This window comes from Pseudomonas fluorescens (assembly GCF_040448305.1).
GTDB classification, from domain to species: domain Bacteria; phylum Pseudomonadota; class Gammaproteobacteria; order Pseudomonadales; family Pseudomonadaceae; genus Aquipseudomonas; species Aquipseudomonas fluorescens_BH.
This window is the reverse complement of sequence record NZ_CP148752.1, coordinates 1,612,336-1,670,006: the sequence shown is the minus strand read 5'-3', so window position 1 is coordinate 1,670,006 and position 57,671 is coordinate 1,612,336. Positions and strand designations below refer to the sequence as shown.

The window sequence follows — 57,671 nt, the reverse complement described above, 5'->3', positions numbered from 1 at the left end:
TTCTGCGCCAAACTGTCGCAGCGCCTGCTCGATCTCTTCGAACAGCGCATCTGGCTGGCGATTGGCGGCAAACACCTGCTGCAATCGCTGCACGCCAAACAACTGATCGTTGGCGTCGCAGGTGTCGATCACCCCATCGGACAGGAGAAACACCCGATCCCCGAGCGCCATGGGAAACACCTCGGTACGCTCATCGAAGGATTCCGGGCTCAGCACCCCCAAAGGCAGGTGCCGCGCCGGCAGAGGCGTTCGCTCGCCACTGGCAACGCGATGCAGGTAACCGTCCGGCATTCCGCCGTTCCAGACTTCCACCGAACGACGCTGAAAACTCAGGCACAGCAACGTGGCACAGCAGAACATGTCCACCGGCAGGATGCGCTTGAGCTTGGCATTCATCTCGCGCAGGGTTTCCGCCACGCCGTAGCCTTTGGCGGTCATCCCGTAGAAGACTTCGGCAAGAGGCATGGCGCCCACCGCCGCCGGCAGACCGTGGCCGGTGAAGTCGCCCAGCAGCACGTGCATGTCTCCGGCCGGGGTGAACGCGGCCAGCAACAGGTCGCCGTTGAACAGCGCATAGGGCGATTGCAGATAACGGATATTCGCAGCGGCATTCAGGCAGCCGGAGTGCGCCACCTTGTCGAAAACGGCCTTGGCCACGCGCTGTTCGTTGAGCAGGTAGTCGTGGTGCCGGGCGATCTGGTCACGCTGTTGCAGTACGGTGTCCTGCAAGCGCCGCAAGCGATCCATCGCCTTGATCTTGGCAGCGAGAATCACCTGGTTGTACGGCTTTGCCAGAAAGTCGTCACCGCCGACTTCCAGGCAGCGGGCCAGGGCTTCGTTTTCGGACAACGACGTGAGGAAGATGATCGGCACCAGGGTTTCCCCGGCCAAGGCCTTGATTTGCCGGGCCGCCTCGAAGCCGTCCATGACCGGCATCATCGCATCCATCAACACCAGGTGCGGTTGTTGCTGGCGAAACGTGTCGACCGCTTCGGCGCCGTTGGCCGCCGTCAGCACGTCGTGCCCCAGGCGGCGCAGGATGCTCGACAGCAGCAGGCGATCGGCGGCGCTGTCCTCGGCAATCAGGATCGTCAGCGGCTCCAGTGGCTGCATGGCATTCAACTGATGTCGAACAATTTGTCGAAGTTGGAGATGGCGAGGATTTTGCGCACGTCGATACTGCTGTTGACGACGCGCACATCGGAGTTGTCGCCACCGGCGTGATCGCGCAGCAAAAGCAGCATGCCCAGGGCCGAGCTGTCGAGGTATGTGGCGTCTTTCAGGTCGACCACAACTGCCGATAGCTGTTTATCTTCGTAGGACTGACGAAATTCCTGATGCTTGGCGAAATCGAATCGTCCTTTGACCGATATCGTCAACTTTTGCCCATCAGGGGACACTTCGGTAACGACTGACATTCAATGGCTTCCTTGTCTTTGGAGAACGTTTAGAAGGTTTAGCACCAGCTGTGGATGGGGGCAAGCCAGCCTGTTTTTGAAAGCTCGCTCAATAGGGGTTCTCGCGCGGCAAACGCTGGGACAATTCATCCAGCAGTTTCTGTTCGCGCCGGTCCTCAAGCGCCCGCGCTTCATCGGCATAGCGCTGAACCAGCTTGCGCAAACCTTCGACCCGGGCAAACGCCTGCTGCCAGGTGTCCCGGGCCTTGTTCAGGTTGTTCTGATGCCAGGCCAGGCTTTGTCGCTGCTGGTCGATGGCCGTGCCCAGTTGCGCGAGAAAGCCCTGATAGCCCAGCAACCATTGACCCGAGACGCCGCCGCTGCCGCGCACGATCCATTGCTCCTGATAGTCGAGACGGAAGGCTTCGAGGTCGGCGAGTTTGCTTTGTGCCAGGCGAACCTGCCCTTGAAAGTGCCCCAGGCGCTGGACCGCGGTTTTCTCGGCCTTTTCGGCCATTTCCACCACCGGCGCCAGCCTTCCTGCCCGACTCAGGGCCATGACCGCTTAACCGCCTGCCGCGGGCGCGAAGATCGAAGCGAGATATGCCTCGCTTTCACCCAGGCTGATGCTGTCGTTGAGGCCCTGCCGCAGGTATTTGACCAGTTGCGGTTGCAGGGAAATCGCCAGGTCGGTCTCGCGATCGCCGCCGGCGACATAGGCGCCGACGCTGATCAGGTCGCGACTCTGCTGATAGCGCGACCACAATTGCTTGAAATATTGCGCACGGGCCATGTGTTCCGGCGACACCACCGCCGGCATCACCCGGCTGATGGACGCCTCGATGTCGATGGCCGGGTAATGCCCTTCCTCGGCCAGACGCCGGGACAGCACGATGTGTCCGTCGAGCACGCCCCGCGCCGAGTCGGCAATCGGGTCCTGCTGGTCGTCGCCTTCGGACAGCACGGTGTAGAACGCGGTGATCGAACCACCGCCCTTCTCCGCGTTGCCGGCCCGTTCCACCAGTTTCGGCAGCTTGGCGAACACCGACGGCGGATAGCCCTTGGTCGCCGGCGGCTCGCCGATGGCCAGGGCGATTTCCCGCTGGGCCTGGGCGAAACGGGTCAGCGAATCCATGAGCAACAGGACGTTCTTGCCCTTGTCGCGAAAATATTCGGCGATGCGCGTGCAATACATGGCCGCGCGCAGTCGCATCAGCGGCGCATCGTCCGCCGGGGACGCCACCACCACTGAACGCTTGAGCCCTTCTTCACCGAGGATGTGCTCGATGAACTCTTTAACTTCGCGACCCCGCTCACCGATCAGCCCGACGACGATGATGTCGGCCTCGGTGAAGCGCGTCATCATGCCCAACAGCACGGATTTACCGACGCCAGTACCGGCGAACAGCCCGAGCCGTTGACCGCGACCGACCGTCAACATGCCGTTGATGCAGCGAATACCCACGTCCAGCGGTTCACTGATCGGTTCGCGCTTGAGCGGGTTGATGGTCGGGCCATCCATTGGCACCCAGTCTTCGGCCTTCATCCCGCCCTTGCCGTCCAGCGCGCGACCGGCGCCATCCAGCACCCGCCCGAGCATGCTCATGCCCATCGGCAAACGCCCGGTATCGGACAAGGGAACAACGCGGGCGCCGGGGGCGATACCGGCGACGCTGCCGACTGGCATCAGAAAGACTTTGCTGCCGGAGAAGCCCATGACTTCGGCTTCGACCTGCACCGGGTGATAGCTGTCGTCGTTGATCACCATGCAACGGCTGCCCATGGCGGCGCGCAGGCCTTCGGCTTCGAGGGTCAGGCCGACCATGCGCAGCAAGCGGCCCTCGAGGATCGGTGAGCCGGCCAGCTCCGTGGCCTCGGCGTAACTGCCCAGGCGCTTGGCGAAGCTGGTGCGTTCAAGGCGCATCAGGTGCATCCGCTTCTGGCGCGGTCGCAGGCTTGCTGTCGATCGGCAGCTCCAGGCTCACGTCCGGCGCGGCCGGGTGCAAGGTTTGCTCGTGCAACTGGTCGAACAGCTTGTCCATCACCTGCGCGATGCGGGTTTCCACCGTGGCGTCGATGCGGCTGTGTTCCGTCTCGACCCGGCAACCGCCAGGCAACAACGATTCGTCCTCGACGATGCGCCAGGTTTCTTCATGGCGTTCGCGCAGGGCTTTGACCTGTGCGAAATCCTGCGGATTGATGTACAACCGCACATTGCCCACGCCCAGTGGCAACAGCTTGAGCGCCTCGCGCATGACGTGTTCGATCTGCGTCGAGTCGATGGCCAGTTCGCGCTGGATCACCTGTCTGGTGATGTGTTGCACGAGGTCGACCAGGGACTTTTCGATCTGGGTGTCCTGCTCGGCGATGGGCTCGAACAGATGGGTCATCAGTTGCTCCAGGCCGGCAAGCTTCGGCGCCAATGCCTGTTCGGCTTCCTGGCGGACCTTGAGCGTGGTGCTGTGGAAACCCTCTTTCTCACCCACCGCGAAACCTTCGTTGTAGGCTTCCTGGCGAATGCTTTCGAGCTCTTCGAGGGTCAGTGGCTGGACTTCCTCCAGCGGCACTTCCTCCATTTCCGGCGGCTCGGGTTCAGGCGTTGGTTCCGGCTCGGGTTCCGGCGGGTCGAAGCTGGGCAGCGCCCAGGTATCGAAGCCACTGACATCCCTGGCCCGGATCAGGTCAGTGGGTGCAACATCATTCTTGGCCATGGTGTTAGATCATTTCCTCGCCGCCCTTGCCGCCGAGCACGATCTCTCCGGCTTCGGCCATACGACGGGCGATGGTGAGGATTTCCTTCTGCGCGGTTTCCACGTCGCTGACGCGCACCGGGCCCTTGGCTTCCAGGTCGTCGCGCAACAGTTCGGCCGCACGCTTGGACATGTTCTTGAAGATCTTCTCCTTGACGCCTTCGTCCGATCCCTTGAGGGCCAGCACCAGCACATCGGAGGACACTTCGCGCAACAGCGCCTGGATCCCGCGGTCGTCGACATCGGCCAGGTTGTTGAACACGAACATAAGGTCTTCGATCTGACCGGACAGGTCTTCGTCGACTTCGCGGATCGAGTCCATGAGCTGGCCTTCGATCGAGCTGTCGAGGAAGTTCATGATGTCCGCCGCGCGCTTGATGCCACCCAGGGTGGTGCGCGAGGCATTCGAGTTGCCGGAGAACTGCTTCTCGAGAATCTGGTTGAGTTCTTTCAGGGCCGCTGGCTGAACGGTGTTCAGCGAAGACACGCGCAGGATGATGTCCAGCCGCACCTTGTGGTCGAAGTTGCCGAGCACTTCACCGGCCTGGTCCGGATCGAGATACGCCACCACGATCGCCTGGATCTGCGGGTGCTCATAACGGATCACGTCGGCGACGGCGCGCGGCTCCATCCACTTCAGGCTGTCGAGGCCGCTGGTGTTGCCACCGAGCAGGATGCGGTCGATCAGGCCATTGGCCTTGTCTTCGCCCAGGGCCTGGGTGAGCATCTTGCGCACATAGTCGTCGGAGCCGACGCCCAGGCTGGTCTGGTCGCCGACGATATCGACGAACTCGCTCATCACCTGCTCGACCTGCTCGCGGTGCACATTACCCATCTGGGCCATGGCCACGCCCACGCGCTGAACCTCTTTGGGGCCCATGTGGCGCAGCACCTGGGCAGCATCGGTGGAGCCCAGGGACAGCAACAGGATTGCGGCTTTGTCGACCTTGGACAGTTTGGCGGCAACGGCTCGGTTATCACTCATCTGCGTTAATCCACTCTTTCACGACCTGGGCCACACGACCCGGGTCTTCTGCCACCAGACTCTTGATTGCGTTCAACTGAGCGTCATAACCTTCGCTCGGGCTCGGCAGCAGAATGCTGGTCGGGCCACCGAGGCTGACACGGTCGTTGGCCAACTCGCCATCCAGACCGCCCATGCCACCCAACTCGGCGTCACTGCCGATACCAGCCAACTGCTTGCCCTTGCCGCCCCCGGTGATGTTGTTGAGCACCGGACGCAGCACACCGAACACCAGCACCAGAATGAACAGCACGCCCAGCACTTGCTTGACGATGTCCCAGAACCACGGCTGGGAGTAGAACGGAATATCGGCAATCACTTCACCGCGCTCGGCGGAGAACGGCATGTTGATCACGCTGACGCTGTCGCCACGGCTGGCATCGAAGCCGACCGCGTCCTGAACCAGGCGAGTGAAGCGCGCCAATTCATCGGCGCTCCATGGCGCACGGCTGGTTTCGCCGTTGGCCGGGTTGATCTTGACCTGATCATCGACCACCACCGACACCGACAGGCGATTCAAACGACCCTGCTGCTGCTTGGTGTGGCTGATGGAACGGTCGAGTTCGAAGTTCTTGGTCGATTGTTGACGCTTGTCCGCCGGGTACGGCGCGAGCATCGGCTGACCGGTGGCCGGGTCCATGATTTGCTGGCCATTGGCATCGATCAGCGGCTGGCCTGGCTGCACCATGCCGGCCGACGCAGCGGCGCCACCGGTGGTTTGCGGCGCGGACGCCGGCGCTGGAGGCTGGTTGCTCAAGGCACCCGGTACGCCTTGCGGACCATTGCTGGCGGTACGCTGTTCGTTGACCGACTGTTCGCTGCGCAATGCCGGCTGGTCCGGATTGAACTGCTCGGAAGTCGACTCGACCGCACTGAAGTCCACGTCGGCCGAGACTTCAGCCTTGTAACGGTCGTTGCCCAGCACCGGCTGCAGGATGTTGTGCACGCGCTGGGTGAGCATGCTTTCCATGCGACGGCTGTAGTCGAACTGCTTGCCGGCCATGGTCAGTTCGGAGTTTTCCGCCTGATCCGAGAGCAGATTGCCCTTCTGGTCGACCACGGTGATCTGCGACTTGCTGAGCTCGGGAACGCTGGTCGCCACCAGGTTGATGATGGCCACCACCTGACCCGGCTCCAAGGAACGACCGGAATAGAGTTCAACCAGAACCGAAGCGCTCGGCTTGCGCTCGTCGCGCACGAACACCGAACTTTTCGGGATCGCCAGATGCACGCGGGCACCCTTGACGTTGTTCAGGCTGGAAATGGTGCGGGCCAGTTCGCCTTCCAGGCCGCGACGATAGCGGGTCGCTTCCATGAACTGGCTGGTGCCCAGCCCCTGTTCCTTGTCGAGGATTTCAAAACCGATGTTGCCGTCGCTGGGAGTGACACCAGCGCCCGCGAGCTTGAGCCGCGCGCGGGACAGGTCGTCGGCCTTGACCAGCAAGGCACCGGAATTGGGTTCGACGGTGTAGGGGATGTCGGCGGAGGCCAGGGTATCCATGACCTGCTTGGCGTCCATGCCGGCAAGGCTGCCGTACAGAGGCCGGTAGTCTGGTTGCTGGGACCATAACACCACGGCAAAACCAATCGCCACGCTCGCCGCCAGGCCGACCAACAGGCCCACCTGACGCAACATGGTCATCTCGGAGAGGTTTTCCAGGAAGGACAACCCGAACAGCGGCGGCTTGCCGTCTATTGGAGTGGCCTTGGCCGGAACGTTATCGGCGACTGCTTCTGCCATGACTCAATCTCGTCCTTTAAACCGGCATCTGCATGATGTCTTGGTAGGCCTGAACCACTTTGTTGCGCACCTGGGTCAACGCCTGGAACGACACGCTGGCCTTCTGCGAAGAAACCATCACATCGGTCAGGTCGACGCCGCTTTTGCCGATTTCGAAGGCGCTGGCCAACTGCGTGGAAGCCTGCTGGGTGTCGTTCACTTTATTGATGGCCTGACCGAACATGTCGGAAAAGCTGCTGCCCGACAGTTCAGGGACGGCAGTCGATTTCGGCGCAGACATGGCGTCCATTTGCATGGCGCGCATATCCAGCATCAACCGATTGAATTCAATACCTTGGCTCATGGTTTCTCTCTTTGGCGACCCGCAATTTTTTGACACTCACTCGACGGGTAATGAGGTGTTAGCAACAAGGGTGCCAGCTCCATGGCCTTGTTTCACAAAAGCCCTTCCTTACTCCCCCCTCCTGTAGGAGCGAGCCTGCTCGCGATGAACCCGAGAACACCGCGGGGTGTCAGGTTCCCAGCGTTATCGTTGGCGACCATCGCGAGCAGGCTCGCTCCTACAGGGGGGAAGGCATCAGGTGGCGAACAAAAAGGCTTCCACATCCATGCCGGCATCGCGCATCTGCGCCAGCTTGTAGCGCAGGGTTCGCGGGCTGATACCCAGGCGCTCGGCCGCCTCTTTGCGACGACCGCGCTCGGCGCGCAAGGTATCGATGATCATCTGGAATTCACGGCGACGCAGGTCATCGCCCAGCGCACCGGCCGACTCGGACTCGACTTCCACGGGACGCGCCTGCGCCTGCGCCAATGCAGGCAGTGGTGCGCAAGCCACCGGCCCGGCCAGGCAGAAATCCTGCGGCTGGATCAAGCCACCCTGCTGCAGAATCAGCGCACGTTGAATCGCGTTGTCCAGTTCACGCACGTTACCCGGCCACGGATAACCGATCAGGCACGCCTGGGCCTCGGGCGACAATCTGGCAGTCGCATGCTTCATTTTATTGACGTGTTTGGCCAACAGACGCTCGGCCAGCGGCAGGATGTCGGCGGTACGCTCGCGCAACGGGCGCCAGGCCAGGGGGAACACCGACAGACGATAGTAAAGATCCTCGCGGAAGCGCCCCGCCGCCACCTCACCCGCGAGGTCGCGATTGGTGGTGGCGACCACACGAATGTCCAATGTGATCGGTTTGCGCGCCCCAACCCTTTCGACCTCGCGCTCTTGCAGCACACGCAGCAGTTTGGCCTGGAGCCCCAGGGGCATTTCGGAAATTTCATCGAGCAGAATGGTGCCGCCGTCGGCCTGCTCGAACTTGCCGGCTTGCCCGGCAATGGCACCGGTGAAGGAGCCCTTCTCGTGCCCGAACAAAGTCGCTTCGAGCATGTTGTCCGGGATCGCTGCGCAGTTGATCGCGATGAACGGCTGATTGGCGCGATGAGAATGCTGGTGGATGTAACGCGCCAGCACTTCCTTGCCCGTGCCCGACTCGCCCGATATCAACACCGTGGAATCGCTGCGCGCGACCCGCGCCGCCAACTCGAGTAGCTGCGCGCTCGCAGGCTCGAATGCTATCGGCCCTTCGCCTTCGGTCAGGCCGAGATTGCCCAGGGCGTGACGCCCCACCAGATCGAGCAACGCCTTGGGTTCGAATGGCTTGACCAGATAATCCGCCGCCCCTTGGCGCATCGCATCGACCGCACGCTCGACCGCACCGTGAGCGGTCATCAGCAACACCGGCAACTGCGGCTGCCGCGCTCGCAGCAGGCCCAGCAACTGGTGGCCGTCCATGCCCGGCATATTGACGTCGCTGATCACCAGGCTGAAGGCTTCGCCGCCGACGGCAAGCAACGCCTCCTCTGCCGAACCCACGGCCTTGTAATCGTGCCCCGCGAGCAAGAGCGTATCGGCCAGCGCCTCGCGCAACGCGCGGTCGTCCTCGACCAATAAAACCTTGATACCCATCTGCGTCACTCCGCTCCTTGAGCGCTGCTGAACAACGGCAGGATCACCTGTGCGCAGGTGCCGCGACCGAGCCGCGAACGCAACTGCAATTCGCCCCGATGAGCACGCGCCACGGCCTTGACCACGGTCAGGCCAAGACCTGTGCCGGTGGTCCTGGTGGTAAAAAAGGGTTCGCCCAATCGCGCCAGAACGGCGGCATCGATACCGCTGCCACTGTCACTGACGCACAGGCGCAGGCTGTTGCCGCGGGTGTAGAGGTGAATCTTGAGGCGCAACTGACCGGCACTGGCCTGGATGGCGTTCTCGATCAGATTGAGGATCGCGCCGACCAGGGTGTCGCGATTGCACAGCAACTCCCCCGAGTGACTGTCGCACTGCCAGCGGATCGGCAGATCCTGCACATGGGTCAGCGCCGCCGCTTGCAACGACTGCATCAGCTGACCGGGCGTCACGCGGTCGGTCAGCGGCAACTCGCCCCGGGCGAAGACCAGCATGTCGCGTACCTGGTGTTCCAGCTCGTGCAGGCGCTCCTTGAGGCGCCCGGCAAAGCGCTGCCGGGTAGCGACCGGCAGCTCTTGCTCGGTCAAATGACTGGCGTACAGCAACGCGGCGGACAACGGCGTGCGTATCTGATGAGCCAACGAAGCGACCATGCGCCCCAGCGACGACAGCCGCTCATGACGGGCCAGTTGATCCTGCAGATGACGGGTTTCGGTCAGGTCGTTGAGCAACACCAACTGGCCAGGCTCGGCGTCCAGTGAGCGCGTGGCGATCGACAGGCGTCGACCATCCTTGAGGGAGACTTCATGACCATCGTCTTCGCGCGGCGCAAAACAGCGGGCAATGACGCGGCGCCACAATTCACCTTCCAGCGGCAGCCCCAGCGACTCGCACGCCGCGGGATTGGCTTCGCGCACGATGCCCTGGGCGTCGATGACGATGACACCGCCGGGTAACAGATCGAGGAGGTTTTGCAGGCGGTTGGCCAGGCGTTCTTTTTCCGCCAATTCCTGCATGCGCTGAGCGCTGACCACCGCCAATTCACCCTTGAGCTCGGTGACCCGGGCTTCAAGCATGCTGTAGGAATCGGTCAACTGACTGGACATCTGATTGAACAGTGCGAATGCCTGCTCAAGGCCAAGCCGGCTCGCCTGCTCTACGGACGACGGTTGCACCGAAGCATCAGGGACAGGAGACATCTGGGCGGCTTGGGGCATTGTGCTCTCTCGCTTGGCTGACCGTCAGTGAAACGGAACGTTGCGAGGGACGTAGCAATACCCGTGCCTAAAAAAAACTTCTTATAAATGAATGAGTTGAAAAACAGGCGTCAATCATCCGCCTGCTCGTCTCCATCACGACGACTCATGCCGTACTTGCGCATCTTTTCCACCAGCGTGGTACGACGAATACGCAGGCGCTCAGCGGCGCGCGCCACGATGCCATTGGCATCATCCAGCGCTTGCTGGATCAGCCCCTGTTCCAGACCACCGAGGTAGTCCTTCAGGTCCAGGCCTTCCGGAGGCAACATGGCATTGGCCGTGAAGTCCTGGGTATGGCCGTTGATGGCCACGCGCTCTTCCAGATCGCTGCGCAGGCTGTCGACCATTTGCTCGTCTTCATCGTCGACGTAGCGGAATTTCTTCGGCAACTCGACCACGCCGATCACGCCGTATGGATGCATGATCGCCATGCGCTCCACCAGGTTGGCCAGTTCGCGGACGTTGCCCGGCCAGCCATGTCGGCACAGCGACATGATCGCCGCCGAATTGAAACGGATCGAACCGCGCTTCTCGTGCTCCATGCGCGAGATCAGCTCGTTCATCAGCAGCGGAATGTCTTCGACGCGCTCACGCAGCGGCGCCATCTCGATCGGGAACACATTCAGACGGTAGTACAGGTCTTCGCGGAAGGTGCCGATCTCGATCATGCTTTCGAGATTCTTGTGGGTCGCCGCAATGATGCGCACGTCGACGCTCTGGGTCTTGTTGCTGCCCACACGCTCGAAGGTGCGCTCCTGCAACACGCGCAGCAACTTGACCTGCATCGGCAGCGGCATGTCGCCGATTTCATCGAGGAACAGGGTGCCGCCGTTGGCCAGTTCGAATCGACCGGCGCGGCTGGTGATCGCCCCGGTGAAGGCGCCCTTCTCATGACCGAACAACTCGCTTTCCAGCAACTCGGCCGGGATCGCCCCGCAGTTGACCGGCACGAACGGCGCTTCACGGCGCTTGGAGTGATAATGCAGGTTGCGCGCAACCACTTCCTTGCCGGTGCCGGACTCACCGAGGATCAGCACGCTGGCATCGGTATCGGCGACTTGCTGCATCATCTGGCGGACGTGTTGAATCGCCCGGCTGGTGCCGACAAGACTGCGGAAAAGATTGGGTTCGCGATGACGACCGCGCTCGCGGGCCTGGTCGTACATCTCGCGATAGACCTGGGCACGGTGCAGCGAATCGAGCAACTTGCTGTAGCTGGGCGGCATTTCGAGGGTCGAAAGCACTCGACGACGCTGGTCTTCCGGCAGGTCAATGGAAGAGTTATCGCCCATTAACAAAACCGGAAGGAACTCATCCCAGGTCGAGAGTGTCTTTAACAAGCCCAGAAGTGAACCAGGAGCATTGACCGTCCCGATGAGGACACAGATTACTTCACGACTTGACGACAAAGAGCCGACAGCCTGCTGCCAGTCATGGCTACCACAGGGTAAATTTTCTTCGCCGAGAAAATTTAAAATCACCGCCAGGTCGCGGCGGCGGACGCTATCGTCATCGATCAGCAGAATTTTGGTTTCACGCCACATGCAATAGCAACTTCCCTAGTCAACTCGATGCCCAAAATGCTGGGGCAAGCTAGACGCTTGCAGGCACAAATATGCCTGAAGACGACTGAAATCTGGAACAGCCACTAGTTAAGTCAAAAAACCGTGCACAGTCAAATTTATGGCGCACATATCTGGATTAACTTGGGGTTAATTAACCGAACAGATGGTAAACCTTTGCTGCGTTCCGCGCTTGCTGGATCTGAGACATTTCATCGACTATCGCCTGCCTCTCCCCCATCGCTACCTCAAGTAGCTGCTTGTAGACATACAGCAACTCCTCAAGATTGCTACGCAGAACTTCTTCGTCCAGCGAAGCCTCGCTCAAGACGTCTTCCATGCAGGAACGGCAATCCAGGTCCAATTGACCGATGGCCTCCCAGTCGCGCTCGGCCAAGGCACCGACCAGCGCTTCACGAGTTTGTTCTATTCGCTGCAATACAAGACTCATGGCGATCTCCCTAGAACTGCGGACCTGGCGCAGCAATGCCGTCCCAGCCTTCTTTCACCGTGCGCAGCAAGCCCGCGACCTCATCGAGAATCCTCGGGTCGCTGCTGATGTTCGCCTCGGCCAGGCGCTTCATCATGTAGATGTAAAGACTGTCGAGTTCGCCCACGGTATCGGCGCATTTTTCAAGATCCAGGCCTTCACGCAAACCACCGATGATGCCGATCGCCTTGCTGATCGACACACACTTGCCGGGAATGTCCTTGCGCTCCAGGGCACCTTTGGCCTGAGCGATACGGTCCAGGCCACCCTCCATGAGCATTTGCACCAAACGATGCGGACTTGCTTCGGACGTCTGGGCGTGCGCGCCCACTTTCTGATACTGCCGAAGGGCTAACATTGGATTCATGTTCTACCTCATTACCACAATGACTCGTATAGCCAGAGTATCGTCTGCAAGACAAAAAACTTTAGATCAAAAGACAAAAACCCGGCACACGCGAAAATGCGTAGCCAGGTTTTTATCGCCAACTAATGACTAGCTGTTGGACTTCTGGGCGTTCAAGGAAGTGAAGAACGAGGTGATGTTGCTCGCCGTCGCCTTCATTTGCCCGACCAAAAGGTCCATTGCGTTGTATTTGGCGGTCAACGTCTTGGTCATGTTGGCGACACGAAAGTCCAACGCAGTCTGCTGAGTTGAAAGGTTCTTGCTCACGCTCTGCAGGTTGGTATTGCGCTGGTCCAGCAACCCGCCCGTCTGCACATAAGGCTTGATTGCGGCGCCCATGCGCGCCAGCAGGCCGTTGGTAGCATTGCTACCGTTGAACAACTGCTGCATCTGGCCGCTCATGCCGTTGATGGCCATCTTCTCGTTGAACGCCGTGGTGTTGAACGCCAGGTTGCCGGTTTTCTCGTTCGTCAGCACGCCGATCTGCGACAGCACGGCCAATGGACCGCCCGCCCCGGGAGCCGTCAGCACACCGCGGATATCGGAAATCAGAGTGCGCGACATCGAGTCGCCGGTAAACGCCGCCTGAACCGTCAGGTTGCCATCGGCATCCGCTGTCGCCTTGGACAGGGAGTTGATGGTGTTCATCAGGGTGTTGTAGGAGTCAACGAACGACTGGATCGATGTTTGTAATCCGGCGGTGTTGGTCGCGACGGTGACGGTCGCCGCAGCCGGCGGTGTACCCGGGCTCACGGACACCAGGTTCAGGGTCAGGCCGCTGACTGCACCGGTCACCGTATTGCTCTTGCTGGTCACTGCCAGGCCATCGATGGTCAGCGATGCATCCACTGCAACCCCGTTGACAGCCCCCGAACTGGTAGCCGAAGGGTTAGCGCCCATCGGTTGGGTACCGTCGATTTCAAGGCCGGCGATACCGCTGATTGTAAGGTCGGAACCCGCGCCAGTCTTGCTGGAGCTGATCACCAGTCGCGACGCACCACTGCTGTCGGTCACGATGTTGGCAGAAATACCGTTACTCGCCTGCGCAGAGTTGATGGCATCCCGGGTGCTCTGCAAGGTCGCATTGGCTGGAATCGTGACATCGTAATCAGTGCCATTCTGACTGATTTTCAAAGTACCACTCGGAATGGCACTGGCGGCACCGCCGGCAAAAGAAGCGCTGGCGACTTTCGAGCTGGTGGCCAGGTTATTCACAACGACGCTGTAGGTACCGGCAACGGCGGTGTTGTCGGAAGTTGCACCCAGGATCGACGGGGTACCCGAAGTGGCGGTATAGCCGGCAAACGCAGGGTTGGTCTTGCTACCGAGATTGGTCAGCGCCGTCTGAAAGGCCGTCAGTGCGCTTTTCAGGGAACCGACACCGGAAATCTTCAGCGTGTTGGTTTTGGTCTGAGTATCGATCTGCGTCTGTTTCGCCGATTTGTCGGCGTTGACCAGCGCAGTGACGATCGCACCGATATCCAGGCCAGAGCCTAAGCCCGTACCCGGCAAAATTGGACTTGCCATTTTTCGTCTCCCTTCAGGTTGCTGCCACTCTTTTGACCAATACCTGCGCCCAAGAACGTACAAACATTATTCATGCCAGCTATCAGACCTTGGCGTCGAACAATACGTGGCTCGCATTGCTCAGGCTTTCCGCTAGCTTGAGGGCTTCTGCGGAGGGGATCTGTCGCACGACTTCGCCCGTTTCGCTTGCAATCACTTTGACGACGACCTTTCCGGATTGCTCGTCTATCGAGAACTCCAGATTGCGCTTGATCGACTGTACGAACTTTTCGATCTGCTGCACCGCCTGCTTCAAATGGGCGTCATCCACATCCGGTTTTTTGTCCGCCACTGGCGTCACTTTGGCGGCTTCAGGCTTTTCCGGCACTTTATCCGAGACAGCGCTCGCTGGCTGGGGAGCCGGAGCCGGATAAGACACGCCAAGCTTTACGCTCATCTCCATGCCCATCACCTCTTAACGTAAAAAGCGAGAGAGCATGACAAGCACACTCCCCCGCTTAAACTCATGCCGAAATTACTGAAGCAGCTTCAGTACAGCGGAAGGCAGTTGGTTGGCTTGAGCCAGAACCGAGGTAGAAGCCTGTTGCAGGGTTTGCTGCTTGGTCAGGTTCGCGGTTTCTGCGGCGAAGTCGGTGTCTTGTACACGGCCTTGTGCAGCAGTGGTGTTTTCCACGATGTTCTGCAGGTTGGAGATGGTGCTGGTCAGACGGTTCTGCGAAGCACCCAGGTTTGCGCGGGTGGCGTTGATCGATGCCAGAGCAGCGTCGATCGCGGTGATCGCGTTGTCGATGTTGGCAGACAGGGTAGCGGAAGTCGCACCGGTCAGAACAACAGTACCGCTGCCTACGGACAGGGATACGGCGTCGAACTTGGAGCTCAGTACCAGGTCGATGCGGTTGGCCGAGCCAGTGTTGGCGCCAACTTGCAGTTGCATGGTACCGGCCGTACCGTCCAGCAGGTTTTTGCCGTTCAGGTTGGTAGAGGCAGAGATACGAGTGATTTCGTCAGACATCTGAGCGAATTCGGAGTTGGTAGCGGTCTGGTCAGCAGTGCTGTTGGTACCGTTACGTGCTTTAACAGCCAGTTCACGCATACGCTGCAGAATGTCGGTCGAAGCTTGCAGCGCGCCTTCAGCGGTCTGGGCAACGGAGATACCGTCGTTGGCGTTCTGCACTGCCTGGTTGCCACCACGAATCTGTGCGGCCATGCGGGTTGCGATCTGCAGGCCAGCGGCGTCGTCTTTGGCGCTGTTGATTTTCAGGCCGGAAGACAGGCGAGCCATCGAAGTCGACAGAGCGTCGGTAGCACGGTTCAGGTTCTTCTGAACGTTCAACGACGTGGTGTTGGTGTTTACTGTTAAAGCCATGACGAATTCCTCGTTGGTTGGGTACTGCGGCTTCCGGCCCTGGCAACCGCCGGGTATGGCCTAGAGAACCTTCGTAATAGTTATCGTCGGGTTGGCAGGTTGCTTGAGGGCTTTTTTTAAAAAAAATGCCATCACCCTGCCACCCCCGAGAAAACAAGGGCTTAGCGCCCCTCAACCACGAAAAAATGACGCCATAAAACTGTCCAGCCCGCAAACGCCCGTGCCAAAGCAGTTGCTGCCCCTCAGTCCGGCAGGTTTTCGAGCAGCTCGATCAACTCATATTCCATGAAGTCGGCGAGCCCCAGCCAATCCTGGCGCTCCTGACAGGCCAGCATTTGACTGAGCAAGGATGCCCACGCCTGCTGCACGTCCTGAGGTGCCTGCAAAAACAGGCGCTGCGCCTCATCGAACAGATCGACCATGTTCAACGCCGCTTCGACATCACGCCCCAGGCGGAACAATCCGGCGCATTGCCGGTATTGCTCGATACCTTTCGCTTGAGACTTCATTGCACGAAATCCTGATTGAACTGCGTACCGGCAATCATTGCCCCTGCCCGACTGCTGTTGAGGAAAAGGACCTGGGGATGCCTGGCAATGTAACGTTCCAGCTCGCACAGATAGCCGCGAAAATTCAACTGCGTCTTGACCTTCTGGCCGTGACCATCGTGCACCCAGTATTTGGCCTGACTCACCGGCGGCCCCAGGTCACCATCGTTCCAGCCGGTGTGGGTCCGGTTCATTGGAAAGGCAAAGTCGGCACCGAAAAGCGTGATGCGCTGCGCGCCCATCTTCACCGCCAGATCCACGGCCGGGTGAATCACACTGCCGCCCACGTTCAGCAGTGCACGGGGATGCTGTTCGCGCAACGTGGCGTAGATCGGGCTTGCGGAGTAACCACTGTAACGCTTGCCTTTCCAGGCATTGAGCATTTGTGGATCGCTCAATGGCAAGTACACCAGCGCAATATCCTCGGACGCTTCACCGGGCAGGTGCAGTACGCTGATGCGCTGGTCGATGCTCACGACCAGGTCAGGCTTGATTCCGTGCTCGCGAAGGGGCTTGTAGGCCGTATCGACACAGATGAACAGAGGTCGCGGGGATTGGTTGCGCACCGCTGCCAAGCGCTCGAAATTCCCTTCCAGGCTCGGCCCGGTGGCAATCACATAAACCTCACGCTCGGGACAAGTGCCAAACAGCCGAGCCACATCGTCGTCGGCAAGCAGTAGTCCGAGGGTGTCCTGCAGGCGCTGCAGAATGACCGGCGACTGCGGGTCGAAATCACGATTGTTGAAACTCAAGTGCACTTCACTGACCAGGCGATCACGAATCTTCGCACTGTAGTCATCGGCCAGCAGCATTTCGGCGGGCAAGGCAAAAAACGGTGTGAAGATGTCGGACAGATCGCCGGCATACAGCAGTTGCACACGCGGATCGCCCAGCCACTTACGCTGATCGATCAGCTGCAACACCAGTGCGAAAAGCGCGCCGTTGAGAATGTGCACATAGAGTTTTTCAAGCCCGGCACGTTCCAGCAAAACCGCAGGCAAATCGCCGAAACCGGTGCCGTAAACGTGCAGCTGTGGCTTGTCGAGCGGGAGGCTGGCGGCCTGCAATCGGGCCTCGTGCAGACGATCATGACGGCTGGTGAGCTGGATGCCACCCACACACAACGTCGAGTCCCGCCCCTCGACCAGGCCAACCTCGACGGCCAGGCGATCTTCCGTTTTCAATCGCGCATACAGCGACGGCCAGCGCCGCTGGATAACCTGAGCATTGTCTTCAAAGCATTCGCTCATGCTACCTCGCATTCCTTACAAGCAAAAAAGCGCTCAAGGTTAACCCTTGAACGCTTTTTTGTACCGGCCTTTTTATTAAAGGACTTTCACTCAAGGGCGATAGATGATCGCCGAACCCCATGACAGCCCCACACCGAAACCGCTGAGCGCAACGCGCTTCCATTCGGAATCGAGAATATGTTTTTCCAGCAGCAATGGAATGCTCGACGACACCGTGTTACCGGTCTCGACCATGTCCTTGATGAACTTCTGCGGGCACTCTTCGAAGCGCCGCGCGACTGCATCGACAATCGCCGCGCTGCCCTGGTGAATGCAGAACGCATCGATGTCGTCGGCGCTCAGTTGCGACTCGCCGAGCAACTCATGCAAATGTGCCGGCACCTTGAGCAGGGCGAAGTTGAACACCTGGCGACCGTTCATGAAGAACACACCGTCGGTGACTTTCAAATGTGGAGCGCCGGAACCATCGGTGCCGAACTTGGCCTTGCCCAGTGCCCAGGTCGGGTTATCACCCATCCAGGTAGCCGTGGCCGCATCGCCGAACAGCATGGTGGTGTTGCGGTCTTCGGGGTCGACGATCTTCGAATACGGGTCGGCCGTGATCAGCAGGCCGTTCTTCAGGCCAGCGGCTTCCATGAAGCCCTTGATCGCATAGATGCCGTAGACGTAACCGGAACAGCCCAGGGAAATATCGAACGCGGCGACGCTGGTCGGCAGGCCGAGTTTGTCCTGCACGATGGCCGCGGTATGCGGCAGGCCTTCTTCGTCACCGTTCTGGGTGACGACGATCAACGCATCGATGGATTCACGTTTCAGATCAGGGTTGCTGGCAAACAGCGCATTGGCCGCTTCAACGCACAGATCGGAAGTTTCCTGATCAACGCCCTTGCGCGGCAGGAAAGCCGAACCGATCTTGCCCAGGATGAATTCTTCATCCTTCTCGAATTTTGCACCTTGTGCGTAATTGTCCACGCCGGCTACAGGAACGTAGCTCGCAATGCTCTTTATGCCAATCATTACGGCTTCCCAATAATAAACAGCCCAATACCACCACTCGCAGCAATCGAGGGGCGCCGACAAACCTGGATTTCCGTCGCCCCAAGGCGACGGCCGGGAAGCATAAAGGGCCATCACTGAACCCGATAAAGGGTCAGGCGCCATCTTCCCGGTCAATACAATACAGTGAAGATGCCCGTTCTGACTCGCAGGTCACGCTATTTTGCCGAATCAGCCCGGCAACGGGTCATTCGACCAACGACCAGTCCAGTGCTGTTCCACGCTTGATAGCCTGACGGGCACGGCGTCCCAGGAGGCTTTGCGCATGCTTGGGCGCCAGCCCGAGCCCCGGACGGATGGCTCTCAGATTTGTCCCGTCGAAGGGCTCGCCGGCCTCCATGTCCCGGGTGACATACAACGACCGACGGTACGCCAGGGATTGGCGCTCAGCCTCGGTGACGCCGTAATGCACCTGCCCCATGGCTTGCCAGGCGCGTTCGGTTTCGATCACCAGGCTGGCCAGTTCGGAAGGCTCCAGAGAGAAACTGGCGTCGACGCCACCCGCCGCACGGTCGAGGGTGAAATGCTTTTCCACCACCGTTGCCCCCAGTGCCACCGCCGCCACGGACACACCGACGCCCATGGAGTGATCGGACAGCCCCACCTGGCAATCGAACAATTCGCGCAAATGCGCGATCGTGCGCAGGTTGCTGTTCGCGGGCGATGCCGGATAGGTGCTGGTGCATTTGAGCAGCACCAGATCCTTGCACCCGGCCTCGCGGGCGACGCGCACGGTTTCATCGAGCTCGGCGATGCTGGCCATGCCGGTGGAAATGATCAGCGGCTTGCCCGTCGCGGCCACCCGGCGTATCAGCGGCAGGTCGGTGTTTTCGAAACTGGCGATCTTGTAGGCCGGCACGTCGAGGCTTTCGAGGAAGTCCACGGCGCTCTCATCGAATGGCGTGGAGAACGCCAGCAGGCCCAGTTCCCTGGCGCGAGCGAAAATCGGCGCATGCCATTCCCAGGGCGTGTGGGCCTTTTCGTACAGCGCGTACAACGAAGTACCGGCCCACAGGCTGTTGGGATCCTTGATGAAAAACTCGCCCTCGGCCAGGTCCAGGGTCATGGTGTCGGCGGTGTAGGTCTGCAGCTTCAGCGCATGGGCACCGGCCTTGGCCGCGGCATCGACGATTTGCAGCGCCATGTCCAGGGACTGGTTATGGTTGCCGCTCATCTCGGCAATGATGAAAGGCGGCGCATCGGCACCGATCAGGCGCTCGCCAATCTTGAAGCTAGTCATCTGCGTGATCCTTCAATACGCGCGTGAACGCGCAGGCACTCTGGGTAAAACCGGCTTCGCGAAAGACGCTCAGCGACGGTTGGTTGGCGGGCAACACCTGGGCGGTGAGGGACTCAAGTTCTGGCCAGTGGGCCTTCACAACGTCCTCCCCACGGGCCAGCAACGCCCTGCCCCAGCCCAGGCCGAACCGGCCTTCGAACAGATAAATCGACACCTCGGCGGTAAAGCCACGCAGGTCATAACGCAGCACACCGACCGGACCGTCATCGGCCTCGGCAATCAACAACAGCCGCCGGGGATTGCTCAGGCTCGCCGTCAGCCAGTTCTGATGCGCGGGCCATTCGATCACGCCGGTCTCCAGCGACCAGCGACGCACGGCCTCGGTGTTGCGCCCGTCGAACAACAGCTGCGCATCACCCAGGGTCGCCGGGCGCATCCTCAGCACCGCGCCGGCCAGCGCAGCCGCTACCCGCTGCGCGCCACGACCATCGACCAACAGTCGAGATTGTTGCGCCAGGCTCTGGCGCAGACCCTGGTTACCCGCGACAAAGCCGATGGCCAGGCGCAACTGCTCGACACTGACCTGCTCGCGGGCGCCCATGAACACATGGGCACCCGCGGCCGCCATGACCTCGCCGTTGGCCTGCTGGTTGTTCGATACGGCAATGCAAATCGTCGGTAGCCCCATGGCTGCGCGCTCCCAACTGGTGCCGCCACCCGCCCCGACAAACAGGTCGGCTTCGGTCATCAATCGATAAAAGTCGCTGACAAAACTGTGCAGGCGCCAATGCGGGCGACTCGCCGCCATCACCTGCATCTGCGCCCAGGCCGGATTATCCGCACCGGCGACAAAATCGACCTCCAGCTCGACAAAGTCCGCCAGCGCCTGCATCGCATGATAGGTCTGCATGGCCGCGTCGAAACCGCCGAAATTCACCAGCACACGCCGGGCCTGGGGCTTGATTTCTATGGCCGGGCAACAGAACTCGTCGCGCAACATGGCAAACCGCGGGCCGAACAATGTCCGGCAGCCTGGCGCCAGCAGCGAGGTATAAGCCTCTGGCGTACCCGAGAGATTCTGGTTCAGCAGCAAATCGGCGCTGTAGGTCCGCGTGGCGAGGTCATCCACCACGGCGATCCGTGGCGCCCAGCGCCGCGCAGCCGTCTGCCAGTGATGATCGAGGCCGTAGTGGTCGACAATGATCCAGTCAAACGCCGGCTGGAGCTCCAGCAACGGCTCGAGCGCAGCGATATCCGCCTGCCATGGCAGCATGGATTCGATGGCTTGTTGCGGGTCTTCATCCTCGTAGCGCTCAGGCAGCGCGAAGGTTTCGAAACCTTCGGCCCGCAGTGCCTCCAGCCGATGTCCCGGTAACAGGCGACAAGCGAAAGCCACATGACTGCCCTGCCTGCGCAATACCCGGGCCAGGCACAGGCAGCGCGCGATGTGACCGCTGCCGATGGTCGGTGAGGCGTCCGAACGAATCAGCACTCTCATTGCAGCTCACCTCCGGCCTTCAGCGCGGCATACAGGTATTCCGCGCGTTTCCAGTCCTGCGGTGTGTCGATGTCCTGCACCAGATGCCGCGGCAGGATGACCGGCAGGCTGTACGGCGAATACAGCACCTCGCCCCGCAGCCAGGCATCGCTGCGGCCCCAGTAGAACTGCCCGGCATCCTGATAGGCGATCGACAAATCCTGGGAGCGGGTATCGCGATACTGCGGATACAGTGCCGTCAATGCACCGTGATCATCAAGGGTCAGGGCTCGCTGAACCGGGAAACCGAAGTCGCACACCGAGAAGGCGAAAGACTTGTCGGGATGCTGTTCCAGCAGGCTCAGCCCCTGGGCAAGAAATCGCGCTTGCAACAACGGCGCGGTCGCGTAGATGCAACAGGCACGATCAAACTTATCACCCTGTTCACCCAAGGCTTGCAGGGCATGGGCGATCACCGCGGCGGTCCCCGTGAAATCATCGGCCAGTGCCGCCGGGCGCATGAAGGGCACCTGGGCGCCACAGTCCCGCGCCAGCCCGGCGATTTCCTCGTCGTCGGTGCTGACCACCACCCGGGAAAACAACCCGGACTCCAGGGCGACCTGAATCGAGCGGGCAATCATCGGCACACCGGCGAACGGCTTGAGGTTCTTGCGGGGTATGCGTTTGCTGCCACCGCGGGCCGGGATGATGGCGACGTTGTTCAACGGCGTTTTTCCAGGACAAACCAGGTGATGTCATCCACCGGGAATTGCCGATCGCGGTGGTAACCGAAACCGTAGTCGACCAGTTGCAGGTCGTCATAGCGATCGAGCATTTCACCGGCAAAATCGCGCTTGAACAGCTTGCCGCTGTTGCCGCGATACGGGACTTCGACCGGTGCCGGGTTGTAGTACTCGGCGATCAGTATGTAGCGCTGGCTCAGCTCATACAGTTGCGCGTACGCGGCCGCCAGCAACTCCGGCGCCAGGTGAATCAGCACGCCTTTGCTCAGGGTCAGGTCGAAGGTGCGTTTCCGGGGGAAATCGAACAGCGAACCCTGCCAGATCTGTGCAATACCCAACGCCCGGGCCGCGGCACAAGCACTGGCATTGATCTCCACGCCGAACAACTCGCAGCGGGGCAACAGCTGACGCAGGGCCTGCAGATTGTTGCCGGCATTGGTGCCCAGTTCCACCAGGCTGTCGATGTGCCCGACCCGTGTCAGCGCCTTGGCGAACAACGCCAGGTTGGCCGCCACCAGCGGCTGCCCGATATTGCGCTCAACGTACTGGTTGCCGAATTCGCCCTGCCAGAATGTTTCCTGCTCGGTCAGTTCACGCATCACACATTTCCCACCCGCCGCAATGGCTGGATTATTTCGATCAGCTGCCGCATCTGCTCGACCACGTAGTCCTGTTGCTCATCACTGAGCAACGGATACAACGGCAGGCTGATGGCTTCGGCGTAGTAACGTTCGGCCTGCGGAAAATCACCTTCGGCGAACCCGAGATCACGATAGTAAGGCTGCAAATGTACGGGAATGTAGTGCAGGTTCACACCGACCCCGGCAGCTCGCAAGCCCTCGAACACCTCACGATGAGTGAGATTGATTTGATCGAGTTGCAGGCGCACCACATACAGATGCCATGACGACTCGGCCTCAGGTTGTGCACCGGGCAGGGTCAGCGGCAAATACGCCAGCAAGCGCTCATAACGCGCCGCCAGTTCACGCCGACGCTCGATAAACTCATCCAGTTTGCTCAACTGCGACAAACCAAGGGCCGCTTGCAGGTCGGTAATGCGGTAGTTGAAGCCCAGCTCCACCTGTTCGTAGTACCAGGGGCCGTCGCTGGGTCCGGTCATTTGCTGCGGATCCCGGGTCATGCCGTGGCTGCGCAAGCGTTGCAAACGCTCGGCGAGTTGCGGGCTGTTGGTCATGACCATGCCGCCCTCGGCACTGGTGATGATCTTCACCGGATGAAAGCTGAACACGGTCATCGCGGCAAACTCGCCACAACCCACCGGGCGCCCGGCGTAGGACGCACCAGCGGCATGGGCCGCGTCTTCGATCACCGTAATGCCGTATCGCCTGGCCAGTGCGGCAATCCTGCGCATGTCGCAGCTCTGCCCCGAGAACGCCACGGCCACCAGGACTTTCGGCAACCGGCCTTCACGCTCGGCCCGTTCCAGTTTGACGGCCAGCGCAGCGGCATCGAGGTTCCAGGTCAGCGGGTCGATATCGACAAAATCCACCTCGGCACCGCAGTAGCGACCGCAGTTGGCCGAGGCGAGAAAGGTGTTCGGTGTCGTCCACAGCCAGTCGCCCGGGCCGAGCCCCGCTGCCAGGCAAGCGATGTGCAGGGCCGCCGTGGCATTGCACACCGCCACGGCATAACCGGCCTCGCAGCGTTTGGCCATCGCTCGCTCGAAGCGCTCGATGGTCGGCCCCTGGGTCAGCCAGTCAGACTGCAATACACCGACCACGGCGTCGATGTCCGCCTGATCGAGGCTTTGCCGAGCGTAAGGAATCATGCTGGCAACCAGGCACGCACCAGCGCGTCCCGGATGATCCGACACCCGAATGAACCGGTCCCGCCTGCGATGAAAATCGATTTTCCGTTGAACATGCCTTGAATCCTTATACCTGTTCGCCGGGCCTAGCCGAGCATCTGCGCCCAGTTCACCGAAGCACTTTCGCCCAAGGCGAAGCCTTTGCCGCTCAAGGCCAGATTGGCGTTATAGGCCTGGTCCTGGGCAAAGGCTGCCGCCCACTTGTCACGCAGCGCATCGAGGGCCTGCGGCACCTGAGGCACTTCACCCGAATGAATGACCTGTACCAGCGGCGTCCACACGGTGAGGTAACCGGCCTGACCGGCCCTGAGGCACAGATCGACGTCACTCAAGCCGTCGGCGAAGGTCATGCTGTCCAGACCGTCCAGTTCGTCGAACAACGCTTTGCGCACCATCAGGCACACCTTCGACACCGCCGAGTAGTTCTGCTCCAGGGCCAACCGGTGCAGGTAACCTTCGGCGCCATGTTTTTCACCGACAAAGGCTGAGCCCACACCACCGTTCATGCCGAGAATCAGGCCGGCCTGGGTGACCTTGCCGTCGCGATCGATCAACTTGGGACCGACCACGCCGACTTCCGGACGCTGGGCGTGATTGAGCAGCGATTCAAGCCAGTTCGGGTTGACCACTTCACTGTCGGCGGCCAACAGCACCAGGTACTCGCCCTGCGCCTGCTGGCTGGCCGCGTTGTACAACGCCACATCGCTGAGGGTCTGGTCGGCACGCAGCACGCTGACTTTTGGATGCTGGTAAGTACCGATCCAGTCATTGACCTCGGCTGACTGATTCGGGTTGGCCGCAACCAGCACTTCGTACTGGATGTAGCGGGTACGCAGCAACACAGCTTGCAGGCACTGTTGCAGCGCCACCAGGTCATCCCCGGCCGGCAGGATGATCGACACCAGCGGACGCTCGGTGTGGCGGTAATCGATCTGATAAGTACCCGGCACCGTCGAAGTGATCTTGGCCTTGTAGCCACGATTGCCCAGGTGGCGCGACAACGCCAGGCGCTCATCGGCGTTTTCTTCCAGCGCCGGCGCCCGGGCAATCACCAGCGGCTCATCCAGGTGGGCCAGCCCGTTGAGGCCACCCTGCTCGATGATGCGCAGCAGCAGGTCGAATTCCAGGGCCTTGCTGAAGTCGGGCTGGTAGCCGCCGACTTCAAGGAACACTTCCCGACGGATCAACCAGTGACGCGCCATCAAGGCCGGCAGGCTTTGCAGCAAATCCAGATTGAAGCCAGGGCGGAACACGTCCACCAGTGCGCCTTCGGCGGTGCGCTGGATTTCGTCGGTGGCGACGGCGCGGCAGTCCGCGGCAGACAGCAACTCCAGGCTGGCACGCAACAGGCCACCGGCGGTGAATTCATCGCCGGCTTCGGCCAGCATCAACCAGTCGCAAGGCGACTGACGAGCGCTCTGGTTCAGCTTGTCGACGTAATTGCTTTGGGTAACACGGACAAAGTGCAGAGTGTTCTGCGCCGTGGTCGCCGCCGGTGCTTCACCGGTGGTGAAGACCACGATCTTGAACGCCTTGCTGTGGCCTTCGAGCAGGCTGTCGAGGCTGACCTGCAGCTTGTCGATATCGTTATCCAGGTCCAGCAGGAAGATCCCGAACTGTGGACCACCGTCGTTGGCCGCCAGGTGCCGGGCGATCGACTCTGCCTCATGGGCATCGGGCTGACGGGGCGCAAGCCACTTGAGCAAACGACCGGAGAGCATCTTGTCGAACGTCGCACGATTACCCTCGACCGACACCGCCTCCAGACGTGCAGCCCAATCGCGCAGGGTCTGCGCCTCTTCGTCTTCACCCAGCAATTCCAACTGAGCCGCCAGACGCTTGACCACCGTGCGATTGAACACGTTGCTGTCGTGGGCTTGCCACAAACGGTCGACCACACTTTCCGGCGTGTCATTGTTGCGCGCCAGCATCAGGCTCTGCTGACGGGTCCAGATACCCTCCAGGCCTGCCAACTGAACGCGTCCGGCCGGCATGGCGTGCAACAGGAATTCGAACCGGGTCAACTGATCGAAAAACTGCTGATTGTAGAACGGCATTTCGACGTATTGCTTGGGGCCGAAACGGCGCTCAGGGCCTTTCTCGACACTCGTCCATGCGGACTCGATAATCAGCTCGGTGGTCAGTGCGCGACCGGTGCGCAAGCTATCGGCCAGGGCTTCAAAGCTTTGCAGCGCGAACTGCCGGCCTTGCTCCGGGTCTTCGTTTTGAACGTGAGTCGGTAGCCCGAAGAGGAAATCGGCAAAGGCCTCGCGCTCGGCGACCGTCTTGGCATCGGTATGCGCCAGCGTGTGGAAGATCTCGGTGTTGTGGTCCGAATACCCGTAGTTCATCTCCCGCACCACATACGGGATCGGCAGAATCCGCGCCTTGCCCCGCGCCAGCATGTAGTACGTGTGACCGATTTCCTGCCATTGGAAGGACGTATCCTGAGGCATCACCTGATACCAGTCACGTACCAGGTCGGTGCGTTGTACGGCATAGAAAGGCGGCAGGTACTGGTGCATGTAATCGAGCACACGCTCCTCGGCGTGCTCGGACGAATAGTCTTCGCAGACCTTCTTGTCACGCCGAAAGTAGCTGACGCTGTTGGGTTGCGACAGGTACATCATGCTGTAACCGTGGCACAGGCCGTAGTCGGGATTGGCCTCCATGAAAGCCACGGCGGCGCGCAGGGCATCGTGCACATGGAAGTCATCGTCGGCGGCGAACACCATGAACGGCGTGGTCACTTGCTCCACGCCAAAGGCCAGCTTGGCGCGAACGCCCCAGTAGCCAAACTGCGGGACATGCTGGTAATCCACATTTTCATACTGCCCGGCCAGGCTTGGCTGGCCTTCGGTCGAAGAGTCCAGCACCAGAATCCTGCAAGGCAAGCCGCTATAGAAACGTGCCGCACGGCGCAAAAATGCCGGCCGCTCGTGAGACATCAGCACCACGGTCAACTGTTCGTTGAGTGCCAACCCGTGTTCAGAATTGTTCTTGCCTTGCATACATTTCCCCACAACGGCGAATCGCCGAAAAAACCCAACGATGTCTTGTCGATTACCGCACGCGACGCAGGTAGCCATCCGGCGCGACGGTGATCAGCAGCTTGCTGTGAATGGCCCGGTCGATTTCAAAATCGCGGTTTTCTTCCAGGTAGGCCCATACCGCAGTTTTCGGGTTGTCGCCCTTGCCCCACGGACGGTCCGGGAACGCATCTTCCGGCATGTCTTCAACCACGGTGTCCATCACCACGCAGTAGCTGCCTACCGAGGTCATCGGTGCATAGGCACGCAGCTCTTCGAGTACGTGCTCGTGGGTGTGGTTGGAGTCCAGGACCACCAGCACTGTCTTACCTTCGACGCGCTGGCGAACCTGCTCGACGATCGCCGGATCAATGCTCGAACCCTGGATCATCTGGATCCGCTTGCTCATCGGGTGCGCTTCGATCGCCTCACGGTTGTGCTGGCGGATATCGATGTCGACGCCCAGCACTTCGCCATGGCCGATCAGTTCCAGCATCGAGGCGTAAAACACCAGCGAGCCGCCGTGGGCGATACCGGTCTCGACGATGATGTCCGGCCGCAGCGCCCAGATGATCTCCTGCATGGCGACCATGTCCTGGGGGAACTGAATGATCGGGCGGCCCATCCAGCTGAAGTTGTAGGTGTACTTATGTTTGGCGGTGGTGCCAACCCAGTCCAGCGACGTGGCTTGCAAGGCTTTGTCCTGTTGCAGGCCTTCGATGTTGTCTTTTACTTCTTCACGAAACTGCTCATGAGGATTCATTACAGACTCTCCGGAAATTAGTCGCGGTGGTTACTTGAAAACCCGACCGTCTTGAAAGGAAGCAGGATTGGTCTTGATGGTCCTGGCGGGGCTGCCCACCACAACCGCATAGTCTGGAACGTCTCTGGTCACAACGGCGCCCGCACCGATGGTGACCCAACGACCGATGCGCAATCGCGGCAGGATCGTGGCGTTGGTGCCGATGAAGGTGCCGTCACCGATCTCGACACAACCGGCAATGCAGACGCCCGGCGCCATGAACACCGAATGGCCGACCTGCCCCTCATGCCCGACCACGCTGCCGGCGCTGATACTGGTGTTGTCACCCAGGCTGACTTGCGCCTGCATGATCACGCCCTCTTGCAGATAGGTGCCGACGCCCATGGTGATCATCGTCAGATCGATGCCTGGGTGGATGAAGTTGCCCAGGGTGCCGCCGGCCTCGACGATCTCGCAGGTGGTCCGGTAACGCAGCGCCGTGCTGCCGGTGATCAAATTGACAAAGCGTGTGTCGGGGCCTTTCAGCTCGGCCACCTTGTCGGTACCACCCACCACCGGCACGCCATGAAACAGCGTGCCTTGTTTCGCCGGATCGTTATCGAGAAAGGCGAACTGCGCGTCCGGCTGGCTGCGTTGCAGGGTGAGGATCATCCGTACCGCTTCAGGATTGGCCGCCCCCAGCAGGTAAACCTTCATAGCCGGGTCCTTTTGAGTACCAGCGCGCGCAGCACCTCGATGACCCGGCGCTGATCGTCATCGGTCATGTCGTGGTAGCTCGGCAGATTGATGGCGCGCTCCGGCAGCGAATGCGCCACGGGCGAGTCGGCCGTCAGTTGGCTGAACATCGGCAAGGACGACAGCGGCCAGAAGAACACCCGCGCGTCGATATCGGCGGCCTGGAAGGCTGCGCTCAACCTGTCCCGCGTGATCCCCAGCTCGCGGTCAAAGACCACGGTGGGCATCCAGTAACCGTTGCGCGCGTGTTCGGACTCAGGGTTCATGGACAAGCCCGGCAACGACGCCAGCGCCTCGGCGTAGTGGGCAAAGATTGCTCGCTTGCGTTCGATCAGCTCGTCGATCCGCTCGACCTGTGCGCAACCGACGGCCGCTTGCAGGTTGCTCATCTTGTATTTGAAACCGAGGAAATCCGGCCAGAACTGTTTGTTGCTTCCGGCCACCCGGCCATGGTTGGACAGGGTCAGTACGCGGTCATACAGGGCCTTGTCCGACGTCACGAAGATGCCGCCTTCGCCAGTGGTCATGGTCTTGGTGCCGTGAAAGGAAAACGCACCGAACGCCCCCAGGGAACCTGCCGCGTAACCACGCCACTGCGAGCCGATCGCCTCGGCCGCGTCTTCGATGACCGGCAGGCCAAACTCGCGACCGATGGCCAGCAACGCGTCCATGTCGCAGAGATTGCCGTAGAGGTGCACCGCCAGGATCGCCTTGGTCCGTGGGGTAATTGCCCGGCGAACCTGCTGCGGGTCGAGGCACCAGCTGTCGGCCAGCACGTCGACGAACACCGGCGTCGCGCCCAGATAGGTGATGGGCGCAGCCGAGGCGATCCAGTTGGTATCGGCGAGGATCACCTCATCGCCGGCACCGATGCCCAGCGCCGCCATGCCCATGTGCAGCGCACCGGTGCAACTGGACGTTGCAATCGCGTAAGTCGCACCCAGGTGCTCGGCAAAGGACTTTTCGAAGCGCGTCAGGTACTCGTAGCAGCGCTCTCCCCAGCCATGGCGGACGGCATCGAGTACGTAGTCAGCTTCCAGCTCACCGACACTGGGTTTGGTGTAATGAATTCGGCTCATCGAATGATCAACTCGGGAATGGCAATGACAAAACGACCGTCCCATGCACGGATGCCGGCAAAGGCCTGGGTGATCTCATCCAGCAGGTTCCACGGCAGCACCAGCACGTAGTCCGGTTTTTCGATGTCGATCTGTGCCGGCGACACGATCGGAATGCGGCTACCGGGCAGATACTTGCCTTGCTTGTGCGGGTTGGCATCGGCCACCCAGGCCAGCAGGTCCGGCTTGACCCCGGCGTAGTTGAGCAGGGTGTTGCCCTTGGCGGCGGCGCCGTAGCCGACCACGCGCTTGCCATCGGCCCTGGCCTGCAACAGGAAACGCAGCAGGTCATGCTTGATGCGCTCGGCGGCGGGCGCCAGGGTCGCGTAGTACCCAGGGGTTTTCACCCCGGCGGCGAGTTCGGCCTGCAGTTGTTTCCGGACCGCCGGTTGCACTTCCCGACGCTCGCCATCCACCCGCTGGACGAACACCCGCAGCGAACCGCCATGGGTCGAGAGCTGACTGACGTCGAACACTTGCAGGCCATTGCGCTCGCACAAGGTCTGCACAACGGTCAGCGACAGGTAGGAATAATGCTCGTGGTACAGCGTGTCGAACTGCTGGCCGGCCATCAACGTCAGCAGTTGCGGAAATTCGAAGGTCGCCACACCCGTCGGCTTGAGCAGGGTCGCGAAACCGCCGAGAAAATCATTGATGTCCGGGACGTGGGCCAGCACGTTGTTGGCGGCCATCAGGTCGGCGCCCCAGCCTTCGCTTTTCAGCTGCGCGGCGGTGTCGCGACCGAAAAACAGTTCACGAATCTCCAGGCCTTTTTCCCGCGCCGCTTGCGCGGTGCTGCGGGTCGGCTCGACGCCCAGGCAAGGGATGCCGCGCCTGGCCACGTACTGCAACAGGTAACCGTCGTTGGCCGCGACTTCCACCACACGGCTATCGGTGCTCAGGCCGAAGCGTTCGACCATCTCGGCCACATAACGCTCGGCATGGGCCAGCCAGGTGCTGGAGAACGAACTGAAATAGGCGTACTCGGCATCGAACAGGCTGTCGGCGCTGGTGTAATCCTCGGTTTGCACCAGCCAGCATTGCTGGCACACGGCAACCTTCAACGGCACCCATTGTTCGGCCTGCTCCAGCTGGTCGACACGCACGTAGGCGTTGGACGGTGGCGAGGTGCCCAGGTCAATCAGCGGCAGGGTCAGCGCAGTCGCGCAACCACGGCAGTTCATAGTCGCACTCCGGCAAAGTGTTCATCGAGCGCCGGATGACTCGCATCGCGCACCGACAGATTATTGACAGGCAACGGCCAGGCAATCGCCAGCCGTGGATCGAGCACCGACAACCCGCCTTCGTGTTCCGGCGTGTAGTCGTTGCTGTGCAGGTAAAGCAGCTCGGCGTCGGCGCTCAGGGTCTGGAAGCCGTGGGCGAACCCGGCCGCAATCAACAGGCTGCGGCCATCACCGGCACGCAAGTGTTCGGCGTGCCAGTGCAGAAAGGTCTCGGAGTCGGGACGCAGATCCACCGCGACATCCCAGACTTCACCACGCAGGCAGGTGATCAACTTGGCTTCCGGCGCACGGGCATTCTGGTAATGCAGGCCACGCACGCTGCCGCGTTCGCGGGTGCAGGAGTGATTGATCTGGCGGATATGAAACGACTGGCCAAACGCACCGAGGCTGCCTTCGCAAAACAACCGGGCAAAGTGCCCGCGCTCGTCTTCGAAGCGTTTGTGCTGCACGCTGAACAAACCGCTCAGCGGCAACGCCTTCAGCAGAAATTCACTCACAGCGCGCCTCGGTACAGGTTCAATTGCGCCAGGCTGATGGCGCGCATGTCATCGCCGTTCTGCCACGCCAAATGCCAATCCAGGGTCTGGGTCAGGCACTGCTGCAACGACCAGCGCGGTTGCCAGCCGAGCAATTGACGGGCGCGGCTGCTGTCCAGGCGCAGCAGGCCGGCCTCATGCAAATCGCTCGGTTCGATGCGTAGCCCGCGTGCCTGCGGCCAGCGGCTGGCGAGCAGTTCGACCACTTCACCGACGCTGCACATGTCCGCCTCGCCAGGGCCGAAATTCCACGCCCCGGCAAATTGCGGGCCTTGCTCATACAGGCCGGCAGCCAATTGCAGATAGCCGGCCAGCGGTTCCAGCGCGTGCTGCCATGGGCGCACCGCCTGCGGATAGCGCAAGGTCACGGGTTCATCCGCCGACCACGCCCGCAGCACGTCGGGAATCAACCGCTCCGGGGCGAAATCGCCACCACCGAGCACGTTGCCGGCGCGCGCCGTGGCCAGCGCCAGACCGTGCTCGGCGTGCTTTGGCGGCGCAAAGAACGAGGCGGCATAGGATTGCGCCAACAATTCGCAGCACGCCTTGCTGCTGCTGTAGGGATCATGACCGCCCAACGCTTCATTTTCGCGGTACGGCCACAACCATTCCTGATTGGCGTAGACCTTGTCGGTGGTCACCAGCACGCAGGCGCGCACACCGCCCACCTGACGGATCGCTTCGAGCAGGTTGAGCGTGCCCATGACGTTACTGGAATAGGTGCCCAACGGGTCGCGATAACCTTCGCGCACCAGCGGCTGGGCCGCCAGGTGCAGGACGATTTGCGGTTGGGTCTCGGTGATCAGCTCCAGCAAGGCCCCGAGGTCACGCAAGTCGCCGCGCTGATCGTTGATGCCTTCATGCACCCGCGCCAGTTCGAACAGGCTCGGCTCGGTGGACGGATCGAGGGAAAACCCGCTGACCTCGGCACCCAGACTTTGCAGCCACAACGTCAGCCAACTGCCCTTGAACCCGGTGTGGCCGGTGACCAGCACCCGCTTGCCGCGCCAGAATTGCGGGCTCAGGCCCATTGCTTCCATGGGGCCTCCCCGCTCTGCCACAACGCTTCCAGGTGATTCTTGTCACGCAGGGTGTCCATCGGTTGCCAGAAACCGTCGTGCTGGAACGCCATGAGCTCGCCACGCTCGGCCAGACCATCCAGCGGCCCGGACTCCCACGAGGTCTCGTCGCCGTCGATCAGCGGCAGCACCTTGGGCGACAGGACGAAGAATCCGCCATTGATCCAGCCACCGTCGCCGCGAGGTTTTTCGGTGAAGCCCAGGACACGGTCGCCATCGCGATTGAGCGCGCCATATCGGCCGGGTGGTTGCACTGCGGTGACGGTCGCCAGTTTTCCGTGCTGGAGATGGAAGTCCACCAACGCGCCAATGTTGAGGTCAGACACGCCGTCGCCATAGGTAAAACAGAAGGCCTGTTCGTCTTCGAGGTAGCGTCGGGCGCGGCGCAAACGGCCGCCGGTCATGGTCTCTTCGCCGGTGTCGATCAGCGTGACGCGCCATGGCTCGCTGTAGTTCTGGTGAACATCCATGCGGTTGTTGCACATGTCGAACGTGACGTCGGAGGTGTGCAGAAAGTAGTTGGCGAAGAAGTCCTTGATCGCATAGCCCTTGTAGCCAAGGCAGATCACGAAATCGTGGATCCCGTGAGCGGAGTACTGTTTCATGATGTGCCAGAGAATTGGCTTGCCGCCGACCTCGATCATCGGCTTTGGCTTGAGGTGCGACTCCTCGCTGATCCGCGTACCCAGTCCACCCGCCAAAATAACTGCCTTCATCCCCTTCCTCTCTTGTTCGTCACAGGGCTCAGCCAAGCTGTATCAAGCTTTTGCGGGCCATCAGGGTTAAACCTGCCGCCGTTCAGGGCGCATCCGGACTGACCGGAAGTGCTCGTTTTATGGCGATATAAGGGGGACTTGCAGGAAACGCGCCAGCTCTTTCAATCCGCTACCGGGCAATGCTTGGCGGGCATCTTCAACGCTGATTGCAAAGTCTGGCGGAAAAAAAAAGGCAGGCGACTCAACGTCGCCTGCCTGGTCGGGATGGATGCGCGAACGGTCAGTCCGCCAGCCAGCCATTTTCCCAGTAGCGCAAATTGTCGCCGCGCAGCACGTAGTCACGCAGCACGATCTCGCGCAACTCATCGCCCATGCGATAGCTGGCGTCCGGATCGGCCAGGTGCATGCGGATCGCTTGCAGCCATTCATCCGTGGAGTTGGTCTTGATCCGGGTGCACGGCAGGTAGCCGCGATAGGCTTCGGTGTCGGTGCAGATCACCGGGTAACCGCAAGCGCCATACTCCAGCAGGCGCAGGTTGCTCTTGCAGTCGTTGAAGATGTGGAACTCCAACGGCGCCAATGCCAGATCCAGGTTCAGGCTGGCCAGTTTGGCCGGGTACACATCCAGCCCGATCACCCCGTGAAACTCATGCATGTACGGACGCAAATCGTCCGGGCACATGCCGAAGAATACCCAGTCGACTTCATTGGCCAGTTCGCGAACCACATCGGCGATGACCGCCAGGTCCCCGTGGTGGCTGGTGCCGCCCCCCCAGCCGACCCGAGGCTTTTTCGACGTGCGGCGCTGACTGCGCAGATCGGTCCACAAGTGCGACGCCAACATGTTGGGCACCACGCGAATGTCGTGATGCATGTCTGACAACGCGTTACCCAGCGGCTCGGTGGAGACCACCACGCGATCGCACATGCCGATGGCGCGCCGGACCAGCGCCTCCATTTCGTCCTTGCCCGGCATATTGCGGATATGCGCATTGCGGTGCGGAACGTTGATCACGAAGTCATCCAGCTCATAGATACGTCGCGCGCTGGAGTATTTTTGCAGGCTCGGGATTTCGTTGATCGGACCTTCGGAATAGCGCCCCTGCAAGATGATCACGTCAGGCGAATGGCGCTCGACCTCGATGATGGTCGGCAGGTTGTAATGAATCCGCCCGTGCGCCCTGCCGGCGGCCTCCAGCTCGATCAGCGGTTGCGTGACCCGGTAATGGCCGATGGCGGACGCGTTGACCGGCAACGCGAGAATCTTCGGCAGCTGAGCCTTGGAAAACGGGCTCCAACCGGATCGCAAGCCGGGCTCGAGACTGAAGCTTGCACCGCCCAATCCCTGCAACGCCAGGTTGGTGTTGTAGGCCGGATCACGGGCCACGATCGGCAGCCAGCGCTTATAGAAAACTTCCTGCTCCTGCTCGCCCCGGGCCTGGTCACCTTCTTGCGCAGCCACCGCCGGTTGCGCGCCCAAGGCCAGTTGAGCGTGAGGCGTCCACACCACCAGATAACCTTCCTGGCCAACCCGCAGGCACAGGTCCACTTCGTTGAGGGACTGCGCCAGGCCCTGCTCATCCAGGCCACCGACGACGTCAAAGACCGCTTTGCGCACCATCAGGCAATCGCCGCCGACGGCACTGAAATTGTGAGCGACCTGCAAGCGGTACATGTACCCCGCTGCGTGCAGCATCTCACCATGGAACGGCATGCCGGCCGGCCCTTGCAACCCGAGAATCAGGCCGGCATGCAGCACGCGACCATCAGGGTTGAACAGCTTGGCCCCCACCACGCCGACTTCCGGACGCTGCGCATGATTGAGCAGTTCACCCAGCCATTGCGCCTGAGTGATCACCGTGTAGGGGTTGAGCATCAGCACGTACTCGCCAGCGGCCTGCTGCACGGCGAAGTTGCGCACCGCCGCCGCATTACCCTGCAACTCGCAGCGCAGCACCCGGATCCGCTCACTGCCCAATTGCGCCATGCCGGCGAACCAGTCAAGCGCCTCGGCGCTCTCGCTGCCGTTGTCCACCAACAGCAACTCGTATTCGCCGTAGGCCGTTTTCTCCAGCAGACTCTCGACACAGCGTTGCAACGCCAGGGTCTGGTCCTTGCTGACGATCACGATCGACACCAGCGGCCGATCAGCATGCTGATAGTCGACCCGATTGAGCAGCGCGGAACTGCCCTGGCGAATGTCGTGGGCGACACCCAGGCGCTGCAAGTGCGCCTCGAGCAACCGTGGATTGGTGTCCACCACTTGCGGTAGCGACAGCCATTTGGCCAGGTCGAACGCCGACTCCAGCAACACCTCCGAAATGTGCCCGACCACGTGCGTGCCAGCACTCTCGACCATGCGCCACAACACATCATGGGGTGCCAGTTCGCCGTACACCGAATCGAAACCGCCCAGTGCCAGGAACTGCTCGCGCTCGAATGCCAGCGCTCGCCCCACGTAGGGATAGCTGCGCATCAGGTCCAGGTTGAAGTCTGGCTTGAATGCAGGCTCGGCCGACTCACCCTGATGCAGCCCACCTTCGTCGCTGTACAGGCAGGTCAGCGAGCGCGACAGCGCAATGCGTTCAGCCATGACCAGCAAGGCCGGCGCCACCAGACGATCACCGGCGCGCAACAGATAGAACCAGCCAGTGCCTTCCAGTTGCGGTAGCAGGGCGTTGATCTGCTGCTGCCAGTCGTCCTGCAACGGCAAGCGGAACACTCGCTCGTCCAGCACGGCTTCTGTGCACGATGCCGACAGCACCAGCGTCAGTTCAGGGGCGTAATCCTGATCCGCCAGCGATTGCAGAGTGAGCTCCAGTGCCGAACGGCTACCTTGCTCATCGATGATGACCGGAACGATTTTGGGTCTGCTTGGCCACGCCTCCAACGTATCCGCCAGCAGCTCGCGCTGACCGTCGGTGAGACTGCGGCACGCCAGCCACTGGGCATACAGTTGCGCGAAACTGACACTGGCGATGCCGACATGCCAGTCCTGGGTGGTCTGCTTGGTGCCCAGGGTCCGGCTTAGCGGCAACTCTTCCCATACCCGCGGTGACTCGTCCACTTTGGTCAGTGGCACATAGCGCACCCAACCCTGGGCCGGCGCTGATTCGCCGCTACGGGCCTTGAGCATCTGCGACAGCCATTGCCGTTCGGTTTCCGCTGCGTCCTTCATCGACTGCTGGCTGCTCAATCGTTCGGGGTACAGGCGTTCGACGCCGAGCACGTGATTGGACACCGCCAGGTTGCCGCGCCGCATCAGGCAGACGTACAAGGCAAAATCGAGGGTCGCGACGAAGCAATGGCCAGGCTGCGTCAGTGCCGGGAACAGTTCGAGCACGTCAGCCCGACGGAACATGGCGTTGCTGAAACCACCGAGGATATTGACCGGGAAGTTTTCGAAGATCGCCAGCAGGTCCTCGCCCTTGAACACCCCGCCCACCGGGGAAAGCGGGGTGTTTTCCAGGCGCGAAGGCAGCGGCATGTCGTCGGCATCCCAGAGCAGGCGCTGGGCGACCACCAGGTTGACGTCGGCACAATCGATGAGCACCTGGGCCTGACGCTCGATGCAGGCGGAAAACAACTGGTCGTCATCACAAAGAAACTTGATGTACTCGCCCTGCGCCTGCTCCAGGCAAGCTTGCAGGTTACCCACCAACCCCAGGGTTCGCGGATTACGCACATAGCGCACGCTCGCACCCTGTTCAACCACCGACGCAACGATGTCTTCGATCTCATGGCCGCGACTGTCATCGCAAACGATGATCTCCAGATTGCCGTAGCTCTGGCTCACGGCCGTGTGCAAGGCACGACCGAAAAAGCGCGGATTGAAGGCGGGAATGACCAGGCTGACAATCGGAAGTGAATTCACGGCGGGCTCACAGGCGGCGCGAGCCCGCCCTGAAAAGCGAGCCCATTGTTACCGCAAAAAAGACGATAAATACTGAAGGGGCAAGGCCATCGGGCGCCTGCGCGCCCGACCACCGTCAGATCTTGTTGAACAGACCCAGCTGGGAAATCTTGCTGAACGCCAGCTGCGCCGCCTGCAACATGGTCTGCTGCAAGGTCAGGCGAGTCATGGCTTCAGCCGGGTCCGAATCGCGAATCGACTTCTGGCTGGCGCTGTTCGCCAAGGTCAGGCTCTCGTTGGTCGCGGCCTGGTTATCCAGTGCCTGACCGCGGGCACCGATCGTGGTGATGGCCGAGCCGATCTGGTTGGCCGCACTGTCGATGTTGCCCATTCCCGACTCCATGGCCCCCAGTAACTTCTGCTTGGCCACCGGGTCGCCGTCGATCGGCGTGTTCAGCGCGGTGATCATCTGGCCCAGGGTGTCGAGCACGTTCTGGGTCTGATGGTTGTTGGACTGAATCACGAACTGGTCGCCGGACGCCGGGGTGCCGCCACCCAGGGCAAACGTTACGCCCGCCGCAGTGGCGTTGCCGCCCGCCACGGTGCCCGACGACACCGGCTTGCTGTCGGCAGTGATCGGCGCGGCATACAGGTCGAAATTGGTGGCGCTGGTGAACTTGAGGATCGCCCCGCCCGACGGGAAGGCGTTGGTGTAATCCGTCGGGTTGGTCACGCTGGAACCGGTGATGACCGCGGTCGACGGGTTACCGGCGCTGCGCGACGTGTTGAAGGTGTCCGATGTGGAAGACAGATTGAAGCTGTGACCAGCGATCACCGCATCCGGGTTGGTATCAGTGGATTTGAGGTTGATGTTCAACTTCAGGTCGACACCACGGAAACTGACCGTCTGGTTGGCACCGTTGGAGTTGCTGATGACACCGTTCTGGCTGGCTTCGGTGGTCACGTCATTGCCCAGCGCGTCGGTGATCTTCAATTGGGTGCTGCTGAGGAAGCTGACGGTGTAGGGCTGGCCGCCCGTGAACTTCGCGTTGTAGGTGGAGCTGGTGCCGACCGTACCGTTGGACAGCACCACGCGACCGTCATCCACCGCCGGAGCGGTCATGGTGGTCTGGGTGCGACTGGTATTGATGGTCTGCTGGAACGCATCCCAGCCAGTGGTGTTGGTCCCGACCGTCATGCCATCGCCAATGCCAAGGTCGATGGTGGTCTGGTCACCGTTGTAGCTGTAGGTGCCGTCCGAGTTCTGCGAGTAAGGCGCGGTGTCGGTTTTCGAACCGGAGAACAGGTAGTTGCCGTTCGAGTCCCTGGTGTTCATCAGGCCCAGCACTTGTTGCTGGATCTGGCCCAACTCCGACGCATAGGCCTTGCGGTCCGCGTCGGTGGCAATGCCGTTGCTGGCGGCGAGGGCCAGTTCCTTGGCGCGCTGCAAAGCGGTACCGATGGAGTCAAGCGTCGTTTCCTGCAGGCTCAACGCACTCTTGGTGGTGTTGATGTTGGTGCCGTACTGACCAAGCATCGCGCTCTGCTGACCCAGTTGCAGCAAACGACCGGCACCGATCGGATCATCGGCGGCAGTGTTGACGCGGATCTGGCTGCTGATTTCGTTGCTGGTCGCGATGGCCTTGTTGAAGTTGCGCTGGTAGTTGGCAGCGGTGATTTCGTAATACTGGGCGGTGGAAATGCGCATGAATTACGACTCCTTAAAGGCTGTTGATCAGCGTGGTGAAAATTTCCTGCGCAGCCTTGATGATCTGCGAAGACGCGGTGTAGTACTGCTGGTACTTGACCAGGTTGCCGGTTTCTTCATCCAGGTCGACCCCGGAGTTCGAATCCCGCGCCCCTTTGGCGTTGTCCAGGATCGCCGTGGTGGCCTCGCTGTCGGACTTGCCCTGGGCAGCCTTGGCGCCGACGTTGGTCACCAGCTTGTTGTAGGCATCGGTCAGGCTGATGCCCTTGCTCGCCGTGCCGGTGTCTACGGTCTGTCTGGTTTGCAGCCCCACCAGCGCCTGGGCGTTGCGGTTGTCCGAAGACGCCGCGCCGGTCAGGTTGATGGTGAAGCTTTCGCCGCTGGCGGGCGTGGCGCCGACAGTGGTCTGCACGGTGAACGTCTTCTGCACGGCCGGGGTGACGCTGGTGTCCATGACCGGAGCACCGCTGGCATCGACCATGCCCACTTTCAGGTTCAGGGTGTTGCTCTGGCCGGGAACGATGGTGCCGGTGCCGATCGAATTGCCCTTGGCATCGACCATGTTGTAGCTCTGGCTACCGCCGCTGGCCGCGCCGAACACCAGCTTGACCGGCGTCGAGTGCTTGAGCGCGGTCTGCATTTCTGCCTGGGCCGCCGGGTTGTAGATATCGATGGTGCTGGTCAGCGTCGGCTGGGTGTAGGTGCCGGTGTTGTTGGCATTGGTCACGCCGGTCAGCGGTGCTGCCGCGGCGATTTTTTTCGGGTCGCTGAGCACGGTCTGGATACCGGCCGCCGCGCCACGGGTCGGCGTCACCTTGAACGAGTCGCCGGCGCTCAGTGCACCGCCGTTGAGGTTCAGGCTGAAGCCGTCGATCACCGGAGCCGGGGTGGTCGTGGTGCTGAACGCGCCCATGTCGGTGCCGTCCGAGCGTTTGACGGTGTAGTCGGTCGCGCTGGTGAACGTCACCTGATAGTCGCTGGCGGTCAGCTTGCCGGTGTCCTTGATGGTGACATCGAGGTTGCCGGAGCCGGCACTGTTGCCAGCCGCCGCAATGCTGCGCTGACTGACCAGGGCGGCACTGTTGATGTTGTTGAAGATCGCTGCGCCGAAATCACCGTTCTTGTCGATGCCCTGCGCCTGCTGGCTGTTGATCTGGTCGGCCACCACCAGGGCTACGCGCCCCAGTTCATTGAGCGATGGGTCGAGCACTTCCTTGCGGTAAGTCAGCAGGCCACCGATTTCACCGCCGCTGACCACCGAGGTCACGTCGATGGTGCTGGAGCCACGGTTGAGCTGCAGCGCCATGCGCGATGGATCATCCTTGCCCGGTACGGTTTGCAGCGTATTGGTGGTGTTGCCGACCACCAGGGGCTGGCCGCTGCCTATGTAGACGTCGTAGCTGTTGCCACGCTCGACCACCTGGGTACCGACCAGTTCGGACAGTTGGCGCACGGCTTCGTTGCGCGAGTCCAGCAGGTCGTTTGGTTGGTTGGTGCCGGTGGAGAGCTCGGAAATTTTTTGGTTGAGCGTGGCAATCGTGGTGGACAGTTTGTTCACCTGATCCGCCATGTCGCCCAGGCTGCCGTTCAGGTTGGTGTTCTGATCGTTCAACTGCTTGGCGATCGAATTGAAGCGAGCGGACAGGGCCTGGGCACCGGTCAGCACCGACTGGCGGGACGTGTCGTCGGTGGCCGAGGTCGAAACGCCTTGCATCGAAGTGAAGAACTTTTGCAGCACACCGGTCAGCCCGGTGTTGGTATCGGAAAGCGTGGCGTCCAGCGGCGTGGCCTGTGCGTTGTACGACGCGGCTTCGCTGTCGAGCGAGGTAGCGGTACGCAGCTGCGAATCGAGATACGAGTTATACACGCGACGCACATCGGCCAGCGTCGTGCCGGTACCGATGAACACGTTGCCGTACTGAATCGAGCCTTTGGTGCTCTGCACAGACTGCTGGCGCGAGTACCCGGCGGTGTCGACGTTGGCAATGTTGTTGCCGGTCGTCACCAACGAGTTATGGCCAGCACTGAGCCCCGACATCCCGATATTGAGCAAACTCATGATTCAGACCTTATACCTTGTGCCTATAAAGGCGTGGTGGAAACGCCCGCCGCAGCGTAGTTCTGGTAACTCGTCATCTGCTTGGCTATCTGCGAAATCTTGCTTGCGTAGTCCGGGTCGGTTGCGTAACCGGCCTTCTGCAACTCGCGTACAAACTGTTCTGGGTTATCGGCCGACTTCACGACATCTTGATAGCGATTATTGGTCTGCAGCAAAGTCACAAGGTCATGGAAACTGTCCTTGTAGGAATCGTAGGAACGGAACTCGGCCGTCTCCTTGACCATCTGCCCATTGCGGAATTCGCTGGTGATCGCCCGCGCCGAGTTGCCCTGCCAACTATTGCCGGCCTTGATGCCGAACAGGTTGTGGCTGCTGCTGCCGTCCTGAGCACGCATGACCGACTTGCCCCAGCCTGTTTCCAGGGCCGCCTGGGCCACCAGGTAACGTGGATCGACACCAATCCGGGCCGCCGCTTCCCTGGCCATCGGCAACATGGTGTTGATGAACTGGTCGGCGGAACTGAAGGCTTTCTTCGCCGGCGCCAGAGGAATCTGTGCCATGGCGCGACCGTAAATCTGCATGCCGCCACTGGAGGCTTGTTGCGCGTTGGTCAGCCAGTCGCCGTTGTACAACGGACCGGTACCGGTGCTGGTCGTACGCTGCGGCAATTGAGTTGCGTTGACTGTTGCAGCGGCGGTCGTCGCCGAAGGTACCAGCCCCGCCAGCAAACGGTCGGCCAGTTTCGGCGGCAACGCCAGGCGCCGCTGATTGATCAGCGCCATGTCATTGCGATGAGCACTCTCGCCTGCCTCCTGCGGCGCATGAACCGAGCGCGAGGCCCACAACGGACGCTGGCCGTTGACCCGCGACAACGGCCCGTTGAGCGCAACCGTGCCCGCTGCCACCGGTGTTTGCACGGCCGCCTTGGCGGCCTCTTGCTTGGCCAGCGATGCAGCGGCGGCCTCGCCCGGAGCCATCGGTTTGTTCTTCGACATCTGGCGCATCAGCACGTCGGCCAGACCAATACCGCCGCCTTCGCGGGACATGGAAACCGCCAGTTGCTGGTCGTACATTTCCTGGTACTGCTTGACCGCCGGGGTGTTCATCGGATTGTCCTGCCCCAGCGCATCGGTTGCCGAGCGCATGGACTTGAGCATCTCACCGATGAACAGCGACTCGAACTCCTGCGCCACCTTGCGCATGTTGCCGTCGCTGTTCTTGTCGCCGACCTTGAGCTGATTCAGACGATTGAGGTCCGAATAGGAGCCCGAATCGCTACTGCTGACCAGACCGCTCTTGCGCATATCCACGATGGCCGTCCTCAGATCACGATCAGATCGGCTTGCAGGGCACCAGCCTGCTTCAGCGCTTCGAGGATCGCCATCAAGTCACCCGGTGCCGCGCCGACCTGGTTCACCGCCCGCACGATTTCGTCGAGGGTGGTGCCAGGGCCGAACTTGAACATCGGCTTGGCTTCCTGCTGGGCATTGACCTTCGAACGCGGCACCACCGCCGTCGTGCCATTGGACAGAGGGCCGGGCTGACTGACGATCGGGTCTTCGGTAATGGTCACGGTCAGGCTGCCGTGGGTCACGGCAGCCGGGGAAACCTTGACGTTCTGGCCGATCACGATGGTGCCGGTACGGGAGTTGATGATGACTTTCGCCACCGCCTGGCCCGGATCGACCTCAAGGTTTTCCAGGATCGACAGGTAGTCGACGCGCTGGCTCGGATCGAGCGGCGCGGTGACGCGAATCGAACCGCCGTCGATGGCCTGGGCCACGCCAGGGCCAAGCAAGTCGTTGATCTTGTCGACGATGCGTTTGGCGGTGGTGAAGTCAGAACGGTTGAGGTTCAGCGTCAGGCTGTTGCCCTGATTGAAACCGCTCGGTACTGCACGCTCCACCGACGCACCGCCGGGGATGCGACCGGCCGACGGAACGTTGACGGTGATCTTCGAGCCGTCTCGCCCTTCTGCATCGAAACCACCGACCACCAGGTTGCCCTGGGCCACCGCATACACGTTGCCATCGATACCCTTGAGTGGCGTCAGCAGCAAGGTGCCGCCGCGCAAACTCTTGGAGTTGCCGATGGACGAAACGGTGATGTCGACCTGCTGACCCGGCTTGGCGAACGCCGGCAAATCAGCACTGATCGACACCGCCGCGACGTTCTTCAACTGCACGTTGCCCGAACCCGGCGGCACCTTGATGCCGAACTGCGAGAGCATGTTGTTGAAGGTCTGCAGGGTGAACGGGGTCTGCGTCGTCTGGTCGCCGGTGCCGTTAAGCCCGACCACCAGGCCGTAACCGATCAATTGGTTGGAACGCACGCCGGAAATGCTGGCGATGTCCTTCAGGCGCTCGGCCTGCGCGTTGAACGCGGCGGACAGCATCAAGGCGGTCACCATCAGGTGTTTGAAGTTCAACATGCTCAACTGGAAAGCCACCTAGAAAGGGAACAGCGGGCTGAGGAAGAAACGGTCGAACCAGCCTGGCTGACTCGCATCGGCAAACGAACCGGTGCCCGAGTAGGTGATGCGCGCATCGGCGACACGGGTCGACGGCACGGTGTTGTCAGTGGCGATGTCATCGGCGCGAACCAGGCCGGCAATCCGCACCAGTTCGTCACCGGTGTTGAGGGTCATCCACTTCTCGCCGCGTACCGCGATGATGCCGTTGGGCAACACATCGGCGACGGTGACCGTGATCGAACCGGTCAGGGTGTTGCCCTGAGCCGCCTTGCTGTCACCCTTGGTCGCGCGGTCGCCTTCATAGCTGGCACTCAGGCTCAGGTCGCCATCACCGAACGGGTTGTTGGTGGTGGCGCTGCTGCCGAACAGCGAAGTCAGGCCGATGTTGGCCTTGCTGTTCTTGCCAATTTGCGAGTTGGCGTTTTTGCTGGCCTGGGTCCTTTCGTTCAGGGTGATGGTGATGATGTCACCGACCCGGAACGCCTTGCGGTCGCCGTAGAGGTTCTGTTCGAAACCGGCCTGATAGATCGAACCGTTGTTCGCCGCCGCCGGCAACGGCGTACGCGGCAACACCGGAGCGTAGTAAGGGTCATTGGGCTTGGGCGTCGCAGGCACGCAACCTGCGAGCGCGGTGATCCCACTCAGTGCCAGAACAGATACATAGCGATTCATGACCCTACCTCACGGTGTAGCAGGCAGCCTCATGGCCGCACATAGACTTGATTACAGATTCTGCGTTACGAACGAGAGCATCTGGTCGGCGGTGGAGATCACCTTGGAGTTCATCTCGTAGGCGCGCTGGGTGGTGATCATGTTGACCATCTCCTCAACGGTGCTGACGTTGGACGTTTCCAGGGTGTTCTGCAGCGTGGTGCCGAAACCGGCCAGGCCCGGGGTGCCGACTTGCGGTGCGCCGCTGGCGGCGGTTTCCAGGAACAGGTTGTTGCCCACTGCCTGCAGGCCGGCCGGGTTGATGAAGTCGGCGGTTTGCAGGTTGCCGATCACTTGGGCAGCCGGGTTGCCGGCAATGGTGATGGACACGGTGCCGTCGCGGCCGACCGTGAAGGTCTGCGCTTCGTTCGGAATGACAATCGCCGGCTCCAGGGCAAAGCCGCTGGCGTTGACGATCTGGCCGTTGGAGTCCAAGTGGAAGGTACCGTCACGGGTGTAGGACGTGGTGCCATCCGGTTGCAGGATCTGGAAGAAACCGCGACCGTCGATGGCCATGTCCAGTGGCTGCTCGGTGGTTTGCAGGCTGCCGGCGGTGAAGTTTTTCTGGGTGCCGACGATGCGCACACCGGTACCCAGTTGCAGACCCGACGGCAGTTCGCTGTCCTGGGTCGACTGGGCGCCAGGCTGGCGCTTGATCTGGTAGAGCAGGTCCTGGAACTCGGCGCGGTCACGTTTGAAACCCGTGGTCGACACGTTGGCCAGGTTGTTGGAAATGGTCGTCAGGTTGGTGTCCTGGGCGGACAGACCTGTCTTGGCAACCCATAGAGCCGGAAGCATTCGATTCTCCTCGTGTGCCTGTTTTACGGCGCGACGTTCTGGTAATTAGCTGATCTGCAAGACCCGAGCCATGGCCTGGTCATCGTCTTTGGCGGTGTTCATCATCTTGATGTGCAGCTCGAACTGCTTGGACAAGGCCAGTACCGAGGTCATCTCTTCCACGGCATTGACGTTGCTCGACTCGAGGAACCCGGACACCAGCTTGACGCCGGCATCGGCCTGCGCAGGCGCGCCGTCCTTGGTGTGGATCGAACCATCCAGGCCCTTGGTCATGTTCTTGAGGTCCGGATTGACCAGCTTGATGCGGTCGACTTCAGCCATCACCCGGGGACCTTCGCCCATCGCGCGGATGCTGATGGTGCCGTCCTCGCCGACTTCGATCTGCTGCTCCGGCGGCACGGCAATCGGCCCGCCATTGCCCATGACCGGCATGCCGTTGCCGGCGCGCAGCACGCCCAGGGCGTCAACGTTCAGGCTGCCGGTGCGCACGTAGCTTTCACCGCCATCGGGCGTCTGCACGGCAATCCAGCCGTTGCCTTGCACGGCGACGTCGAGGTCGCGACCGGTTTCCACCAGTGAGCCAGGGGAAAAATCGGTGGCCGGGCGTTCGGACATGGCAAACGCACGCGCCGGAAAGCTGTCACCGAACACCGGCATCGAACGGGCCTGCTCCAGGTCTTTCTGGAAGCCGTTAGTGGAGATGTTCGCCAGGTTGTTGGCATGCGCCTTTTGCGCCAGTGCATTCTGGCTGGCGCCGGTCATTGCCACATAAAGGTACTTGTCCACACTCTTTCCTCTGCCTGCCGGACGTTTGCCGCCCACTGCTGTACTGCTGAGCCATAAGCAATTTGCAGACCAACTTGTTTTTGACGGCGCGAGGCCCGGCAAACAGGGGACTTTGGGGATTCAGAGGGGATTTGTGATTTGTATCAGAGACGAAAAACCGGCGGTGCCATGCCGGTGGGTGGCAAGTCTTGACCTTGGGCCATGACCACAACCGCCATCGCGAGCAGGCTCGCTCCCACAGGAATCTTCAGTGAGGCACAGATCCAGTGTGGGAGCGAGCCTGCTCGCGATGAGGACATCAGCCACACAGCCGGTGTCAGCTATGACTCAGTCTTGCCCACCTCATATTCACGCAACTTGTTGGCAATGGTGGTATGCGAAACCCCCAGCCGCTTGCCCAGTTGCCGACTGCTCGGATGCTCGGAATACAGCCGCTCCAGCACCGCCTTCTCGAAACGCCCGACGATCTCGTCCAGCCCCCCCTCCAGCGAAAAATCGCCAAGGGGCTGACGCACGCCGTAATCCGGCAGGCGAATATGCTCGGCCTTGACTGTGCCGCCGTCGCACAGGGAAACCGCCTGGAACAGCACGTTCTCCAGTTGCCGTACGTTACCCGGCCAATGGTAATGACTAAGCCGCTCCATGGCCGCCGGAGCCAGCTTCGGTAACGGGCAACCAATCTGCCGGCTGGCCTGATCGAGGAAGTGCTCCACCAGCGGCGTCAAACCGTCGAGGCATTCGCGCAACGGCGGGATGTGCAGCGACAACACATTCAAGCGGTGATAGAGGTCCTGGCGGAACTCGCCGCGAGCGCACAATTCGGACAGGTCGACCTGGGTCGCACAGATCACTCGCACGTCGAGGTAGACCTCTTCATCACTGCCTACACGACGGAAGCAACCGTCCTGCAAAAAGCGCAGCAACTTCACCTGCAAGCGCGGGCTCATTTCCCCAACGCCATCGAGAAACAGCGTACCGCCCGCCGTCAGCTCCAGCAGCCCGAGCTTGCCTTCGGCCCGCGCCCCTTCAAAGGCACCCGGGCCGTAACCGAACAATTCCGTCTCGGCCATGGACTCCGGCAGACCGGCGCAGTTGAGCGCCATCAACGGCGACTGCCCACGCGGGCTGGCCAGATGGCAGGCCCGCGCCAGCAACTCTTTGCCGGTGCCGGTTTCCCCTTCTATCAATAGCGGCGCATCCAGCGGCGCCATGCGTCGTGCTTCGCGCACCACAGCGGCCATGACTTTCGAGCTTTGGAAGATGCTGTCGAAGCCACGCAATTCCTGCTTGCGCACGTTGTAGATGCGCTCGCCCACCCGGTCAGCACGGTGCAACGTCAGCACCGCACCGGCCATGGCTTCGCTGTCGTCATGCTCCGATTGCAGTGGCGCGATATCGGCCAGGAACACGTCACCCTTGACCTTGACCCGCAGCCCGTTGATCCGCGATTTGTTGGCGCGCACCAGTTCCGGCAAATCGAAATCTTCGGCGTAGCGCGACAGGGGAATCCCCGGCACCTCGTCGACCCGCACCCCGAGCAACTGCGCCGCTGCCCGGTTGGCCGCGACGATGGAACCGCCCATGTCGATCGACAGCACCGGAAACTCCAGCGCACCGAGCAGAGCATTGAGCTCCATATGCCGACGCTCGCTGGGCATCAGCCCGACACGCTTGACGCCAAACACCCCGGCAATCGCTTCGAATTTCGGGCGCAGGGCCTGGAACTGAATGTTGATCAGGTTCGGGCAATGCAGGTAGATGGCATTGCCATGCTCACCGCCCACCTCACCGCGGGCCACGTTGATCCCGTACTCCACCAAAAGGTTGAGAATGTCGCGCAGGATGCCGATGCGGTTCTGGCAGTGGACTTTGATACGCATAAAAAAGACTCGAAAAAACGGTGAGTAAGGTGCGAAACCTGTGGGAGCGAGCCTGCTCGCGAAAGCGCCCGCACATCCAGCATTGATGTATCAGGCAAACCGCTTTCGCGAGCAGGCTCGCTCCCACAGGGATAATTTCTGCTGAGGCGCTAAGATAGTCGTCAAGATTATGTGACAGGCAAAGCGTTTTTCAAACCGGGAAATCTCAATAGCTGCGCGATCGCGACCAATTCGTAACGAAAACTTTACGAAATTTACGATTTTTTCCTACGCGTGTCGCTGCCCACCTGCTGCAACAATGCAATCCTTGGGGTATTTCTAGGTCCATAGCAGTACATAACAAGAACGAAATCCCTTAGCAGGAGAGCAGCATGAAGCAGACGCAATACGTGGCTCGCGAGCCCGATGCGCAAGGTTTTATCGACTACCCCGCCGAAGAACACGCGGTGTGGAACACGCTGATCACTCGTCAACTGAAAGTGATCGAAGGGCGTGCGTGCCAGGAGTACCTGGACGGTATCGAAAAACTCGGTCTGCCCCACGACCGCATTCCTCAACTCGGCGAAATCAACAAGGTCCTGGGTGAAACCACCGGCTGGCAGGTTGCCCGGGTTCCCGCACTGATTCCCTTCCAGACCTTTTTCGAATTGCTCGCCAGCAAGCAGTTTCCGGTGGCGACCTTCATTCGTACTCGCGAAGAACTGGACTACCTGCAAGAGCCGGACATTTTCCACGAGATCTTCGGTCACTGCCCGCTGCTGACCAACCCGTGGTTCGCCGAGTTCACCCACACCTACGGCAAACTCGGCCTCAAGGCGTCCAAGGAAGAACGCGTGTACCTGGCGCGCCTGTACTGGATGACCATCGAATTCGGCCTGGTCGACACCCCGCAAGGCCAGCGCATCTACGGCGGCGGCATTCTGTCTTCTCCGAAAGAGACCGTGTATTGCCTGTCGGACGAGCCTGAGCATCAGGCGTTCGATCCGCTGGAATGCATGCGCACGCCCTATCGCATCGACATCTTGCAGCCACTGTACTTCGCGCTGCCAAATCTCAAGCGTCTGTTCGACCTCGCTCACGAAGACATCATGGGCATGGTCAAGCACGCGATGCAGATGGGTCTGCACACACCAAAATTTCCGCCAAAACCAAAAGCCGCGTGATCCGCCGCTTTTAGAATCAAGTGAGCCTGTCAGAAACCATAGCTTTGGATTAGCGTGGTAGCACTGAGGGCCGATTTCCCAACATTCGATTTCAGGAACACATCATGACCGCATTAACTCAAGCCCATTGCGAAGCCTGCCGCGCCGATGCTCCACAAGTCAGCGACGAAGAACTGCCGATCCTGATCAAGCAGATCCCGGACTGGAACATCGAAGTACGTGACAGCATCATGCAGCTGGAAAAGGTCTTCCTGTTCAAGAACTTCAAGCACGCCCTGGCGTTCACCAACGCCGTCGGTGAAATCTCCGAGGCCGAAGGCCACCATCCGGGCCTGCTGACCGAGTGGGGCAAAGTGACCGTGACCTGGTGGAGCCACTCGATCAAGGGCCTGCACCGCAACGACTTCATCATGGCCGCGCGCACTGACGAAGTAGCCAAGGACGCTGAGGGGCGCAAGTAATGCATTTCGACGCCATCGGTCGAGTGCCTGGCGACCCGATCCTGGGCCTGATGGAGGCCTACGCGCAGGACCCGAACCCGCGAAAGTTCGATTTGGGCGTGGGTGTCTACAAAGACGCCCAGGGCCTGACGCCGATTCTTGAGTCGGTGAAACTTGCCGAGCAGCGCCTGGTGGATCGCCAGTCGACCAAGACCTACATCGGTGGTCACGGCGAACCGGCGTTCGGCAAGGCCATCAATGAACTGGTGCTGGGTGCCGACTCGAAGCTGATCAGCGCACAACGCGCCGGCGCCACCCAGACTCCGGGCGGCACCGGGGCTTTGCGTCTGAGCGCGGACTTCATCGCCCAATGCCTGCCGGGGCGTGGTGTGTGGCTGAGCAATCCGACCTGGCCGATCCACGAAACGATTTTTGCGGCAGCCAAGGTCAAGGTCAGCCACTACCCGTACGTGGGCAGCGACAACCGGCTCGACGTCGACGGCATGCTGGCGGCGCTCAATGAAGCGCCCAAGGGTGACGTGGTGTTGCTACACGCCTGCTGCCACAACCCGACCGGTTTCGACCTGTCCCAGGATGACTGGCAGAGGGTGCTGGAGGTAGTACGCAAGCGCGAACTGCTGCCACTGATCGACTTCGCGTATCAAGGATTCGGCGATGGCCTGGAACAGGATGCCTGGTCGACCCGGTTGTTCGCCGCCGAGTTGCCGGAACTGCTGATCACCAGTTCCTGCTCGAAGAACTTCGGCCTGTACCGCGACCGCACCGGCGCGCTGATTGTCTGCGCGAAAACCGCCGACAAGCTCACCGACATCCGCAGCCAGCTGGCCAACATCGCCCGCAACCTGTGGTCGACGCCGCCGGATCACGGTGCGGCCGTGGTCGCGACCATCCTCGGCGACCCGGAACTGAAGAACCTCTGGGCCGACGAAGTGGAAGCCATGCGCCTGCGTATCGCCCAACTGCGCAGCGGTCTGGTGGAAGCGCTGGAGCCTCACGGTTTGCGCGAGCGCTTTGCGCACATTGGCGTGCAACGCGGGATGTTCTCCTACACCGGTCTGTCGCCGGATCAAGTGAAGAACCTGCGGGATCATCACAGCGTTTATATGGTCAGTTCGGGCCGGGCCAACGTGGCGGGGATTGATGCCACGCGTCTGGATCTGCTGGCCGAGGCGATTGCCAGCGTCTGCAAGTAACCCTGCCCCCTCTCTGTAGGAGCGAGCTTGCTCGCGATGGTATTTCAGTCGACATCAACATTGTCTGACCCACCATCGCGAGCAAGCTCGCTCCTACACAGTCATGTCTAGACAATCCCATCCGTCGAAACAAATGGATATAAAAGTCCGTTTGTCATTTTCAGTGCTGTATCCTGCCCAGGCTTTTTAAAAGCGCGGATCTACCAGATCTATCAACAGACTTAGCGAGGAGCGCGACTATGCACGAGATTCCTAATCTCCCCTTCCCAAGCCTGCACGAACCTGAGCAGACGACCACGCAGCAAGCCGGCGCCCAACAGCCCGAGCCGAAAGAAGCCACTGACAGCCGCCAGGCTGACAGAGAAGACTGAAACACCCGCCGTACAGACCGTGTGGAAAGCGCTAACATGCGCTTTCCACACTGCCTGAAAGAGCCTTTACCCATGACCGATGAATTCAGCGAAGCGCAGGCCAGCGTCCTGATCGGCACCGCCGAGAAAATGATCGGGATCTGGAATCGCCTCTCCCCCGAGAAACAAGCAGCCTTGCTCGCTCGCTTCGGCACCCAGGAAAATGCGCTGGCCGCCCTGGTCACCACGCAGCTGGTCGCTCCCGCCAAACCTGAATGACGCCGCCCGGCAAATAGTTTTACCTTTTCACAACCTGTGACCGTCCACACCGTTATCATAAGCAGCCTATCTATCCTGCTTTACCGTGGACCTTTACCCATGCCTGAAAACCAGCGCCCCCTGGCGGTCACGCTGCAAGTTGTTTCCATCGTCCTTTTCACCTTCATCGGCTACCTGAACATCGGCATCCCCCTGGCCGTATTGCCCGGTTACGTCCACAGCGACCTGGGCTTCGGCGCGGTGATCGCGGGCCTGGTGATCAGTGTGCAATACCTGGCCACCCTGCTCAGCCGCCCCTATGCCGGGAAGATCATCGACAACAAGGGCAGCAAGCTGGCTGTGATGTATGGCCTGGCCGGTTGCGGCTTGAGCGGTGTGTTCATGCTGGTCTCCGCCTGGACCCAGAGCCTGCCGATGCTCAGCCTGATCAGCCTGTTGATCGGCCGGCTGGTGCTCGGCAGCGCGGAAAGCCTGGTGGGCTCGGGCTCGATTGGCTGGGGCATCGGCCGGGTCGGCGCGGCGAACACGGCCAAAGTCATCTCGTGGAACGGTATCGCCAGTTATGGCGCACTGGCTGTCGGCGCGCCCTTGGGCGTGTTGCTCGTCCATCGACTGGGCTTGTGGAGCATGGGGGTGAGCATTGTGTTGCTGGCCGTGATCGGTCTGCTGTTGGCCTGGCCGAAAACCGCCGCACCGATCGTTGCCGGTGAGCGTCTGCCGTTCATGCATGTGCTGGGGCGAGTTTTCCCGCACGGCTGCGGACTGGCCCTGGGCTCCATCGGCTTCGGCACCATCGCCACCTTCATCACCCTGTATTACGCCACGCAACACTGGGACAACGCGGTGCTGTGCCTGAGCCTGTTCGGCGCCAGCTTCATCGGCGCGCGCTTGCTGTTCGGCAACCTGATCAACCGCCTCGGCGGCTTTCGCGTGGCCATTGCCTGCCTGTCGGTGGAAACCCTGGGATTGCTCTTGCTGTGGCTGGCACCGGATGCCCACTGGGCACTGGCGGGTGCGGCGCTGAGCGGCTTCGGCTTTTCGCTGGTGTTTCCGGCACTGGGCGTGGAGGCGGTCAACCTGGTCCCGGCCTCCAGCCGTGGCGCAGCTGTCGGCGCCTATTCGCTGTTCATCGACTTGTCGCTGGGGATCACCGGCCCGCTGGCCGGGGCGATTGCAGCCGGGTTCGGTTTCGCTTCGATCTTCCTGTTCGCTGCCTTCGCCGCCTTGAGCGGATTGGTACTGAGCCTTTACTTGTATCGGCAGGCACCGAAGCAACGCGAAGCGCGGGACACTCCTTAGAAGTCGACCTTGCCGCGCCCGGCCTTGATGTTGCCGCGCTTGCTCTTGGATTCGAGGCGACGGGTCTTCGAGCCGAGGGTCGGCTTGGTCGGACGGCGCTTCTTCTCGACCTTGGTGGCACTGAGGATCAACTCGGTCAGCCGCAACAGCGCATCGGCGCGGTTCTGCTCCTGCGTCCGGTACTGCTGGGCCTTGATGATCAGCACACCGTCGCTGGTGATGCGGCTGTCGCGCAGCGCCAGCAGCCGCTCCTTGTAGAACTCGGGCAAGGACGACGCCGGAATGTCGAAGCGCAGGTGCACGGCACTGGAGACCTTGTTGACGTTCTGCCCACCGGCGCCCTGAGCGCGAATGGCCGTCAACTCGATCTCGGCATCCGGCAGCTGCACGTTGTTGGAAATCACCAGCATGGAAAAGCGTCCGTATTCAGAGCGTGCAGGATACCGCGATCAGATCTTCAGCACGCCACAAATCCCTTGTGGGAGCGAGCCTGCTCGCGATGAGGGCGTGTCAGTCAACATCTAACTAACCTGACACACCGCTATCGCGAGCAGGCTCGCTCCCACAGGGAAATGTGTATGCCCTGAAACAACAAACCCGGCACTTGGCCGGGTTTGTTGTTTCTGCGCGGAGTTACTCCACTGCGACCTGCAAGGCACGCTGAGCACTGCGCTTGTTCTTGATGACGTAGCAGACCCACATGAACACCAGCCACACCGGAATCGCATACACCGATGTCTGAATCCCCGGAATCAACAGCATCACACCAAGGACGAACACCACGAACGCCAGGCAGATGTAGTTGCCGTACGGGTACCACAGGGCCTTGAACAGCGGCGTCTGCTTGGTCTTGTTCATGTGCTGGCGGAACTTGAAGTGCGAGTAGCTGATCATCGCCCAGTTGATCACCAGGGTGGCCACCACCAGCGACATCAGCAGTTCCAGCGCGTTTTGCGGGATCAGGTAGTTCAGCAGTACCGCGATCAGGGTCACGGCGGCCGAGGCCAGGATCGAACGCACCGGCACGCCGCGCTTGTCGATCTTCGCCAGGCCCTTCGGCGCGTCGCCCTGCTCGGCCATGCCCAGCAGCATGCGGCTGTTGCAGTAGGTGCCGCTGTTGTACACCGACAACGCCGCGGTCAGGACCACGAAGTTGAGGATGTGCGCAGCGGTGTTGCTGCCCAGCATCGAGAACACTTGCACGAACGGGCTGCCGCTGTAGGAATCACCGGAGGCGTTCAGAGTGGTCAGCAAGCTGTCCCATGGGGTCAACGACAGCAGGATGACCAGGGCACCGATGTAGAAAATCAGGATCCGGTAGATCACCTGGTTGATGGCTTTCGGGATCACGGTTTTCGGCTTGTCAGCCTCGGCTGCGGTGAAACCGAGCATTTCCAGGCCACCGAAGGAAAACATGATGAAAGCCATGGCCATCACCAGACCGCTGACACCGTTCGGGAAGAAGCCACCGTGGGACCACAGGTTGCTGACCGCCGCTTGCGGGCCGCCATTGCCGCTGACCAGCAGGTAGCTGCCCAGGGCAATCATGCCGACGATCGCCACGACCTTGATGATCGCGAACCAGAACTCGGCCTCGCCAAAGACTTTGACGTTGGCCAGGTTGATCGCATTGATCAGCACGAAGAAGGCAGCTGCGGAGACCCAGGTCGGGATGTCCGGCGCCCAGTAGTGGATGTATTTGCCGACCGCAGTCAGCTCGGACATGCCCACCAGAATGTACAGGATCCAGCAGTTCCAGCCCGACAGGAAGCCGGCAAAGCCGCCCCAGTACTTGTGCGCAAAATGGCTGAAGGAGCCGGCCACCGGATCTTCGACGATCATTTCGCCCAGTTGGCGCATGATCATGAAGGCGATGAAGCCGCAGATGGCGTAGCCGAGGATCATCGACGGGCCGGCGGATTTGAGTACCCCGGCCGAGCCGAGGAACAAGCCGGTACCGATCGCGCCACCGAGGGCGATCAGTTGAATGTGGCGATTTTTCAGGCCGCGTTTCAGCTCGCCTGATTGCGGGTTTTGTCCACTCATGAAAAGGGTCTCACGCAAGGTTTGATGATGTTCAGTAGACGTTGCTGCTCAAGAAAGGCGTTAAGCGGCACCGATCAAACCCCAGCGCAGGCACCAGGAGTTCAGCGTATTTACAACGGTCATGCGCCACCTGTTTGTTTTTATCTGTGACGAAATCGAACCCGACACGCTCGTGACGCGACGGAGTGAACAAGGCGGATAGCCTTGAGGTTTGCGCAGATGCGCAGGAGGTCACAGGTAAAACGCGGCGCATTGTACACCCGTAACCCCCTGCTGCCAGACCCGCTGGACAAGCGTGTCTATGGCCGGGATTGCCTGTGTCCGCCCCGAGAGGCTCGGGCGGCTGCAAAAATTGGGTCAGATCCTTGCGGATCATCGACGGGAAAGGCAGGAAAACCGCCTCTCGCAGAGAGATGGAGATGGAATACGGCGTTCATTGCGCCTCCTTTTTGTTATGCACCTGCACGACAGGCATGGCGCGCATAACACCCTGCATGGAGCGGTGAAACAAGCGGGTTAGAGCTCTGGGAGAAGGACGTAAGGCAATGACGCGTAAGAATTTTCTTACAATATTCGAGGATGGGCGATTTCACGGGGTTAATCTGCTGATTTCGTCATGAATTCTTTACAGTGCGTAATTTTGACTTTCCACTTCGGACATCCCGGTGCGGCAACTGGCGCTATCGCGAGCAGGCTCGCTCCCACAGGAGAGCGGCTTGTTTTGCAGAGATGCGATCCCTTGTGGGAGCGAGCCTGCTCGCGAAAGCGGCCTCGAAAACAACACAGACATAAAACCAGTCCAAAAAAAAACGCCAACCCGAAGGTTGGCGTTTTTATGAAGCGTTCAGCCGGTTACTCCGGCTTACGACGCCCAAAGCCCGGACGCTGGCCGGAACCGGCCGGTGCGCCACGGCGCTTGCCCGATGGCGCATCACCGTCGACCAGTTTGATTCCCGGACGCTTCGGTGCAGGCTTGGCCGGACGCTTGGTGTCGGCCGGGCGATCGGCTACCGGCGTACCACGACCTTCGCCACGCTCGGTACGGCCATTGGCCGGACGTGGCGTGCGTGGACCGCGTTCGCCGTCCTGACGGGCGGCTGGCTTGCGCCCGGGACGCTCGCCTTCGATCTGCGGCTCGCGGCTGGCACGAGGTGCGGCAGGTGCGGCGACTGCGCCAGTGGCCGGACGCAGGGTCCGCACGCGCTCGGTCTTGGCCATCGGACGCGACGACTTGCGCTGCATCCGGTCAAGCTTGTCCTTGCTCTTGGCGTTCATCTGCGGCATCGCGACCGGCGTCAGGCCGACCTCGGCACTCAGGATGTCGACTTCGTACTGGCTCATTTCGCGCCAGCGGCCCATCGGCAGGTCGGAGTTGAGGAACACCGGGCCGAAACGCACGCGCTTCAGACGGCTGACCACCAGGCCCTGGGATTCCCACAGGCGACGAACTTCGCGGTTACGACCTTCCATCACCACGCAGTGATACCAGTGGTTGAAACCTTCACCGCCTGGTGCCTGCTTGATGTCGGTGAACTTGGCCGGGCCATCTTCAAGGACCACGCCAGCCTTCAGACGCTCGATCATCTCGTCATCGACTTCGCCGCGCACACGTACCGCGTATTCACGGTCCATTTCGTAGGAAGGGTGCATCAGGCGGTTGGCCAGCTCACCGTCGGTGGTGAACATCAGCAGACCGGTGGTGTTGATGTCCAGGCGACCGATGTTGATCCAGCGACCCTCTTTAGGGCGCGGCATCTTGTCGAACACGGTCGGGCGGCCTTCCGGGTCGACACGGGTGCAGATCTCGCCGTCGGGCTTGTTGTACATGATCACGCGGCGCACCGACTCGGCGGCCTCTTCGCGCTTGATCACCTTGCCATCGATGGTGATGGCGTCGTGCATGTCGACGCGCTGGCCAAGGGTGGCGTCTTTGCCGTTGACCTTGATGCGGCCATGGCTGATCCAGGCTTCCACGTCACGGCGCGAGCCGACGCCGATACGGGCGAGGACTTTCTGCAGTTTTTCGCCTGCTGGGCCGATTGGCTGGTCGTCTTGCTGGTCTTTGATACTCATCTGGGCACCTCCCGGTGTGGTCTGAAAACTGGGTACTTGGGCGAAGGGATCGCCGAAGGGTCGCGAATCATACGCGCATGAGGGCGTTTGCGCATCAGAGACTAGCTGATCAAGGCAAGGTTATTTGTTTTTCCGCTGGCCGGTGACACACAGCTTGCTTATGGACACAAACCTTGTGGGAGCGAGCCTGCTCGCGATGACGGTGGCACATCCAACATCGAAGTGACTGACCTGCCGCCATCGCGAGCAGGCTCGCTCCCACAGTGAATCTCCATTGTTCATGAGAATCGTATCAGTCTTCGAACTGGCGGCGTTCTGCTTCGATGGCCTCGGCCAGGGCCTGGGCTTCGGCTTCTTCGTCCGACAGCTCCGGCTCGGGTTTCGGCTGTTCGAGGGCGGCAACCGCGGCCAGGAGTTTTTCCCGGGCTTCGGCAACGCCGAGGATGTCGTCGTCCTGCTCCGGTTCAATGTCCGGCTCAGGCTCGCCTTCCGGTTCAGGCTCGGGCTGTGCCGCTTCGACTTCTGGCTCGATAACCGGTTGCTCCGGATCGAACTCAGGCGGCGCGCCATCACGCAACAAATCGTCGAAGTCGGTCTTGATCCCCTCTTCCATACTGTCCAGTTCCAGCAACAGCGTGTGGAAACTGGTCTCTTCCTTCGGCTCCTCCGGCTCAGCGCTGGCATCGGCCAGCTCTTGCAGGGCTGCGGGCACCGGCGCGTCGTCGAAGTCGAGCACCGGATCCGGTTCCAGCTCGCGCAGCTCCGCCAACGGTGGCAGGTCGTCGAGGTTCTTCAGGTTGAAGTGATCGAGGAACGCCTTGGTGGTGGCGAACATCGCCGGTTTGCCGGGCACGTCGCGGTAGCCGACGATGCGGATCCACTCGCGCTCCATCAAGGTCTTGACGATGTTGCTGTTGACCGCCACGCCCCGCACGTCTTCGATTTCGCCACGGGTGATCGGCTGGCGATAGGCGATCAGCGCCATGGTTTCCAGCATGGCACGGGAGTAACGCTGCGGGCGCTCTTCCCACAGGCGCCCGACCCAAGGCGCAAACTTCTCGCGAATTTGCAGGCGATACCCCGAGGCCACTTCCTTGAGTTCAAACGCGCGGCCATCGCAGGACTTGGCGAGAATCGTCAGGGCCTTCTTGAAGACCGGCGGTTCCGGGCGCTCGCCCTCCTCGAAGAGTTCGAACAGGCTTTCCAAAGATTGCGGCTTTCCCGAGGCCAACAGAAAGGCTTCAAGCAAGGGTGCCAGATCGCGGGGTTCAGTCAGGTTCATGTTTCGACTCGTTATTCGGCTCGGGCTCGCACGTGGATCGCGGCAAATGGCTCATTCTGCACCAGCTCGACCAGCGATTCCTTGACCAATTCAAGGATCGCCATGAAGGTCACCACCACCCCCAGGCGCCCTTCTTCTGCGGTGAACAGCTCGACAAACGGCACGAAACCGCCGCCCTTGAGGCGCTCCAGCACATCACTCATGCGTTCACGGGTCGATAGCGCCTCGCGGCTGACCTGATGGCTCTCAAACATGTCGCCACGGCGCAAGACCTCGGCCATCGACAGCAGCAACTCGGAAAGACGCACGTCTGGTAGCAGCTTGCGCGCCCGGGCCTCCGGAGCGTCAAGCTTGGGCACCACCACATCACGACCGACGCGACTCAGGCCGTCGATGCCTTCGGCGGCAGC

At 61.0% G+C, this 57,671-nt stretch carries 52 protein-coding genes (2 of these 52 only partly in view); 6 read left to right on the top strand and 46 right to left on the bottom strand.

Annotation, left to right across the window (positions count from 1 at the left end; genetic code table 11):
* The 41 genes from WHX55_RS07540 to WHX55_RS07340 form a co-directional block, all read right to left on the bottom strand.
* Positions 1 to 1,113, bottom strand: partial view of a fused response regulator/phosphatase gene (locus WHX55_RS07540; protein ID WP_151213375.1) — the 5' portion only. It extends 594 nt beyond the left edge of the window; 1,113 of the gene's 1,707 nt are visible here — the first part of the coding sequence; its start codon is at positions 1,111 to 1,113; its stop codon lies beyond the left edge, outside the window.
* A 5-nt stretch (positions 1,114 to 1,118) separates the two neighbouring features.
* Positions 1,119 to 1,418 carry an STAS domain-containing protein gene (locus tag WHX55_RS07535; RefSeq protein ID WP_150753429.1) on the bottom strand — a complete coding sequence of 100 codons (300 nt, stop codon included), beginning with the start codon at positions 1,416 to 1,418 and terminating at the stop codon, positions 1,119 to 1,121.
* 88 nt (positions 1,419 to 1,506) lie between these two features.
* Entirely contained in the window at positions 1,507 to 1,956 is a 450-nt protein-coding gene (gene fliJ / locus WHX55_RS07530) for a flagellar export protein FliJ (protein ID WP_150753430.1), read from the bottom strand.
* A 6-nt stretch (positions 1,957 to 1,962) separates the two neighbouring features.
* Positions 1,963 to 3,321, bottom strand: a complete 1,359-nt coding sequence (gene fliI, locus WHX55_RS07525; RefSeq protein WP_150757658.1) for a flagellar protein export ATPase FliI — start codon at positions 3,319 to 3,321, stop codon at positions 1,963 to 1,965.
* Positions 3,311 to 4,108, bottom strand: coding sequence for a flagellar assembly protein FliH (gene fliH / locus WHX55_RS07520; RefSeq protein ID WP_353742339.1), 798 nt, complete (start codon positions 4,106 to 4,108; stop codon positions 3,311 to 3,313). The genes fliI and fliH overlap by 11 nt, the downstream gene beginning before the upstream one ends.
* 4 nt (positions 4,109 to 4,112) lie before the next feature.
* Positions 4,113 to 5,132, bottom strand: coding sequence for a flagellar motor switch protein FliG (gene fliG / locus WHX55_RS07515; RefSeq protein ID WP_007983391.1), 1,020 nt, complete (start codon positions 5,130 to 5,132; stop codon positions 4,113 to 4,115).
* Entirely contained in the window at positions 5,125 to 6,912 is a 1,788-nt protein-coding gene (gene fliF / locus WHX55_RS07510; protein ID WP_151213377.1) for a flagellar basal-body MS-ring/collar protein FliF, read from the bottom strand. Before fliF ends, fliG begins: the two co-directional genes overlap by 8 nt.
* A gap of 16 nt (positions 6,913 to 6,928) precedes the next feature.
* Positions 6,929 to 7,255 carry a flagellar hook-basal body complex protein FliE gene (fliE, locus tag WHX55_RS07505; RefSeq protein WP_150753434.1) on the bottom strand — a complete coding sequence of 109 codons (327 nt, stop codon included), beginning with the start codon at positions 7,253 to 7,255 and terminating at the stop codon, positions 6,929 to 6,931.
* A 234-nt stretch (positions 7,256 to 7,489) separates the two neighbouring features.
* On the bottom strand, positions 7,490 to 8,875 hold the full coding sequence (locus tag WHX55_RS07500; protein WP_353742338.1) for a sigma-54 dependent transcriptional regulator: 1,386 nt from the start codon (positions 8,873 to 8,875) through the stop codon (positions 7,490 to 7,492).
* Between the two features lie 5 nt (positions 8,876 to 8,880).
* The gene (locus tag WHX55_RS07495; protein WP_191624913.1) at positions 8,881 to 10,074 is read right to left on the bottom strand and encodes an ATP-binding protein; all 1,194 of its coding nucleotides are present in this window, start codon (positions 10,072 to 10,074) and stop codon (positions 8,881 to 8,883) included.
* Between the two features lie 128 nt (positions 10,075 to 10,202).
* On the bottom strand, positions 10,203 to 11,678 hold the full coding sequence (locus WHX55_RS07490; RefSeq protein WP_150724458.1) for a sigma-54 dependent transcriptional regulator: 1,476 nt from the start codon (positions 11,676 to 11,678) through the stop codon (positions 10,203 to 10,205).
* Between the two features lie 172 nt (positions 11,679 to 11,850).
* Positions 11,851 to 12,147: a hypothetical protein gene (locus WHX55_RS07485; protein WP_015096255.1), complete on the bottom strand. Its 297-nt coding sequence runs from the start codon at positions 12,145 to 12,147 to the stop codon at positions 11,851 to 11,853.
* A 10-nt stretch (positions 12,148 to 12,157) separates the two neighbouring features.
* Complete coding sequence (gene fliS, locus WHX55_RS07480) at positions 12,158 to 12,553, bottom strand: flagellar export chaperone FliS (RefSeq protein WP_151213381.1); 396 nt, start codon at positions 12,551 to 12,553, stop codon at positions 12,158 to 12,160.
* A 129-nt stretch (positions 12,554 to 12,682) separates the two neighbouring features.
* Positions 12,683 to 14,119: a flagellar filament capping protein FliD gene (gene fliD, locus WHX55_RS07475; protein WP_353742337.1), complete on the bottom strand. Its 1,437-nt coding sequence runs from the start codon at positions 14,117 to 14,119 to the stop codon at positions 12,683 to 12,685.
* An 82-nt stretch (positions 14,120 to 14,201) separates the two neighbouring features.
* Positions 14,202 to 14,561, bottom strand: coding sequence for a flagellar protein FlaG (locus WHX55_RS07470; RefSeq protein WP_353742336.1), 360 nt, complete (start codon positions 14,559 to 14,561; stop codon positions 14,202 to 14,204).
* Between the two features lie 72 nt (positions 14,562 to 14,633).
* The gene (locus WHX55_RS07465; protein WP_057715895.1) at positions 14,634 to 15,485 is read right to left on the bottom strand and encodes a flagellin domain-containing protein; all 852 of its coding nucleotides are present in this window, start codon (positions 15,483 to 15,485) and stop codon (positions 14,634 to 14,636) included.
* Positions 15,486 to 15,727: 242 nt separating this feature from the next.
* Complete coding sequence (locus tag WHX55_RS07460) at positions 15,728 to 15,994, bottom strand: hypothetical protein (RefSeq protein ID WP_150724453.1); 267 nt, start codon at positions 15,992 to 15,994, stop codon at positions 15,728 to 15,730.
* Positions 15,991 to 17,283 (bottom strand): 6-hydroxymethylpterin diphosphokinase MptE-like protein, encoded by a 1,293-nt coding sequence (locus WHX55_RS07455; RefSeq protein WP_353742335.1) that lies wholly within the window; start codon positions 17,281 to 17,283, stop codon positions 15,991 to 15,993. Before WHX55_RS07455 ends, WHX55_RS07460 begins: the two co-directional genes overlap by 4 nt.
* 90 nt (positions 17,284 to 17,373) lie before the next feature.
* Positions 17,374 to 18,300 carry a ketoacyl-ACP synthase III gene (locus tag WHX55_RS07450; RefSeq protein ID WP_150724451.1) on the bottom strand — a complete coding sequence of 309 codons (927 nt, stop codon included), beginning with the start codon at positions 18,298 to 18,300 and terminating at the stop codon, positions 17,374 to 17,376.
* 226 nt (positions 18,301 to 18,526) lie between these two features.
* Complete coding sequence (gene pseI / locus WHX55_RS07445) at positions 18,527 to 19,579, bottom strand: pseudaminic acid synthase (RefSeq protein ID WP_353742334.1); 1,053 nt, start codon at positions 19,577 to 19,579, stop codon at positions 18,527 to 18,529.
* Positions 19,572 to 21,077 (bottom strand): UDP-2,4-diacetamido-2,4,6-trideoxy-beta-L-altropyranose hydrolase, encoded by a 1,506-nt coding sequence (gene pseG, locus WHX55_RS07440; RefSeq protein ID WP_353742333.1) that lies wholly within the window; start codon positions 21,075 to 21,077, stop codon positions 19,572 to 19,574. Before pseG ends, pseI begins: the two co-directional genes overlap by 8 nt.
* A complete protein-coding gene (gene pseF / locus WHX55_RS07435) occupies positions 21,074 to 21,781 on the bottom strand; it encodes a pseudaminic acid cytidylyltransferase (protein WP_353742332.1) in 708 nt (235 codons plus the stop codon). Before pseF ends, pseG begins: the two co-directional genes overlap by 4 nt.
* Positions 21,778 to 22,398: a pseudaminic acid biosynthesis-associated methylase gene (locus tag WHX55_RS07430; RefSeq protein ID WP_353742331.1), complete on the bottom strand. Its 621-nt coding sequence runs from the start codon at positions 22,396 to 22,398 to the stop codon at positions 21,778 to 21,780. Before WHX55_RS07430 ends, pseF begins: the two co-directional genes overlap by 4 nt.
* Entirely contained in the window at positions 22,398 to 23,588 is a 1,191-nt protein-coding gene (gene pseC, locus WHX55_RS07425) for a UDP-4-amino-4,6-dideoxy-N-acetyl-beta-L-altrosamine transaminase (RefSeq protein ID WP_353742330.1), read from the bottom strand. The genes WHX55_RS07430 and pseC overlap by 1 nt, the downstream gene beginning before the upstream one ends.
* 125 nt (positions 23,589 to 23,713) lie before the next feature.
* Complete coding sequence (locus tag WHX55_RS07420) at positions 23,714 to 26,638, bottom strand: TIGR00180 family glycosyltransferase (RefSeq protein WP_353742329.1); 2,925 nt, start codon at positions 26,636 to 26,638, stop codon at positions 23,714 to 23,716.
* A 52-nt stretch (positions 26,639 to 26,690) separates the two neighbouring features.
* Entirely contained in the window at positions 26,691 to 27,419 is a 729-nt protein-coding gene (locus WHX55_RS07415) for a cephalosporin hydroxylase family protein (protein ID WP_353742328.1), read from the bottom strand.
* Positions 27,420 to 27,449: 30 nt separating this feature from the next.
* Positions 27,450 to 28,115 (bottom strand): acetyltransferase, encoded by a 666-nt coding sequence (locus WHX55_RS07410; RefSeq protein ID WP_353742327.1) that lies wholly within the window; start codon positions 28,113 to 28,115, stop codon positions 27,450 to 27,452.
* Positions 28,112 to 29,233, bottom strand: a complete 1,122-nt coding sequence (locus tag WHX55_RS07405; RefSeq protein WP_151213394.1) for a DegT/DnrJ/EryC1/StrS family aminotransferase — start codon at positions 29,231 to 29,233, stop codon at positions 28,112 to 28,114. The genes WHX55_RS07410 and WHX55_RS07405 overlap by 4 nt, the downstream gene beginning before the upstream one ends.
* Positions 29,230 to 30,456: a class I SAM-dependent methyltransferase gene (locus WHX55_RS07400; RefSeq protein ID WP_353742326.1), complete on the bottom strand. Its 1,227-nt coding sequence runs from the start codon at positions 30,454 to 30,456 to the stop codon at positions 29,230 to 29,232. The genes WHX55_RS07405 and WHX55_RS07400 overlap by 4 nt, the downstream gene beginning before the upstream one ends.
* On the bottom strand, positions 30,453 to 31,013 hold the full coding sequence (gene rfbC, locus WHX55_RS07395; protein ID WP_353742325.1) for a dTDP-4-dehydrorhamnose 3,5-epimerase: 561 nt from the start codon (positions 31,011 to 31,013) through the stop codon (positions 30,453 to 30,455). The genes WHX55_RS07400 and rfbC overlap by 4 nt, the downstream gene beginning before the upstream one ends.
* Positions 31,010 to 32,092, bottom strand: a complete 1,083-nt coding sequence (gene rfbG / locus WHX55_RS07390) for a CDP-glucose 4,6-dehydratase (RefSeq protein WP_353742324.1) — start codon at positions 32,090 to 32,092, stop codon at positions 31,010 to 31,012. The genes rfbC and rfbG overlap by 4 nt, the downstream gene beginning before the upstream one ends.
* Positions 32,074 to 32,847, bottom strand: coding sequence for a glucose-1-phosphate cytidylyltransferase (rfbF, locus tag WHX55_RS07385; protein ID WP_353742323.1), 774 nt, complete (start codon positions 32,845 to 32,847; stop codon positions 32,074 to 32,076). Before rfbF ends, rfbG begins: the two co-directional genes overlap by 19 nt.
* 280 nt (positions 32,848 to 33,127) lie before the next feature.
* Positions 33,128 to 36,721: a glycosyltransferase gene (locus WHX55_RS07380; RefSeq protein WP_353742322.1), complete on the bottom strand. Its 3,594-nt coding sequence runs from the start codon at positions 36,719 to 36,721 to the stop codon at positions 33,128 to 33,130.
* Between the two features lie 115 nt (positions 36,722 to 36,836).
* Complete coding sequence (locus tag WHX55_RS07375) at positions 36,837 to 38,408, bottom strand: flagellar hook-associated protein 3 (RefSeq protein ID WP_353742321.1); 1,572 nt, start codon at positions 38,406 to 38,408, stop codon at positions 36,837 to 36,839.
* 13 nt (positions 38,409 to 38,421) lie between these two features.
* Positions 38,422 to 40,467 carry a flagellar hook-associated protein FlgK gene (flgK, locus tag WHX55_RS07370; RefSeq protein ID WP_353742320.1) on the bottom strand — a complete coding sequence of 682 codons (2,046 nt, stop codon included), beginning with the start codon at positions 40,465 to 40,467 and terminating at the stop codon, positions 38,422 to 38,424.
* Positions 40,468 to 40,490: 23 nt separating this feature from the next.
* On the bottom strand, positions 40,491 to 41,777 hold the full coding sequence (gene flgJ, locus WHX55_RS07365; RefSeq protein WP_353742319.1) for a flagellar assembly peptidoglycan hydrolase FlgJ: 1,287 nt from the start codon (positions 41,775 to 41,777) through the stop codon (positions 40,491 to 40,493).
* A gap of 11 nt (positions 41,778 to 41,788) precedes the next feature.
* Positions 41,789 to 42,898 (bottom strand): flagellar basal body P-ring protein FlgI, encoded by a 1,110-nt coding sequence (locus tag WHX55_RS07360; RefSeq protein ID WP_150757712.1) that lies wholly within the window; start codon positions 42,896 to 42,898, stop codon positions 41,789 to 41,791.
* Positions 42,899 to 42,916: 18 nt separating this feature from the next.
* Positions 42,917 to 43,612 (bottom strand): flagellar basal body L-ring protein FlgH, encoded by a 696-nt coding sequence (gene flgH, locus WHX55_RS07355; RefSeq protein ID WP_150724432.1) that lies wholly within the window; start codon positions 43,610 to 43,612, stop codon positions 42,917 to 42,919.
* A 51-nt stretch (positions 43,613 to 43,663) separates the two neighbouring features.
* Entirely contained in the window at positions 43,664 to 44,449 is a 786-nt protein-coding gene (flgG, locus tag WHX55_RS07350) for a flagellar basal-body rod protein FlgG (RefSeq protein ID WP_353742318.1), read from the bottom strand.
* A gap of 45 nt (positions 44,450 to 44,494) precedes the next feature.
* Positions 44,495 to 45,235 carry a flagellar basal body rod protein FlgF gene (locus tag WHX55_RS07345; protein ID WP_353742317.1) on the bottom strand — a complete coding sequence of 247 codons (741 nt, stop codon included), beginning with the start codon at positions 45,233 to 45,235 and terminating at the stop codon, positions 44,495 to 44,497.
* 320 nt (positions 45,236 to 45,555) lie between these two features.
* Positions 45,556 to 47,115, bottom strand: coding sequence for a sigma-54-dependent phenylalanine hydroxylase transcriptional regulator PhhR (locus WHX55_RS07340; protein WP_008021363.1), 1,560 nt, complete (start codon positions 47,113 to 47,115; stop codon positions 45,556 to 45,558).
* 371 nt (positions 47,116 to 47,486) lie between these two features.
* Here WHX55_RS07340 and phhA point away from each other — a divergent pair, with 371 nt between their 5' ends.
* The 6 genes from phhA to WHX55_RS07310 all read left to right on the top strand — a co-directional run bounded on the left by phhA (position 47,487) and on the right by WHX55_RS07310 (position 51,860).
* Complete coding sequence (gene phhA / locus WHX55_RS07335; protein WP_353742316.1) at positions 47,487 to 48,278, top strand: phenylalanine 4-monooxygenase; 792 nt, start codon at positions 47,487 to 47,489, stop codon at positions 48,276 to 48,278.
* Between the two features lie 104 nt (positions 48,279 to 48,382).
* Positions 48,383 to 48,739 (top strand): 4a-hydroxytetrahydrobiopterin dehydratase, encoded by a 357-nt coding sequence (locus WHX55_RS07330; protein WP_046037728.1) that lies wholly within the window; start codon positions 48,383 to 48,385, stop codon positions 48,737 to 48,739.
* The gene (locus WHX55_RS07325) at positions 48,739 to 49,932 is read left to right on the top strand and encodes an amino acid aminotransferase (RefSeq protein ID WP_353742315.1); all 1,194 of its coding nucleotides are present in this window, start codon (positions 48,739 to 48,741) and stop codon (positions 49,930 to 49,932) included. The genes WHX55_RS07330 and WHX55_RS07325 overlap by 1 nt, the downstream gene beginning before the upstream one ends.
* 239 nt (positions 49,933 to 50,171) lie before the next feature.
* Entirely contained in the window at positions 50,172 to 50,303 is a 132-nt protein-coding gene (locus WHX55_RS07320; protein WP_256220589.1) for a hypothetical protein, read from the top strand.
* Between the two features lie 72 nt (positions 50,304 to 50,375).
* The gene (locus WHX55_RS07315) at positions 50,376 to 50,561 is read left to right on the top strand and encodes a hypothetical protein (RefSeq protein ID WP_150724427.1); all 186 of its coding nucleotides are present in this window, start codon (positions 50,376 to 50,378) and stop codon (positions 50,559 to 50,561) included.
* Positions 50,562 to 50,660: 99 nt separating this feature from the next.
* Entirely contained in the window at positions 50,661 to 51,860 is a 1,200-nt protein-coding gene (locus tag WHX55_RS07310) for an MFS transporter (RefSeq protein WP_353742314.1), read from the top strand.
* Here WHX55_RS07310 and arfB read toward each other — a convergent pair.
* From arfB to WHX55_RS07285, 5 genes are all read right to left on the bottom strand, one after another.
* The gene (gene arfB / locus WHX55_RS07305; protein ID WP_057715927.1) at positions 51,857 to 52,270 is read right to left on the bottom strand and encodes an alternative ribosome rescue aminoacyl-tRNA hydrolase ArfB; all 414 of its coding nucleotides are present in this window, start codon (positions 52,268 to 52,270) and stop codon (positions 51,857 to 51,859) included. The two genes, WHX55_RS07310 and arfB, sit on opposite strands and share 4 nt — an antisense overlap.
* Before the next feature lie 223 nt (positions 52,271 to 52,493).
* Positions 52,494 to 53,906 (bottom strand): amino acid permease, encoded by a 1,413-nt coding sequence (locus WHX55_RS07300; RefSeq protein ID WP_150753451.1) that lies wholly within the window; start codon positions 53,904 to 53,906, stop codon positions 52,494 to 52,496.
* An 852-nt stretch (positions 53,907 to 54,758) separates the two neighbouring features.
* Positions 54,759 to 55,979 (bottom strand): 23S rRNA pseudouridine(2605) synthase RluB, encoded by a 1,221-nt coding sequence (gene rluB, locus WHX55_RS07295; protein ID WP_150753452.1) that lies wholly within the window; start codon positions 55,977 to 55,979, stop codon positions 54,759 to 54,761.
* A gap of 292 nt (positions 55,980 to 56,271) precedes the next feature.
* Complete coding sequence (gene scpB, locus WHX55_RS07290; protein WP_150753453.1) at positions 56,272 to 57,261, bottom strand: SMC-Scp complex subunit ScpB; 990 nt, start codon at positions 57,259 to 57,261, stop codon at positions 56,272 to 56,274.
* An 11-nt stretch (positions 57,262 to 57,272) separates the two neighbouring features.
* Positions 57,273 to 57,671, bottom strand: the 3' portion of a protein-coding gene (locus WHX55_RS07285; RefSeq protein WP_172435389.1) for a ScpA family protein. The gene runs 360 nt beyond the window's last position; 399 of the gene's 759 nt are visible here — the last part of the coding sequence; its start codon lies beyond the right edge, outside the window; it ends in the stop codon at positions 57,273 to 57,275.

Excerpts from the sequence above, each read along its gene's own strand:
- WHX55_RS07500 (WP_353742338.1), bottom strand. The coding sequence starts at position 8,875 with ATGGGTATCAAGGTTTTATTGGTCGAGGACGACCGCGCGTTGCGCGAG.
- WHX55_RS07320 (WP_256220589.1), top strand. The coding sequence starts at position 50,172 with ATGCACGAGATTCCTAATCTCCCCTTCCCAAGCCTGCACGAACCTGAG.
- WHX55_RS07415 (WP_353742328.1), bottom strand. The coding sequence starts at position 27,419 with ATGAATCCTCATGAGCAGTTTCGTGAAGAAGTAAAAGACAACATCGAA.
- pseC (WP_353742330.1), bottom strand. The coding sequence starts at position 23,588 with ATGATTCCTTACGCTCGGCAAAGCCTCGATCAGGCGGACATCGACGCC.
- fliJ (WP_150753430.1), bottom strand. The coding sequence starts at position 1,956 with ATGGCCCTGAGTCGGGCAGGAAGGCTGGCGCCGGTGGTGGAAATGGCC.
- WHX55_RS07375 (WP_353742321.1), bottom strand. The coding sequence starts at position 38,408 with ATGCGCATTTCCACCGCCCAGTATTACGAAATCACCGCTGCCAACTAC.
- pseI (WP_353742334.1), bottom strand. The coding sequence starts at position 19,579 with ATGACTAGCTTCAAGATTGGCGAGCGCCTGATCGGTGCCGATGCGCCG.
- flgH (WP_150724432.1), bottom strand. The coding sequence starts at position 43,612 with ATGAATCGCTATGTATCTGTTCTGGCACTGAGTGGGATCACCGCGCTC.
- fliG (WP_007983391.1), bottom strand. The coding sequence starts at position 5,132 with ATGAGTGATAACCGAGCCGTTGCCGCCAAACTGTCCAAGGTCGACAAA.
- WHX55_RS07420 (WP_353742329.1), bottom strand. The coding sequence starts at position 26,638 with ATGCAAGGCAAGAACAATTCTGAACACGGGTTGGCACTCAACGAACAG.
- WHX55_RS07410 (WP_353742327.1), bottom strand. The coding sequence starts at position 28,115 with ATGAAGGTTTACCTGCTGGGGGCGGCCAATCCTGAAGCGGTACGGATG.
- WHX55_RS07470 (WP_353742336.1), bottom strand. The coding sequence starts at position 14,561 with ATGGAGATGAGCGTAAAGCTTGGCGTGTCTTATCCGGCTCCGGCTCCC.
- arfB (WP_057715927.1), bottom strand. The coding sequence starts at position 52,270 with ATGCTGGTGATTTCCAACAACGTGCAGCTGCCGGATGCCGAGATCGAG.
- WHX55_RS07315 (WP_150724427.1), top strand. The coding sequence starts at position 50,376 with ATGACCGATGAATTCAGCGAAGCGCAGGCCAGCGTCCTGATCGGCACC.
- fliD (WP_353742337.1), bottom strand. The coding sequence starts at position 14,119 with ATGGCAAGTCCAATTTTGCCGGGTACGGGCTTAGGCTCTGGCCTGGAT.
- fliE (WP_150753434.1), bottom strand. The coding sequence starts at position 7,255 with ATGAGCCAAGGTATTGAATTCAATCGGTTGATGCTGGATATGCGCGCC.
- WHX55_RS07360 (WP_150757712.1), bottom strand. The coding sequence starts at position 42,898 with ATGTTGAACTTCAAACACCTGATGGTGACCGCCTTGATGCTGTCCGCC.
- flgK (WP_353742320.1), bottom strand. The coding sequence starts at position 40,467 with ATGAGTTTGCTCAATATCGGGATGTCGGGGCTCAGTGCTGGCCATAAC.
- fliH (WP_353742339.1), bottom strand. The coding sequence starts at position 4,108 with ATGGCCAAGAATGATGTTGCACCCACTGACCTGATCCGGGCCAGGGAT.
- rluB (WP_150753452.1), bottom strand. The coding sequence starts at position 55,979 with ATGAGTATCAAAGACCAGCAAGACGACCAGCCAATCGGCCCAGCAGGC.
- WHX55_RS07400 (WP_353742326.1), bottom strand. The coding sequence starts at position 30,456 with ATGAACTGCCGTGGTTGCGCGACTGCGCTGACCCTGCCGCTGATTGAC.
- rfbG (WP_353742324.1), bottom strand. The coding sequence starts at position 32,092 with ATGGAAGCAATGGGCCTGAGCCCGCAATTCTGGCGCGGCAAGCGGGTG.
- fliS (WP_151213381.1), bottom strand. The coding sequence starts at position 12,553 with ATGAATCCAATGTTAGCCCTTCGGCAGTATCAGAAAGTGGGCGCGCAC.
- flgG (WP_353742318.1), bottom strand. The coding sequence starts at position 44,449 with ATGCTTCCGGCTCTATGGGTTGCCAAGACAGGTCTGTCCGCCCAGGAC.
- WHX55_RS07405 (WP_151213394.1), bottom strand. The coding sequence starts at position 29,233 with ATGAGCCGAATTCATTACACCAAACCCAGTGTCGGTGAGCTGGAAGCT.
- fliF (WP_151213377.1), bottom strand. The coding sequence starts at position 6,912 with ATGGCAGAAGCAGTCGCCGATAACGTTCCGGCCAAGGCCACTCCAATA.
- phhA (WP_353742316.1), top strand. The coding sequence starts at position 47,487 with ATGAAGCAGACGCAATACGTGGCTCGCGAGCCCGATGCGCAAGGTTTT.
- WHX55_RS07535 (WP_150753429.1), bottom strand. The coding sequence starts at position 1,418 with ATGTCAGTCGTTACCGAAGTGTCCCCTGATGGGCAAAAGTTGACGATA.
- WHX55_RS07340 (WP_008021363.1), bottom strand. The coding sequence starts at position 47,115 with ATGCGTATCAAAGTCCACTGCCAGAACCGCATCGGCATCCTGCGCGAC.
- scpB (WP_150753453.1), bottom strand. The coding sequence starts at position 57,261 with ATGAACCTGACTGAACCCCGCGATCTGGCACCCTTGCTTGAAGCCTTT.
- pseG (WP_353742333.1), bottom strand. The coding sequence starts at position 21,077 with ATGAGAGTGCTGATTCGTTCGGACGCCTCACCGACCATCGGCAGCGGT.
- fliI (WP_150757658.1), bottom strand. The coding sequence starts at position 3,321 with ATGCGCCTTGAACGCACCAGCTTCGCCAAGCGCCTGGGCAGTTACGCC.
- WHX55_RS07430 (WP_353742331.1), bottom strand. The coding sequence starts at position 22,398 with ATGCGTGAACTGACCGAGCAGGAAACATTCTGGCAGGGCGAATTCGGC.
- WHX55_RS07455 (WP_353742335.1), bottom strand. The coding sequence starts at position 17,283 with ATGAGCGAATGCTTTGAAGACAATGCTCAGGTTATCCAGCGGCGCTGG.
- WHX55_RS07460 (WP_150724453.1), bottom strand. The coding sequence starts at position 15,994 with ATGAAGTCTCAAGCGAAAGGTATCGAGCAATACCGGCAATGCGCCGGA.
- WHX55_RS07465 (WP_057715895.1), bottom strand. The coding sequence starts at position 15,485 with ATGGCTTTAACAGTAAACACCAACACCACGTCGTTGAACGTTCAGAAG.
- WHX55_RS07495 (WP_191624913.1), bottom strand. The coding sequence starts at position 10,074 with ATGTCTCCTGTCCCTGATGCTTCGGTGCAACCGTCGTCCGTAGAGCAG.
- WHX55_RS07300 (WP_150753451.1), bottom strand. The coding sequence starts at position 53,906 with ATGAGTGGACAAAACCCGCAATCAGGCGAGCTGAAACGCGGCCTGAAA.
- WHX55_RS07490 (WP_150724458.1), bottom strand. The coding sequence starts at position 11,678 with ATGTGGCGTGAAACCAAAATTCTGCTGATCGATGACGATAGCGTCCGC.
- WHX55_RS07330 (WP_046037728.1), top strand. The coding sequence starts at position 48,383 with ATGACCGCATTAACTCAAGCCCATTGCGAAGCCTGCCGCGCCGATGCT.
- WHX55_RS07310 (WP_353742314.1), top strand. The coding sequence starts at position 50,661 with ATGCCTGAAAACCAGCGCCCCCTGGCGGTCACGCTGCAAGTTGTTTCC.
- WHX55_RS07325 (WP_353742315.1), top strand. The coding sequence starts at position 48,739 with ATGCATTTCGACGCCATCGGTCGAGTGCCTGGCGACCCGATCCTGGGC.
- rfbF (WP_353742323.1), bottom strand. The coding sequence starts at position 32,847 with ATGAAGGCAGTTATTTTGGCGGGTGGACTGGGTACGCGGATCAGCGAG.
- WHX55_RS07485 (WP_015096255.1), bottom strand. The coding sequence starts at position 12,147 with ATGAGTCTTGTATTGCAGCGAATAGAACAAACTCGTGAAGCGCTGGTC.
- WHX55_RS07450 (WP_150724451.1), bottom strand. The coding sequence starts at position 18,300 with ATGATTGGCATAAAGAGCATTGCGAGCTACGTTCCTGTAGCCGGCGTG.